Below are 57,671 nucleotides of genomic sequence, written 5' to 3'. Positions count from 1 at the left end.
TGATAGCATGACCGACTTAGAAAAGCGGATTGCCAACTACTTTTTGAGCCCTTCTAGCATCTATGACGATCTCTCTTCTCAAAAAGTTGCGCAAGCTCTCTACATCTCTCAAGCAGCCTTGACACGCTTTGCAAAGAAATGCGGATTTAAAGGCTACAGAGAGTTTAATTTTCAATACCTTCATCAATTGCAAGAAAACGCGGAACAGGACGAGAAAGTACAAAATGACTTATCTCGTAGAGTGCTACGAAACTATGCTCAAATCCGTCAACAAACTGAGGAATTGGTTGACGAAGACAAACTGCTGCGCGTTGCCAATCTCATCGAAGCAGCTGACCGCGTCTATTTCTTTGGAACGGGAAGCTCTGGTCTTGTCGCACGCGATATGAAACTGCGCTTCATGCGGCTTGGTGTTGTCTGCGAAGCGTTGACAGATCAAGACGGTTTTGCTTGGACAACCAGTATCCTAGATGAAAATTGCTTGGTTATTGGATTTTCTTTGTCCGGAGGAACGCAATCTATCATCAACAGCCTCATCGACGCTCAAGCAATGGGTGCGAAAACGGTGTTAGTAACAGGACACCCCAACAAAGTCAAAGAAACCTTTACTGAAATCATCACTGTTGCCATTCAAAGCAAACCAGAGTATATCTTACGCATCTCAGCACAGTTTCCTATGCTACTTATGATTGACCTCCTTTATGCCTTTTTCCTAGAAATTGACCGGGAAAAGAAGGAAAAAATCTTCAACAGCTTTTGGGAAAATCAAAAATTAAACGGCTATTACAGGCGACACAAATAAGGGACCAAATAAAAATGAGCATCTCCTCACCAAAGGATTTGCTCATTTTCATTATAGAAGGCTTTTCGTTAATGATGTTTATTTTTAAAGTGATAATAAGCTCCAAACATCCCTGCAGCATTTTGATGATGAGCAAAAGCGAGCTTGGTTTTTTCAGCAATACTTGGTACCAGACAAGCTTTCATAGCAGTCTCAATTCGAGGACGAAGAATGGCCTCTTGACCCATAATGCCGCCACCTAAGATCACCACTTCTGGATTGGCCACATAGCAAATATTCGCAATCCCTTGCCCCAAATAGTTGACCATGCGGTCGATTCCTTGGATACAACGTGCATTTCCTTCGGTCGCTTCCTTGAAAATGCGTCGTCCATTCCACATAGTAGGATCTTCTCCGTGAAGCTCTGCTACATAATTGACCAAGGCAGTCGTTGAAGCCACATCTTGGAAAGTACCGTCTGGCAGATACACATAACCGACTTCACAGGCCGAATTACTAAAACCGTGGAAAACCTGACCGTCCACCAGCAAGCAGCCACCGATACCCGTTCCAATCGTCAAACAAATCGCAATGCTCGCTCCCTTGCCGCTGCCTGACATAACTTCCGCCAAGCCAGCACAATTGACATCATTTTCAATCTCACAAGGAACGGCAAATGTTTCTTCTACCACTTTCTTGAACTGAGTACCAGCATAATTTGGAATCTGAGGGCCAGCATAAAAGATTTCTCCTTTATCTGGATCGACCATTCCGGCTGAGGAGATACAAACCCCAGCAACTGGAATTTGTTCTAAATAACGTGCTACAATTCCCTTTACCTTGTGTAAAATTTCTGGACCGCCCTTATGAGCCTCTGTTGGGATTTCATGCGCTTCCAGCAAGGTGTCGGTATCATCAATCAGACCATATTTGATATTTGTTCCACCAATATCAATGGCAATATATTTCCCCATAATCCACCTCTTTTTTATTACAAGAACGTTTCCTTAGCTACACGAATCAAGCGAGCTGCTTCTTCTACAATCGGACGATCCGCGTCTGTCACTGGTGTTAATGGAGAACGGACAGAACCGATATTCAGATTTTCATTGATTTTCAAGACTTCCTTGATGACAGAATACATATTTCCATGAGCAGCAGTTAATTTTCCGATAATAGTGTTGATGGTAAATTGTAATTCTTTTGCTCTCTCCAATTCTTTGTCGGCAATCAATTGGTTGAGCTTTAAGAAAAGTTCTGGCATGGCCCCATATGTTCCGCCGATACCTGCTCTTGCTCCCATCAGGCGACCACCTAAGAACTGTTCATCTGGACCATTAAAGACGAGGTGGTCTTCTCCACCAAGTGCTGCAAAGGTTTGAATGTCTTGGACAGGCATGGAAGAATTCTTCACGCCAATCACACGTTCATTTTTGAGCATTTCTGTATAGAGACTCGGCGTCAGAGCTACACCTGCCAACTGCGGAATATTGTAAATCACGAAGTCTATTTGTGGCGCAGCTGCGCTAATATCGTTCCAATATTGGGCAACCGAGTATTCTGGCAAGCGGAAGTAAATCGGCGGAATAGCCGCAATAGCATCTACTCCCAAACTTTCTGCATGGCGTGCCAATTCCACACTATCCTTAGTGTTGTTGCAAGCGACGTGGGCAATAATCGTTAGTTTCCCTTTTGCCACCGCCATGACTTCTTCCAAAATCAATTTCCTATCGGCAACATTTTGGTAGATACACTCCCCAGACGAGCCATTGACATACAAGCCCTGAACTCCTTTTTTAAGGAAATATTCTACCAAAGCCCGCACACGCTCCTGACTAATCTCACCTTGGTCATCATAGCAGGCATAAAAGGCCGGAATGACCCCTTCGTATTTTTTTAAATCTCTCATATTTTATTCTCCAATTTGATTGATTTTATCGTTTGTACTTATTAAAAATAGTTTCCATGATGGGCAATTGCAAAAATCCTAAGGCTGCAAAACCGACTAATACAAAAAGAGTAAAGCCTAGTAGCAACACAAATCCTGAACTAGAGAGGAAAAAGATGATTGCAGCTAATAAGGCTATCATCAAAAAAAACCACGGGAAATGCAAACTCACCATGATAAGACCCGTTTGCAACATATCTTTTATCGTCATTTCAAACTTAGCTGCCAAAGGGTAGACACATAAAAACAGCAAACTAGTAAAAATGATGACACCGATACAAGTTGCTTTTAACATTTGAAATGGTAGCGTCTCTTGTCGCCAAAAGAGCATGAGGTCAAATAGACTGATACCTACAATCAGCAACTCTAGCAAACCGAGTTTGAAACCAATTTTCCAGTTTTTTCTAAAAGCCTGCACATAGGTTGCTGTGACTTTTACGCGTCGCGAATCTTTTATGACAAACAAAGTCTGATACAAGCTCATCTTTGCAATACCAATCGTAACAATTGGCAAGCAGGACAGCAAAAAGAGCAAGTTCACAGTCACCAAATCTAATATTTTCTCACATATTCTCATAAAGAAATTATCTGTATCAAATATACTTCGTATTAACTGAGAACCTCTCTTTTCCATGGTTCTACCTCCTAATCAATTAGTTTAATCGTTGAGCAAAACTTTTACGACACATTTTTTGACCTTATCACCTTTAGCAGCAAATCTATTGGGCTGATGTGGTTCATTGGGCAAAAATGCAGCAAAATTCTGCTTGCCCAAATAAAGTGGATAGAGCTGCTCACAAGTCACAAATCCAATATCCTTCTTTTTATCATACGATTTTCTTACTTCTTTTACCCTTGTGCCATATTGAATGATTTCATGACCTGCCAAAAGAAAATGCAAATCCAAATAACGATGATGAAATTCAAATTCATCATTCTCTTCTTGATTAAGCTCATTTTCCTGCACAAACAGAAATACTTTTTCTCCGTCAATCTCATACCGTCCTGAATCATAATCGTTTACATCGTGCGTCAGGAGATAATCAATGGCACAATCCAAATGCTCATGGATACCTTTGTAGTGGGCGAGATTTTCTAATTCATCGAAAATCATTTGGTCGGCCTCCTTATCCTTTCACAGCTCCCATGGTAATACCTTGCGTGAAGGATTTTTGGAATATTAAGAAGACAGCTACAATCGGAACCGCTGCCATAGCAGCACCAGCCATAATCAAACCATAGTTGGTCGCCATTTCAGCTTGCATTGTTGCTACCCCTAATGAAATAGTTAGATTCTGCCGCGATGTCAGCATGACCAATTGCATAAAGTAGTCATTCCATGTGTTGATAAAGGTAAAAATGGCAAGGGCAGCAAAACCTGGCTTCACAATTGGAAAAGCTACATTCCAAAAAGTCCGAATTTCACCACAGCCATCAATCTTAGCAGATTCCAACAATTCCGTTGGGATATTTTCACTAAATTGCTTCATGAGGAAAACCCCAAAAGGCCAACCAACAAGAGGCAAAATAACTGCAGCTAGTGTATCATGAATTCCCATAAAGTTGACAATGCGGACCAAAGGAACCAGTACTACTTGTTTAGGCAGAGCCATGGCAGCGATAAAAGTTGCAAAAAGAATCCGCTGCCCATAGAAACGTTTTTTAGCCAGAACATAACCCGCTAAGGCAGAAGTAATGCAGACCAAAAACATGGTTGCTAGCGAGATAAAGACACTATTCCACATCCATTGCAGGGCTGGATTTTGCACCATCAGCTGTTGGAAATTTTCTAATGTTGGCATCTTAGGCCACCATTGAGGTGGAATGACAATCGTATCTGGCTGCGATTTGAAAGCCCCTGTTAAAATCCAATAGAAAGGAAAAACAAAGAGAACGGTCAACACCAAGAGAATAATCGTTGAAATTACCGTAAAGGCACTCATTTTTTTCTGTTTCATCTTGTCTCTCCTTTCTTTAATATTCGACATCATTTCCAAGAATCTTGAATTGGGCAAAGCTAATCAAAGCAATCATGATAGCTAAAAATACTCCCATGGTATTAGCATAACCATATTCAGATAACTTGAAGGCTTTTTCATACAGGTAATACATCAATGTACTGGTTGAATAGTTTGGTCCTCCAGATGTCAACAGCTGAATCAAGGCAAAACATTGGAAGGAATTGATTGTTGTAATGATTGCAATATACAGAGTTGTCGGCAAGAGGCTTGGCCATTTAATCTTCCAGAAAACTTGCAGTTCTGTCGCTCCATCAACACGCGCAGCCTCCACCAATGAATTGTCAATGTTTCCCATAGCAGCAATATAGAGAATAATGGGTTGTCCGACAGAAGTTGTCAGCAAAATCACAATAATCGCCATTAAAGCCCAATGCTTATCTCCTAGCCAGGAAATGTTTTGATTGATGACATGCCCTGACTTTAGTACAAAGTTTAAAATCCCTGACAGCGGGTCGTAAATCCATTTCCATACAACGGTTACCGCTACACTCCCTGTTACCACCGGCAGGAAGAAGACAAAACGGTAGAAAGAGCGTGCAATCGCATTTTGACTATAGGTCTGTGACGCTACAAACAAAGAAAACAGCACAACAATTGGCACTGAGCCAATCACAATAATCACCGTATTGATGAGAGATTTGATAAAGACTGGATCTTTAAACATTCGTGAGTAATTGTCCAATCCAACGAATGAAAAGGATGTCATAGAATAATTAAAGAAACTCGTTACAAATCCCATCACCATCGGCGCTAATACAAAGATAATAAAGAATAATAGAACTGGTGCTAAAAAGGCATAGGATACCAAGGTTTCTCTCATTCTTATTTTATTTACTTTCACATCAAGCACCTCGTTTAGATTAGAGGGGAACCAACTCTTTTAAAGCTTTTTGAGTTCTTTCCCGCTTTTATCCTTTTATAGAAATTCCCCTTTTCCTATTTATACATAACTGACGACAGAAAAAGGGGAGAATTCAATTACTTATTTTTGAGCTTTTTTAATGGTTTCATTTGCTTTTTCTGTAAAGGTCTTCAAAGCAGATTCAACTTTTTCGTCACCATTTGAAACAGATTGCAACATTGGGAACCAGAGCGTTCTCATTTCAGCAAATCCATCAATAGTGTTGTAGTATGGTGAGTAATATTTTGTCCAAGTGTTGATTGTTTCCATCCGTTTGTCATTATATAATTTTCCAAATGAGGAACGGACTGGGAAGGCACCTGTACGAACAACATTTTGTGGCCCCCACTTTTTATCATCAGCGATAAATTTGACCAATTTCTTAGCAGCTTCCACTTTCTTTTTATCTTTATTGTTAAAGATACCAAAACCGTTTACAAGGTATTCCAGAGCTGGTTTGCCATTGTCTGACGGGAATGGTACTTCAACAACTTCGACGCCACTGGCTTTCAAGAGTTTAGCTTGGATGCCTTTTTGCGCAGGTGCCCAAAGAACAGTATAAGAAGTTTGCCCATTTGCAAAGTTTTGAATATCTGCTCCACCATCGAATTGAGAGCCGTTTGTCATCAAACCATCTTTAATCCAACTAACTGCTTTATTTAGCCCTTTGACAAAGTTTGGACTGTCTGTTGTATATTTTGTCACTTTATCATCTGTAACAGAACCACTATACAAATTAGCAATAAAGGCACGTGTTCCTTGGTCACCACCTTGACCATTACTGAAGAGCGAGCCAGGAGTATACCCTTTAGCCTTTAAGGCTTTCAACACTTTTTCAAAATCAGCTGTTGTCCAACCTTCTTTTACAAGGTTTTCTACACCAGCTTCTTTCAGCATTTTCTTATTAAATGCCATATAAAACGGAGCAGAACTAATTGGATACATGTAAGCTTTATCACCAGCCTTACTTGCTTGAATGATTTGATCGTTGTTAACATCTTTGACGAAGTCATCAGTAAAGAGATCGTTCAATTCTGCCAATTTACCATTTTTACCATATTGAATAATCCGTCCTGGTGCGTCAAACAGCACATCTGGCGCTGTTCCTGCTTCAATAGCTGTTGTAATTTTTTCTGGACCAGATTTGAAGTCAATAGTTTCTAATTTCACTTTAATATCTGGATTGGCTTTTTCAAAGGCTTTGATAATTTCTTTTTCATACGTACCAACACCGTCGCTGGCCTTTTTTTGCGTGAAAACTGGAAAAGCCCACCAAGTAATCTCTGTCTTGCCAGAAGAATTTCCTGAATCAGCTGATTTATTTGAACCACCTGAATTTCCACATGCTGCCAACGATAAAATAGCAGCCCCTGCAAACAACGAACAAAGTATTTTCTTCATTCTCATATTTTTTCTCCTTTTATTGTCATCCTTTTTAAGATAAAATTGTTCCTACTTTTCACTTACTGCTGCAACAAAACGCTCTGTAATTTCTTTTGGACGCGTAATGGCACCACCTACTACAATTCCTCTAACACCTAGGTCATGAATGGTTTTCGCTTCACTTGGGTAGTGAATTTTTCCTTCCGCGATAACATCCAAACCTGCATCACACAATTTTTTTACCAAATCAAAATCTGGTCCCTCGCATTGCAGACTATAAGAGGTGTAACCTGACAAAGTTGTCCCTACAAAGTCCACACCTGCTTCTGCTGCAGCCACACCCTCTTCAAAGGTGCTCACATCTGCCATGAGCAATTGATGAGGATATTTTTCCTTCACTCGCTTGATGAAATCCGCAATCTTTAAACCATCAAAACGTTCCCGCTTTGTACCATCAAAAGCAATTACTTCAATATCCAGAGCTGCTAGTTCATCAATTTCTCGCATCGTTGCGGTAATAAATGGCTCTTGAGGTGGATAATCCCGCTTGATAATGCCGATGATCGGCAACGAAGTAACCTCTTTAATTTCCTTAATATCCCGAACACTATTAGCTCGAATGCCAACAGCTCCTCCTTGTTCAGCCGCTTTTACCAAAAGGGGAATAATCCCACCTGCTTCAGTATATAGCGGTTCGTGTGGCAAGGCTTGACAGGAAACAATGATGCCATTTTTTATTTTGGCAATCAGCTCGTCTTTTGTCATTTGTGCCATAGACAGCCTTCTCCTTTGCTATTGTAGATCGATTTTTAAAGCGCTTTCAATCTCACGGTGTTATTATAACCATTTTTTGAAGCGCTTTCAACAATATCTGAGATTTTGGTTCTAATTTCTAATAATAATTACTTTTCTCTTAAATCTTGAAAGTAGTTTCAACCAGAACGATAGCTCTGTTAACATGACGCTATAATCATTGCGGATTGCCTCTGAGGTATACAAAGACTGCATCTCTGCGAATGCTATCTCCCCCCCCAAGAATTGTCTAGAATGGAGACCCTATAATGGAATTAGCAAGGGGGAATGCTTTTTTCAAGAGTATCATCCAGAGCCGCCTTTGAATAAAAGTTTAAAATTTTCTCAGTGCTGGTGTTCTTTTCGGTATTGTCCTGGCGTCCATCTAAACATCTTCTCCTATCTACACGTATGCCAATTTACGAGGTAGCACAAAGTGTTGGATTTTCAAATAAAACTTACTTTTATGACAAATATCGTACCTATTTTGGACATTCTCCAAAAGACGAACGCAAATAAAAGGCAGAGACAATATTATCCCTGCCTTATTTTATAATAGCAAAAAGCTTTTGACGTAGTAGCTAATATCTAAATACTTCTTTAAGGTTACAGCAAAGCAAACCACTCCTTAGTCATTTTTCAAGCTTAGATGAGTATTTTTGATGAAAACTGCGTTTCTCTTCATTCACCACTTTGACAGCCCGAGAGGCTATTGAACAACTTTGCGAAGTTGAAACTACTAACTAAAAATTTTCAAATATTAGTTCTATCTCGCTTTTTTATTTTTACGACAAATCAGCACTTAAAACAACTCTTTGTAAAGAGCAATCGTTTCTTCTAAGGTTGGCATAAATGGATTTCCTGGTGCACAAGCATCAATGAGTGCATTTTTAGAAAGGTATTCAAAGTCAAATTCCTCTTCTTTAATGTCCAGTTCTGTCAATTTTTTCGGAATGCCCACAGTTGCTGATAATTTTTCAATTTCAGAAATGGCATAATCAGCGCATTCTTTATCACTTTTACCTTCCGTATGCAAACCAAGAGCTTTTGCAACATTTCGGAATGCTTCTGGCACACGTTTTGCATTTTCACGCTCTACAACTGGTAAAAGCATGGCACAACAAACACCGTGAGGAAGATTGTAAACTGCTCCAAGTTGATGAGCCATAGAGTGTACATAACCTAGCCCAGCATTATTAAAGGCCATACCACCTAGGAAAATCGCATTAACCATAGCTTCACGTGCTTCAATGTCATGGCCATTTTCAACAGCACGAGGTAAAAATTCTTTAATTAACTCAATTGCACCAATAGACAATTTTTTCGTTACATTATACGCACCTGGTGTTACCAAAGCTTCAACCGCATGTGTAAGAGCATCCATACCTGTTGCAGCTGTCAAAGCTTTTGGTTTTGAAATCATCAATTCTGGATCATTTACTGACAGGAGTGCAAGGCTATTCTTATCAACCATAACCATTTTCACTTTACGCTCTTCGTCAGTAATAACATAGTTAATCGTGATTTCAGCTGATGTTCCTGCTGTCGTATTGATTGCTACAACCGGCAAGCCTTTTTCTTTTGATTTGTGAACACCTTCGTAATCTTGCGGACGCCCGCCATTCGTTGCAAGAATTGAAATACTACTTGCAGCATCTTGTGGCGAACCACCACCAAGTGAAATAATAAAATCACAATTATTATCTCGCAAAACAGCTAAACCATCTTCAACATTTTTAACAGTTGGATTTGGCTCAACATCACTAAAAACGACATACTCAATGCCTTCCTTATCAAGTGGTGCAGTTACCTTAGGTAAAATGTCACTGCTTGCAATATAATGGTCTGTCACCAAGAGAGCTTTCTTATACCCCAACTCTTTGATATGACCACCTATTTCATTAATCACACCACAACCAATAAGATTAACTGATGGAACATAAAATACTGACATTATATTTCCTCCTTATTTTTTATAAATATCATCTATTTTAGAAACCGCTTACACAACTATATTATAACACTCATAATGCTTTTTGCAACATCAACTTTTCATTATTTTAGTATCAAATTTACAGATTCAAAACTTATCAGTCTATTATGATATTTTAGGGCAAAGAGAAGTATAAGATTTTCTGTATCCACAATGACATCGTCCCTATCAAATACCAACAATTGAAACATGACCGCCCTCCTTTTTTCACAACTAGTTTACAGGAAAACGCATACAATATTAAGCAAGAGAAAGGACACTCTCTCCAAATAGAAAAATCTCCCTACAAAAGCAGGGAGATGGTGACTGATAAACTGATTTATGTTTAAAAATCTGAATACATTGTCTGTACAATGACGAACGATTCAAATTAGAACAAACTTTACTGTCTATTTACGACGTCCTGGACGTTCTGCATAGCCATAGTAGGCATCAGCCATAATTTCTTCCATGTCAGTAACTATTGGCAAGCGTGGATTTGCTGGTGAACATTGGTCTTCATAAGCAAGAACGGCAATATCATGTAAGCTATCTTTCCAAGTTTTTTCATCAATACCTTGATCTTTAAAGTTCATCTTGATACCAACCGCTACACCAAGGTCATAAACAGCTTTGGCATACGCTTCAACCGCTTCTTCTGGTGTTGAGCAAGGAAGACCTAGCATACGAGCAATATCTTGGAATTTTTCATCAGCTTTCCAGTAGTTGTACTTAGGCCATGTTGTAGTTTTAGATGGACGAGTTCCATTGTAACGGATAACATAAGGAAGTAAAATAGCATTTGTACGTCCGTGAATGGTGTGGTGAACAGCACCAATCTTATGCGCCATTGAGTGACTCATTCCAAGGAAGGCATTTGCAAAGGCCATACCAGCCATTGTAGAGGCATTATGCATCTTTTCACGGGCTTCTGGGTCAGCCGTTTTTACAGATTTTTCCAAGTATTTAAAGACCAACTTAATAGTTTGAAGGGCAATACCATCTGTATAGTCATTAGCAAAGTTTGAAGTATAGGCTTCTGTAACGTGAGTTAGAACATCCATACCTGTATCTGCTGCGATAAATGCTGGAACAGATTCTACCAAAGCTGGGTCAACAATTGCAATAGTTGGTGTCAATGCGTAGTCAGTGATAGGGTATTTACGATTATTTGCCTTATCAGAAATAACTGCAAACGGTGTTACTTCTGAACCTGTACCAGATGTTGTTGGAATACCGATATATTGTGCTTTCTTACCAAGTGATGGGAATTTGAAGGCGCGTTTACGGATATCCATGAATTTTTGAACGAGGTCACCGAAGTCAACGTCTGGCTGTTCATAGAACATCCACATACCTTTAGCTGCATCCATTGGTGAACCACCACCAAGGGCAATGATAGTGTCTGGTTCAAACGAGCGCATTACTTCAACACCACGACGAACTGTTGTGATATCTGGATCTGGTTCAACATCTGAGAAAACTTGAATCGTGACTTTGTTTTTACGAAGATTCAATTGGTCAATCACACGTTGTACAAAACCGAGTTTTTCAATTGATTTATCGGTAACAATCATGACACGTTCGATACCTTCGCAAGTTTGAAGATATTGAATTGAGTTACGTTCGAAGTAGATTTTTGAAGGAACTTTAAACCATTGCATATTATTTCTACGTTTCCCTACTTTCTTGATGTTAAGAAGGTTGATAGCTGATACGTTATCACCAACTGAGTTGTGTCCGTATGAACCACATCCAAGTGTTAATGATGGAATGAAGGCGTTGTATACATCACCGATACCACCAAAGGTAGATGGAGAGTTCCAGATAATACGCATTGCCTTTATTTCCGTACCGAAACGTTTTGCAAGAGCTTCGTCTTTTGTATGGATAGCAGCTGAGTGTCCTAGACCATTAAATTCAACCATTTGACGAGCTTTTTTAAGTCCATCTTCAGTATCTTCAGCTTTCAAAACCGCAATAACAGGTGATAATTTTTCACGAGTCAATGGTTCTTTAATTCCAACTTCTGCACATTCAGCGGCCAAGATATTTGTACCTTCTGGTACTTTGAATCCTGCTTGCTCAGCAATCCATGTAGCTGGTTTACCAACAATATTTGGGTTCAATTTTGCACCAGCGCAGTTCTTGCTGTTGGCTTTTGCACCAAAACAGAATTCTTCCAAAAGCGCTTTTTCTTTCTTGTTGACAAAGTAAGTATGGTAAGATTTGAATTCTTCTACAAATTCATCATAGATTTCTTTATCAATGATCACGGCTTGCTCAGATGCACAGACCATACCATTATCAAATGATTTGGACATCACGATATCATGTGCTGCTTGGCGGATATTTGCTGATTTTTCAACGTAAGCTGGAACGTTACCAGCACCAACTCCAAGAGCAGGTTTGCCGCATGAATAGGCAGCTTTTACCATGGCGTTCCCACCAGTCGCAAGGATTGTTGCAATCCCTTCGTGGTTCATCAAAGCTGTTGTTGCTTCCATAGATGGCTGTGTAATCCATTGAACACAGTTTTCAGGTGCACCTGCTGCAATCGCTGCATCACGTACGATTTGTGCCGCATGAGCAGAAGATTCTTGAGCAGATGGGTGGAAAGCAAAGATAATTGGATTCCGCGTTTTCAACGAAATCAATGATTTAAAAATCGCTGTTGAAGTTGGGTTGGTCGTTGGAGTGATTCCGCAGATTACTCCGACCGGTTCAGCAATTTTCGTTAAACCTGTAATAGGATCATCTTCAATCACACCAACAGTTTTAACACCACGCATATTGTTAACAACATGTTCGCAGGCAAAAAGGTTTTTTGTTGCTTTGTCTTCAAAGACACCGCGACCTGTTTCTTTAACAGCATGTTCTGCTAAGATACCATGTGCATCAAGAGCAGCAACTGAAGCTTTTGCAACAATGTAGTCTACTTGTTCTTGATTTAATTTTCTCATTTCTTCCAGAGCAACTAGCCCTTTTTGAACGAGTTCGTCAACATGCTTTTCAGCAGCTAACTTTTTTTCTTCGGGAGTTAATGTTTTTTTATCAGCCATGTGTTCCTCCAATGGTTTTTAGGATTTTTATAAATCCTTTGTTAATTTTTTCACAAGATTATTATACCTTATTTTCTTTCTCTTGTAAACACTTTCAAGTAAACTTCACAAACTTTTTCTTTTATATTGTGAATTTATTTCAAAACATGAGTTTTCTATTATATTTAAAAACATTGTTTGTGAAGTTTAAAACTTAAAATTATATATTTCACATACTTTTTCAAGATTTCCAAAAAAAGTTATGTAAAAAAGAGCATTTTTGCTGTGTATTCCTACATCCTCGTTCTACCCTACTATCTTTTTACAGCACACAAAAGTCATGAATCGCAAGGCAATCCATGACTTCTAATTATTACTATTATTTCTTCACTGTTCCTTTTTTCACAGCTTCATCAATGGCTTGTTTGACGGTTTGAGCATAGAGTTCACCGCCTTTGGTGATTGTTGTTGTCTCCGAGCCAAAGTGCACATAGTCAGTTCCATACCAAATTTCTGGGTGTTCGATAGCAGTTTGATACCAATCCGCTACAAATACATAATCGTATTTTTTCGCCAATTCCAATTCATACTGACGTGTTTTGACTGCCAAGCTAGAAGCGTTATGTGCTGTCCGACCATCATACGGCGTCACTAAAACCAAACGATGTCCTTTTGGTAATTTCTCAATAAATTGATTGAGCAAACTTTCGTAGTTATCAACCGTATTAGTTCCTAAGGCTAAGACCACTGTCTCCAGAAGTACTTTGTTTGAAATATCAGTTTGATAGACTTGCAAGCCCGATTCTAAGTTTCGACTGACTGCTGCATCCACTTGAATTTCCGGCATAGCCTGCTTGAGCCATTCACTTGCTCGCAAAGCTACCGAATCTCCGATAACTGTCATACCCTTTGCTACGTTGTATTGACTGGCACTCACATTATCAGCTTGGGTACGAGTAATCTGCATTTTACTGTCAGCTTGATTTAACCCATTGACGAGCAAATTTTCTTCAAAGGCACCAATTTTCGGAGTAGTCATGATCATGACAAAAGCAACCAGTGTTAATGGAATCAAACTATAAAATACAGGCGTTGTGATTTGCTTGATGTCCATCTTCAAGCCAAATATTTTTGGCTCTCTACCTGCTAATGTCGGCTCTAACAGATAGAAAGAGAAAGCCGCCAAGGCAAAGGAAAGCACGGTTGTCAATAGAACTGCCCATCCATTACCCATCAATTGGGAAAAGATGATGTAAAACGGCCAATGGAACAAATACACGCCATAGCTCGTATCTGCAATAAATGTGATAACGGGCGGCTCATCAACATGCGGTGTCTTCTCATGAAGCACACGCGTTGCCAAAATCATCACGACTGAAAATACCGTTGCCAAAAGGAAACCAAACAGATAAGTCAATAAATTATCAAATCTCAGGAGGAACGTTAATAACAGCAAAGCTGCAAAACTACCACCAAGTAGATAAAAGGTCTTTTTCAAATCAAGCGCCTGCTCCATTTTACGAAAAGGTGCTCCCAAATCACTCACACCCGAAAGTGTCGCTAAGATACTTCCTGCAAAAAACGGGAAGATATGCGTGAAACTTGAAAAGTAAATCACAGAAAAGTTTGAAGAGAAGAAACTTCTGACAAACATAGAGAGAAAACTAATCAAGAATAAAGCAGATGATAAAAGAAAGATAATCCCTCGAAATTGCCCAATGGTTTTACTTTTCTTAGCTAAATACCATGTTGCTAAGCCCCATAAAATATAGTAGTGCATTTCCAACGCCAAGCTCCATGTGTGCACAAAGAGATGTTGGATAAATTGACTCTCGTAATTTCCACCAGACAAAATTTCATAAAAATTTGTCACAAAGCCGAGCACAGCAGCGATTTGCGTCCCAATACCAGCCACAAAATCCTTCCGAATCAACAGGGTAAAGGGCATGACAATCAAAATCATAAAGACAAGCGGTGGCACAATCCGATAAAAGCGACGTCTCAAGAATCCTTTAACATCAATGTCTTTGTCTCTGGCAAATTCATCAATTAAAAGGGACGTAATCAAAAAGCCTGAGAAAGTAAAGAAAATATCCACACCAATAAACCCACCAGGAAAAGCTTTCTGGAAGAAATGATAGAGCAGAACTAGGAGTAACCCTGTAATCCTCACTAATGAAAACCATTTAATGCGCATTTTGATAAATCCCCTGTTTAAACATTCCCTTGTAGACAACATTATTTTCTGTTGTTAATTTGCCTTGCCCCTCAGGCTGTCCATTCACAAAGTTGCCTTCGTACTTCCAGCCAGCTTTAGCTGTAAAAGTTCCTTTCCCATTGAAAGTTCCATTTTTAAAATAGCCTTTATAAACATCACCATTCTTAAAAGTCAATGTTCCTTGACCATTCATTTTCCCACGGACGAGACTGCCATTATATTTGATTGCTCCTTTATCCAAGGTCAATGCCCCTTGACTGGGAATACCTGATGTAAAAGCCACCATCGCTGATAGGACAATAACCGTTACTGCTAGCAATTCCAAGTTATGCCTTGTGAGATAAATTTTGTACTTTTCGTAAAATTCTTTTAATGTGTCCATTCTTTCCACTAATCTTCGCTCTTTATGCGCTCAATCCATTTCTGACAACCTGCCAAAACAAGCCGGTAAGTCTCGTCAAAATCACTTGTGTACCACGGATCTGGCACACTTTTCTCTTCAAATTGGAATACTTTCTCCAGATATTTTCCCGGTGCGATTTTCCTCAAATCTTGAAAATTGGATTTATCCATTCCGATAATATAATCAAAGTCTACAAAATCCTGCTGTGAAATTTGTTGAGAAGTTTTGCTTTTATCGTAAGGAATGGCATATTTCTTAAAAATCGCCTGCGTTCCAGAGTGGATTGGATTGCCATGCTCCCAGTCTGAAGTCGCCCGACTTTCAACATAAACATCATCTGTCAAATCTTTCATCACAAACTCTGCCATCGGACTGCGACAGATATTTCCCAAGCAAACAAACACAATTTTCTTCATAGCATAGACCTCTTTACTATTATAACAAAATCTAAAAAAATAGGAATTTAAACCCTTGAGATTTTTTCAATTCTTTATAAATCTCAAAAAAGCCGCCGATTGGGCGACTCTTATAGGGAGATTATTATGAAAAAGAAAAGTTTTTAGGAGTTCAAGTTAAGCTTCTCTCAACTTGTAATTATAGTATACCGATGCTGACTTAAATTTTTCTTAAAGATTTTTCTTTTTTCTAAAAAATTTTAAAGAAATTCAATTTGAAGATTGTGCCACTTCTTCTGCCAATCTTTTTTCTGTATTCTCATATTATAGAGCTGTCTCCTGTCTGCATCTTCTAGGAAATGCGGAGTCGGCTGAACACGAAAATGGAGGATGTCGTCTAAACCATAGGGAGCAAACAACTCCAACTGGTCGTTGTCCAATAAGCGAAGCCCAATTGCTGTACAGCGTTCTGGGTACTTGCTCATAGCATCTCTAGAATCTCGATAAGGTTCTGTATTAGGATTGTGAATATGCATATAAACCTGGTTTTTCAGCTCCCAACTATAGTTTGGATAGTTTTCTTTCAGTTTTGTCTCGATTTTAAGGGTTTCTTCATAAGAAATAGCTGGATCAAAGAAAATTACATCAACGTCTGTCTCTTTATCAAATCCCGGTTGATTTGACAAATAATTCTAGATAAAATTTCGTACACTGCCAGCAGCCAACCAACTCTCTTTTAGCTGCAAACTGCGAATCATTGTTAAAATCGTCATCAAATCTTTATCTGCCGTGAACTGTTTTAAAATATCCTGCTCTGCTATTTTCATAAATCCTACTTTTCCAAATATTCATAACCCAAATGCTCGTAAGCCTTACGGGTTGCCACGCGCCCTGTTCGAGTTCGCATAACAAAGCCTTTCTGGATCAAATAAGGCTCATACATATCTTCAACTGTTTCTCGTTCTTCAGCGATATTAACCGAAAGAGTTCCCAGACCAACCGGACCACCACCATAAACCTCAATCATGGTTTTAAGAATCTTCTGATCTACATAATCCAGCCCTTCTTGATCCACGTCCAGCATTGATAAAGCCTGATCAGTGATATGAGCATCAATCAAGCCATCTCCCATGATTTGAGCAAAATCTCGTACGCGTTTAAGAAGCCGATTGGCAATCCGAGGCGTACCCCGGCTGCGCAGTGCCAATTCCTCAGCTGCTTCATGCGTAATCTCCATTTCAAAGATGTCTGCCGTCCGCTCCACAATCTCGGTCAAGTCTGCTTCTGCATAATATTCCATGTGACCAGTAATCCCGAAACGTGCGCGTAGAGGATTTGACAGTATACCTGCCCGCGTTGTTGCTCCAATCAAAGTAAACGGTGGCAAGTCCAAGTGAACACTACGGCTCGCCTCACCCGTTCCAATCATAATATCAATGTAAAAATCTTCCATAGCGCTATAGAGCACCTCTTCAACAGACATAGGCAAGCGATGAATCTCATCAATAAAGAGAACATCTCCCGGCTCCAAATCGTTCAAGATTGCTACCAAATCGCCCGCTTTCTCAATAACTGGACCCGAAGTTTGCTTGAGATTGACTCCCAGTTCATTGGCAATGACGAAAGCCATAGTGGTCTTTCCCAACCCTGGAGGTCCAAAAAGCAATGTGTGATCTAGCGCCTCATCTCGCAGTTTAGCTGCCTCAATGAAAATTTTCAATTGATTTTTGACCTTGTCTTGACCGATGTATTCTCGTAAATACTGGGGACGCAATGTGCGCTCTACGAGCTCCTCGTCTCCCATCAATTCATTATCCAAAATTCTACTCATAACTACTATTATAACAAAAAATCAGGTTAGTAAGTTAGTTTGAACTTAGGTTTTACAAATAGAAATTGAAGGGAGTGTTATTATGAAAAAGACTAGAAAGTCTTTATTTGATAATGCTGGATATCTCAAATAAAAAACGACAGACAAATAATCTATCGTTTCAATATATCGTGTTATTTAGTTGTTGCATGATAAATCGTTGTGCTGGTAAAAATCTCACTCGCTTTTAAGATAACATCTGCTTTCAAGTCGCTATGAATCGCATCAGGAAGTGCCTGAGTTTCCAGAGCTAAGCCGTTGTGCTGGATCATGGGATGTCCATTTAAAATGACCGTATCATCTACAAAATTTGCTGAATAAGTCACTAGACATGGCGCACTTGTTTTAAACGTCAAAAAGCGACCTGACTTCGGATCGTACAAAGAACCAGCCCTATCCTCTTGCTTGTTTAAAGCAAATGGATGATCTAAACCTGATACAATCTGAATCTGCTCATCTTGATCTGCAAAAATATCTTTAAAAGCCACACCTTTCATTAAGTCTTTGACAAAATCTCGCTCTGAATCTGACATTTTAGCAGGCACACCGTCCGGTGCGATTGGAAATACCCCTAAGGTATTTAGCTGCAATACACAATTGTCAATCGGTTGACTGAAATCGCCCGATAAATTGAAATAACTGTGATTGGTTGGATTGACCAAGGTATCCTTGTCCGTCTGGACTTGGTAAGAAACTTCTAATTCGCCTATCTCCGTTAAAGTATAAGAAACCCAGACTTTCAGATTTCCCGGAAAACCACCCGTTCCATCTGCACGTTCGGTATAGAAAGTGACGCCTTCATTTGTGACTTCCTCAACTTGAAAAATAGCACTGTCCCAGCCAGTAGAACCGCTATGATTGCAATTTTCTGCGTTGTTGACTTCTAACTGATAGGTTTCGCCATTCAGCTCAAACTGTGCTTTTGCAATCCGTCCTGCAACTGGTCCGACGCTTGCACCATATTTAGGGCTGTTGCCTACATAGGCATCAAAATGATCAAACCCCACCACGATATTTGCAAATTCAAGATTTTTGTCCGGAGTGACATACTCTAAGACAGTCGCACCATAAGTCATGACTTTCAAACGATAGCCCAAGTCATTTTCAAATGTGTAAGCAACAATATCTTTTCCTTGAAATGTTCCAAAAATAGCTTCTTGATAAGATTTCATACAACTTTCCTTGTTTTTATTACAAATTTATGTTTTCCTCTTTTAAATCTCTAGCTTTTCCGTCCACGAAACGGCTGTTTCACGTAAAACATGATTCAAGTCTTCAATATTTTGACGCCCCGTTTCATCAAGCCAAGCTTTGGCTGCTTCTGCTCCTTGATTAGCAAAGACGGTAACAGCTTCTTTCCAAGTCGCACGACCGCAAAGGACTCCATTGAATTGAGAACCTGCTTCATACGCCACTTTGAGCGTTTCCTGGAAAAGCTCTGCGCTAACTCCAGCACTCAGGAAAATAAAGGGCAGGTGAGTTGCATCAGACTGCTCTTTGAAAAATGTCTTGGCTTCCGCGAGGCTGTAGACAGGTTCAACCCCACCTTTCGTAAACCCTTCGACAAAATTCATATTGACCGGTACTTCCACTTTCAAGACATCAACATTGTAGCGCGGATCTGAAAAGAGCTTCATGGCTTCATTGACTTTGTGTGGTTTTACTTTCGCATAATCTGCATCTACTACACTAGCACGCTTCCTATCATAAGTCAAGATTTCAAGGAAGTAAGGAATGTCTTCTGCCACACATTCACTTCCTACACGTTCAACCCAGGCTTGTTTGATGTCGTTGATTTCAGGCTTATCATCTACATCATAGTAAATCAAAACTTTGACTGCGTCAGCGCCTAACTCTTTCATGCGTTTAACCGACCAATTTGGTAGCAAGTCTGGCAGGCGCCCTTCTGTTGTCGCATCATAACCTGTTTTTTCATAGGCAACAATAAGACCGCATTCTGCTGCACGTAATTTGGTAGCAGGTACACCGAATTCTGGATCCAAAAGGATAGAAGTAGCATACGGAGTCAACTGACTGGAAATCAATTGTTTAAATTCAATGAGCGCTTCATTTCCTGATACAGCATGTGCGCCACTTGCCAGCATTTTTTTCAACGAACCTCTCTGGTCAATCGCCAAAGCTCCAATAATGTCATTTTCATCTGAAAGATTCTTTAAGTGTGCTAATTTTTCGTGACTAATCCTTAATTTTTCCATGGATTCCTTCCTATTCTTTGTCAAATGAGTGAATGATAACACCCTGCACAACACGGTTGACGGTGCCTGTCGGAGACGGTGTGTCTGGACGATTGTTCACTTTGAGGGCTGTCAACAAGGCAAATAATTGACCATAAACAATATAAGGGAATACGCGATAAACATCATCTGCTAGCTGTTGACTAGAAAAAATGACTTGTTCAACATTTTCCAAATCTTCTTTTTGATCTGTCAATAGAATCACCTTGCGGGCAATCTCATCTCCGGCTACTTCTCGTACTAAGTCAAGGTCGTATAATTTGGTGTAGGAATCTGTCGAGCCAAACACCACAACAACCGTCTTTTCATTCACTAACGACTTTGGACCGTGACGGAATCCGACTGGGCTTTCATACATCGTTGCCACTTGTCCTGCTGTCAATTCTAAAATTTTCAGCTGAGCTTCATGCGCCAAGCCAAAGAAGGGACCTGCTCCTAAGTAAATGACACGGTTGTAATCTAAGGAAACAATCTCTTGAATCGCTTCTGCTGAGTCCAGCACTTCTTGACTCAATGTCATCAATGCAGAAACTTTTTCGGCTTTTGCAGCCAAATCTGCTTTGTCAAAGACGAGCAAAGCTGTCAACATCATAGACGTAAAGCTCGATGTCATGGCAAAGCCAGCATCATTTGACGGTGCAGGTTGGAGCAAGAGCAAATTGCGTTCGTCACCGTGTGCTTGCTGGGCTAATTTGCCTTCTGCTGCACATGTAATCGTGATTTGGTAAAGTTCCTCAACTATGTCTTTTGCCAAGTCAACTGCCGCAACACTCTCTGGTGAATTGCCACTACGGGCAAAAGAAACCAAAATAGTTGGTACTTCCTTGTGCAGATAAGCAAGCGGATTAGCGACAACATCTGTCGTTGCAATGGCATTAAAGTTCCACTTGCGCTCATCGTAAATCTTTCTGAAATAAGGCAAAAGGGTCTCTCCGACATAAGCTGATGTCCCAGCCCCTGTCAAAATAACCTTGATATAATCATACTTTTCATCAATATTATTCAGAAAAGCAGCAATCTCATCAGCTTGCGCTTTATAATTTTCAAAAGCTGTCTGCCAAACTTGCGGCTGTTGATAGATTTCCCGTGTGGTGATTTCCGCACCTAATTCAAGCAAGTCTTCCTTTGTATAATCTAGCATGGTTCTCCTTTCTGCTTTGCAATGCTAACTAAAAGAAAGGGAGTGGGAAAATGATGATTTCAAAGAAATCCATTTTCTTGCCCCAGCCCCCTTAGTTATACAGATTGCTCATTGAAGCAATTCAAGCAAGGACGTGTTTTTCAGCGACTATTAGCTAGACACTCCTTTATTCATCTTCGTCATCGTTCATTTCTGCTAATACATCATTGACTTTCACGATGTATTTGTTCGCTTTTTCGATATATTTTGCTTCAACGCCAGTCAGGGCAGAATTGATAAATTCAATCACCATTGGCATATTCATCCCTGCATAAAGTTCAATTTGGAGTCCTTCCAAAATCAGACGGCTAACGACATTGCAAGGCGTTCCACCAAGCAGGTCGGCAAAGACGATATAATCATCTAAATCTTTTACAGTTGCTGAAAATTTAGCAGTAAAATCGTCTATTCCTTCTTCTGGAAGCAGGGGAACTGTATGAATGAAGTCCAGTGGCCCCATAATCATTTCGGTGCTTTTCTTCAATTCTTCACAAAAGCGACCGTGACTGACCAATACAAGTTGTTTTGTCATTTATAGAGAAGCTCCTTTTAAACACCTAAGATTGGTGTATGAGTAAAGTGTGAAAATGCAGAAACACCAATTGCAATAATAATCACGATAAAGATTGCTTTTGTTGAATTCATACCTTTCTTACCAAGTAGCCAATAAACAAAACCTGTAAACAATGCTGGCACCAAACGTGGGAAGATTTTATCCAATGTTTCTTGAAGATTGAAGGTGACACCACCGAAGCTTTGTGTATAGGTAAACTTAAAGTTAATCATCGTAGCAATCAAAGCAGCCACCATGAAAACACCAAGAACTGTTGCAGCATCTGTGATGGCAGACAATTTGTCCTGCATGGTTGTAACTAATTTCACCCCTTCTTTGTGGGCAAATTCTAATTGTTTCCAACGGAAGACATTGATTGCGATTGTCACAGCTATCCAAAGGAAAATTCCAAGAGGATTGCCTTCAACAGCAAGTCCAGCAGCCAGACCACCCATAATAGCAGGAATAGTAGAACCAAAAATCGCATCGCCAATCGCTGCAAATGGCCCCATTAAACCAGTTTTAATCCCTGTAACGGTATCTTTAGCCGCAACTCCTTCATTTTCTTCAAGTGCTAAGTCAATCCCTGTTACTAAAGTATGGAAAAAGTTAGATGTGTTGAAGAATTGCGTATGTGTCCGCATCATTTCCTTTAATTCTGGCGTACCGTCTCCATATATCTTGCGCAATTGCGGCAAAATCATATAAAGATAGCCTGACGCTTGCATACGCTCGTAGTTCCAACCCCATTGGAAAGTAAAGAGACTACGACGGTTGATTTGTTTAAAATCTTCTTTTGTTAATTTGTAATTAGAGTTCGTCATCGTCAATTTCCCCACTTTCTGATTGTTCTGCAGCAACAGTCACGACTTGTTTATTAGTCGCATTTTTATAGTTGATTGTTGCCAAGGCAAAGCCAATAATCGCAATCCCAATCATTGGTAGGCCTTCAAATTTTGCACCCCCAAGAGCTGTAGCGATTTGTTTGACAGCTCCTGAAGCAGCTGCCAATGTTGAAATATAGTCAAAAACAACTTTCAACATAGCTGTAATGGCAAAACCTAAACCAAGATAATGAAGATTTTTCTTGACCGGAAGGTAACGAAGCAAAATTGCAAAACCGACACCAGGAAGCATTTTACCTGCAAGAATCAATCCATCTGCAATCCATTGTGCATTATTGGCAAGCCAGTCTGAGAAGGCTTTTACAGCGTCTCCACCGAGCCACAAAGCCAGAAATACTGGAAGGGCACGTGAAAGTCCCCACGGAATGGCACCGAGTAAGTAATTGCGTTCAATGCCTTTGTAGTCAAACTTTTCAACCGCTGCATCAATACGATGTGCAAAGTAAGTCGTAGAGAAACGTCCAAGAACGTCTGTATAAACCAGCAAGGCTGCTACCGGAACGGCAATAGCTGAAATAGCGAGTTCTGATTTCATACCTGTTGCCACAGAGAATGCTGTTGCAAGAACCGCACCAGAAGTTGCGTCAATCCGAGAGGCACCACCGAATGTACCAACCCCAAGCACAACGAGTTGGAGACTACCACCAATAAACAAACCAGTCTTCAAATCTCCCATGACCAGACCAGTGATAAAACCTGCAAAAACAGGGGAGCCAGCTGATGAGTTAATCGTCAACTCATCCAAAATTTGATACGCTGAATATAGCGTCAGTAAGAGAATTTGCCACCATTGTATCATAACAATGACCTCCTAAATTTATTTCAATAATTTCATAAAGTCTTCAACTGGATCATTTGGAACCATTTGAGCCGTTAGAGTTACACCTTTTTCATGCAACTTGTTAAATACTACCACGTCTTCATCTACCACGTTAATTGAGCGTGTGATAGAACGCGTTTCAGGTGTTTGCGACATATTGCCTACATTGAGTGTTTCAATTGGCACACCTGCTTCTACTAATTTCAAAAAGCGGTCCGGTTTTTTCGCAACAATGAGCAGACGTTGACTATCATATTTGCCTGCTAAGATATTTTCAGCTGCTCTTGCGACTGGCAAAATACTCAATTTCACACCAGCTGGTGTTGCCAGCTTCAAGCCGCTTTTTTCAATAGCATTTTCTGCTACTTCATCATCCACGACCATAATCCGTGAAATATTGAGCTTAGTAGTCCAAAGATTAGCTACCTGTCCATGAATCAAACGTCCATCGATTCGATTCCCTACGATTGTCATAAATTTACCCCCTTTATCGTTTTAAATGTAGGTTTGTGAACTAAATGAATAAATTCGCTGTATTTCCCTTCGGTTTCAAAAATGATAATTCGATTTTGTCCGAGTTTTAACAAACTATGTGGAATATAAAGCGATAAGGTCGGTCCGACGTCCCAGAAGCGCCCAATATTGACACCGTTGACAAAGACAATTCCTTTGCCAAAGTGGGTCAAATCAATATACGTATCTTTAAGCACTTTCAATTCGACATCAAACGCATAGAAAGCCGGCTGGTTTTCATGCCATTCTTTCGTGAAATCAATTTTTTCTGGATGCTTGAAATTCAGCACGTACTGTTTCCAATGGAGCATAAAGTGCAAATCCTTGCAGACTCCAGTCCGAATGCCCTTGTGTTGCGTCTCTGCCAACAGTTTGTGCCCATAATTGACGCGCCCCATATTTTCCATCAAAATATCAATCTGATGCGTGGATTGCTTCTGCCTAGGAACAAAGATATCTTCACCAATTTCTGTCTGGTATTGAGTTGTGATACGGTTTCCATCGACAAAAAGTTGCATCCGGTCACGCGCATCAATGATACGAATCCGTTCCTCGTCCGCATCCCATTCCGCTTCTGTACGATAGAGCAGATAGCCAACATTTTGCCCCAGTTCCTCCATGTTCATAGGGTAAAGACTTTCGATTGGCTGCGCTACATCTTCTAAGGTTTCAAATAAACTAACTTTCTCACTGAGCGGAATATCCTTTAACTCAAACGATTCTTTTACCAAAGGCTCCATTTGTGGATACTCTGGATAATATTTTTTTAACATTTGCTGAATAGCAAAGTATTTAGGCGTTGGATTTCCTTGTTCATCAAGGAGAGCTTCATAATCATAAGATGTCACCTGCGGCAGGTCAATGCTGCCTCGCGCTGAACAGCCATTCATGAAACCAAAATTGGTTCCCCCGTGAAACATATAAAGGTTGATACTGCCTTGTTGCAAGACTTCGTGAACCGCTTCAGCCAACTCTTCTGGATCTCGCGTGACAACCGGCTCCTTCCAACGATTGAACCAACCGTCCCAAAATTCCATACACATGAGTGGCCACTTCTTGCCATGCTCATCAAAGAAAGCTTGCAGATTTGCAAAATTATAAGCAGCTTTAGAGCCGAAATTTCCCGTTACAAATACATCATCCTCAATAAGCGTTCCTGCCCGTAAGGTGCCTCGCCAAGGCCCGTCCGATGTAAAGAGCGGACAAGTCACACCTCGCTCTAGCATCATATCTCGAACAGCTCTCAAATATTCCTTATCTTCGCCATACGAGCCATATTCATTTTCGACCTGCATCATGAGAATGTTGCCGCCATTTTCCAAAAGATGCGGGACTAAGCGCGGAAGCAATTCATCATAATAGCTAGCAACTGCGGCAAAATAAGCAGGGTCAGAAGAACGAATTCTCATATCTTCTTCTAAAAGCCAAGCCGGCAAACCACCGAATTCCCATTCTGCACAAATGTAAGGCGACGGACGAAGCAAGGTATACAAGCCCAAATCTTGAGCGATTTGAAGAAATTTTTCTATATCAAGGCTACCTTCAAAATCAAATTGCCCTTTTTCCGGCTCATGCATATTCCAAGGAATATAGGTTTCTACCGTATTAAAGCCCAGAGCTTTCAAATTATAAAGCGAATGATACCAATCATCTGGCTGAATCCGAAAATAATGAATGGCACCAGACAATATTTTAAAAGGCTGTTGATTCAGATAAAATTCTTCTTTAATCTCAAATCTTGCCAAACCATTTCCTTCTTTCACACAATATTTTTGCAATCGTTTACATTGATTAATATAATATATTTTGTATGAAATGTCAATAGTTTTTGAAAAATTTAATAAATTTAACCATTTTAAGAAAAATTATGGTAAAATTTTTTATGAGAGGGAAGCGAAAGAGAGGTGAATAACATGGCAATCCCTAAATACCAATACATTAAAGACGAACTCAAAAGCAAGATTATCTCAGGTCAATTTGAGAATGGAGATAAATTTTATACAGAAGCTGAGCTAATCACAATGTACGATGTGAGTTCTATTACTGTTGTCAGAGCTTTAAATGAGCTAGCAAAAGACGGATATATCATTCGCCAGCAAGGAAAAGGAACATTTGTGTCGCGCGCGCGTAAGCACAAACTCGTTGAATTTTCTGACGTTGAGATATTTCCCACCCAAAATGATCAAGTGACCGTTTTATCGATCGAGCGCGGAAACGACTTGAAATTTCTTGATAAGTTAGATTTGAAGGGACACCAATTTTACTATAAAATCGAGAGACTTCGTAAAGCAAAAGATACTCCTTACATCTATCATCAATCCTATATCCCAGAGCAATATATCAATGCAAATTATCCAGATCTTGAATATTACAGCTCTATCTACAATCGCTTCAAACAAGACTATCATATTCACATGAATGATGAGCACTTTGAAGAAACTAATGAAATTATCTTCCCGACACCAGAAGCTGTTGCAACATTACTGGACATTGACACAAACTTCCCGACCGTCTTCCAAGTAAAAACAACACAGTTAGAAAGTACAGGACAAATTTTAGAGTATAGCGAAGCCTACAAACGTGGCGATTTCTTTAAAATCAAGTTCGTGTCACGCAGTGGAAATCACTAATTATTTTTACGCAAAGAACATCTGAATGCCAGTTGTTCTTTTTTATATCTTGAGATTATTATAACCTATCTAGACCAATTTTGAAAAGTATTTTGTTATTTTTTATTTATCAATTTTTCTATTCTTGCTATAAGAAAAAAAACAAGATTTACTGTCACCTTGTTTTTCTCCTACTTAATAAAATCCTCAATTTCTTTAGCAGTCATATTTTTCTTGATTTGTAGCACTTTTTCTTCTGTAAAACCACTAAATTTTCCAAAATAAGGAACAAATTTTATCTTATATGCCTCACGAAAAGCAACTAACTCTGGTGTCTTTTTCTCACTATCTAAATAATAAAAAGATTTTGTTTTGATTCGTTCCAGTTGTTTCACAAATCGCCTACAGTGTGGACAAGTTCCTCTCCCGATGTAGAGATAAAATTTTTCACTCTGAGCCTGCTTTTCTTTGAGTTCAGGCACGGTTATCTGATGAAATTTCGCTACAATAGCTTGATACTCTTTTTGTTCATCTATTCGTTCAGTTGGATCTAGCAAAACTGAATGACAGGCAACTATTCCGAAAATCAAAAACACTCCAAGTAATTTCAGCCAATGCTTCTTTGCCATCTCTATCCTCGCTATTCTATACAGCTATTATAAAAAATTCAGACAAGAAGCACAAGAAGAGACAACAAAAGTAGGCCGAAACCTACTTTTGACTATTTTTAAATGACACCCAAAATGATATTGTAGAGCAAAGCCCCTACGACACCGCCGACAATTGGACCCAGGACTGGAATCCAAGCATAGGACCAGTCAGAATCTCCTTTATTTGCAATTGGTAAAAGAGCATGCATGATACGCGGTCCCAAATCCCGTGCAGGATTGATCGCATAGCCTGTCGTTGGTCCGAGTGAGAAACCGACTGCAAAAATAACTGTTCCTACGATGATTGGACCCAAACCAGCGGCAACTTTATTTGGACCAATTGCCATAATCGTGATGACAAGAATGGCCGTTCCCAGCGCTTCTCCTAAAAAGTTAGAAGCTGTATGGCGAATGGCTGGTCCCGTTGAAAAGCTGGCTAAAATCAAGCCTGAATCTTTCGTTTCAGCCCAATGAGGGTAATAGTGAAGCCATAGAACAAAAGCCGCAGCCATGGCACCCAGCATTTGTGCAAGAATGAACGGAAAAACCTGTCCCCAACTAATCGCTCCAATAGAAGCCATTGCGAATGTAACCGCTGGATTCAAGTGAGCTGGACTAAAAAATCCGGATACATAAACCGCTACGGTACAGGCAATCCCCCAGCCTAAAACGATAGCAACCCAGCCGGTTCCTTCTTCTTTCGTCTTGCTCAAAACATTCCCGGCAACAACCCCGTCGCCAAGCAATACTAGGATGAAAGTTCCTAAAAATTCACCGAGATACTGAATCATAATCAAACTCCTTTATTTCTTAATTTCTAACTCTTTCAATTGTTCTTGTATGGTCGCCAAATCTGCACCAGCTTGCAAGAGAGCAGCCGTAGTATAAGCTCCTTCAACAATGGGAACATTGTTAATGATGATGTCTTTATCTGAAAAGTCTGCCACCAGCTCCAGATTCATGCGAGCCGATCCAAGATCAAAGAAAGCTAAAATCTTCTCTGCTTCATTGGCTTCTACAATCGTTTGGACTTGTTCAAAACTTGTACCAATGCCGCCATCTTCTGTACCACCTACATAGGTCAGCAAGACATCTTTGGCAACTTCTGAAATTAAATCTACAAGGCCTTGAGCGATCCATTTTGAATGAGAAACGATGACAATCCCAACTTCTGTCATGCTTTTTCCTCCACTTCTAGCAAGGCTTCAAAAAGTAAGCCTGATGAATACGAACCGGGGTCAATATGTCCGATAGAGCGCTCTCCGACATAAGAAGCCCGACCCTTCGTTGCTTTCATATCTTTCGTCGCTTCAACCAAAGTATGAATGGTTTCTTTGGTCAATTCTCCTTTTTGAAGAGCCATCACCACACCAGACCAGACATCCACCATGGTTTTTTCACCCGGAACAGCCTTTCCTCGCTTTTGAATCATATCAAGCCCTGCTTGAACAGCATCCGCCAAGCTAGTACCCTCTTTTTCAGCCTTCATTATTCCCATAAAGGCTGAGCCGTAAAGAGGACCAGAAGCCCCGCCAACCTTGCTAAGCAATTGCATCGAGACGGCTTGAAAGACTTCTGCTGAATTGGCAAAATCTTTTCCTTCCAGATTTTCAACGACAGCTGTCATACCACGCGCCATATTGCCACCGTGGTCTCCGTCACCAATGGGCGTGTCTAACTCTGACAGGTAGTCTTTGTTGGCTTGAATTTTTTCGTTAAAGAGAAGCATCCATTTCTTTGCTAATGCTGCATCCATATCATACCTCCTACCAAGCAATCGTTGCAACAGGACTGTTCAAAGCTTCTAGCCAGTCTTCACATTCCAATTTGATAAAGGTCAGAGAAATGCCTGCCATGTCAATAGATGTCATGTAGTTTCCTAATTTCTTGTAAACAACTTCCAGACCCGCTGCTGCAAGGATTCCAGCCACATCGTTGGCAAAGACGTATTGTTCCATGAGCGGCGTTGCCCCCATACCATTGATAAGGATTCCGATTTTCTCTCCTGCTTTGAGTTCAAAAGAGTCTTTCAATTTTGCCACTAATTCTTGTGCTAAGTCTTTAGATGGCTGCATTTTTTCTTTGCGATAGCCGGGCTCTCCATGAATGCCGATTCCAAATTCAATTTCATCATCAGCAAGCACAAAGCCAGGTTTCCCAACTTCAGGAACGGTTGCTCCACTGAGAGCCAGCCCAACCGTATGAATCTGAGGCACCAATTCGTCAGCCAAGGCCTTGATTTCACTCAGTGATTTTCCAGACCGCGCAGCATTTCCCAAAATCTTATGAACAAAAATGGTACCAGCAACTCCACGGCGGCCTTGCGTGTAAAGGCTGTCCTCAACAGCAATATCGTCATCGACAACAACACTTGCCACCTCGATTCCTTCCATTTCTGCCATATCCTGCGCCATTTCAAAGTTCATGATGTCGCCAGAATAATTCTTGATAACCATGAACACTCCTGCGCCTTCGTCAGCTTCTTTAATTGCCTGCAAGACTTGGTCAGGAGTTGGGGAAGTAAAGACCGCTCCGCAAATCGCAGCTGACAACATACCGTCGCCCACAAAGCCAGCATGAGCAGGCTCATGACCGCTCCCGCCACCTGAGATAATCGCTACCTTGCCAGATTTTTCGCTATTTCGGGCAATGATGTCAAAGCCTTCTACACGATGCACCAAATCACTGTGGATATAAGCTAAACCGTCCAGCATTTCGTCCACAACAGCCGTTGGTTGATTGATAATTTTTTTCATGAGTTTCTCCTTTGCGTTATTTTTCTTATTTTTATTGTAAAATTCTTTGCTCTATTTTGGAACGGACAAAAGCAAAAATATGTCCCACTTTTTTAGTTTTCCTATTGCATCATTCATGATAAACTAAGAATAGAACTAAAAAGACTGAGGAGGGAAGATGGCAACATCCTTAATCACGAAAAAAAGGATTGCCAAATCCTTTAAAAAATTACTCACCGAACAGGCTTTTGAAAAAATCTCTGTTCGGCAAATTATGGAAGATGCCGGTATTCGCAGGCAAACTTTTTACAATCATTTTCTAGATAAGTATGAATTATTAGAATGGATTTTTCAGACGGAGTTACGAGAGCAAGTCACAGATAATCTGGAATATATCTCTGGCTATCAGCTGCTGCAAGAATTACTGCATTATTTTAGCGTCAATAAGAGCTTTTATGCACAATTATTTGACATCGTTGACCAAAATGACTTTTCTTCTTATTTTCAGACCTATTGTCAACAGCTTGTAACTAAACTCGTCAGAGAATATCATTCCTGCCCTTTCCATTCTGAAATGGAGTATCATTTTTTCATTCACTATCACAGTCAAGCGCTTGCAAATGCTATCAAACATCTGCTGGATTTATCTGAGCAAGATTACCAGCAACAGGCGCAGCTCTTAACACAACTAATCAAAACAGCTATAGAAAATTAAGGCACGTATATGGTTCACATTATCAATTCAATTCATTCAAGCATTCAGCAAAACATCAATGCAATCACCCGCATGTATCCTCACCTTTCACAGCTGAAACAACTTCCCGTTATTTATCATAATCAGCACGATTCTTCTGTCGTGCCCATTATTTCGGGTGGTGGCAGCGGTCATGAACCAGCTCATTTTGGCTATGTGGGCGATGGTATGTTAGCCGCTGCTATTAGCGGCCCCATTTTTGTGCCCCCCTGTGCTGAGCATATTTTAGAAACCATTCGTTTTCTGCATCAAGACAAGGGCGTTTTTGTCATTATTAAAAACTTTGATGCCGATATTAAAGAATTTTCCCAAGCCATTTATCAAGCACGCAAAGAAGGAATTCCAGTCAAATACATCATTTCTCATGATGATATTTCTGTGGAAAAAAGCAATTTCCAAATCCGCCACCGCGGGGTTGCAGGAACAATTCTTTTACATAAAATTCTCGGGCAAGCTGCCAAAGAAGGAGCCAGTCTGGATGAGTTGGAAAAACTCGCTCTTTCTCTGTCCACCTCCATTGCGACGCTAGGAGTCGCAACAAAATCTGCCACCTTACCAAGCAAGCAGCTGCCTATCTTTGATTTGCCCCAAGGTCAAATTTCCTACGGAATTGGAATCCATGGAGAGCCCGGTTATCGGATGGTTCCGTTCGAATCTTCCGAGTTGCTCGCTGTTGAGCTCATCAACAAAATCAAAATGAAATTCAAGTGGCAAGAAGGACAAGAATTTATTCTCCTCATCAATAACTTAGGCGGCACTTCAAAATTGGAAGAACTCGTTTTCACAGATGACATTCTTCAACTGTTGGATATAGAAGGCTTGAAACTGCCCTTTGTCAAAACAGGTCACCTCATCACAAGCCTAGATATGGCCGGACTTTCTGTTACCCTCTGTCGTGTTTCCGACAGTTTCTGGCTGAGAGCCTTAGAAACCCCAACCAATGCTTTTGCTTGGTGAGAGAGCAAAAATCCAGTGAAATCAAGCCTGATTTTACTGGATTTTTTAGTTTGTTTTAATCCAAACCTATACGGTGGAAAATATCATCCACACGCTTAGTGTAGTAAACTGGGTCAAAAATATCGTCAATTTCCTCTGGTGTTAAACGAGAGGTCACAGCTTCATCAGCTTCTAGTAGCGGACGAAAATCTGTTTGATTGTCCCAAGAATAAGCCGTCTTAGGCTGTACTAAATCATAAGCTTCTTCACGTGTCATGCCTTTTTCAATCAGACTCAGCATAACGCGCTGACTATAAATAAGACCAAAAGTTGAGTTCATATTGCGGCGCATATTTTCAGGGAAAACAGTCAGATTCTTAACGATATTGCCGAAGCGATTAAGCATGTAGTCAATCAGAATGGTCGTGTCAGGTGTGATAATGCGCTCTGCTGAAGAATGCGAAATATCACGTTCATGCCAAAGCGACACGTTTTCATAAGCCGTCACCATGTGACCGCGAATGACACGCGCCAGACCGGTCATGTTTTCAGAACCGATTGGGTTGCGTTTGTGAGGCATAGCAGAGCTACCTTTTTGTCCCTTGGCAAAGAATTCTTCTACTTCACGCTGCTCGGATTTTTGCAGACCGCGGATTTCAGTCGCCATGCGCTCGATTGACGTGGCAATGCTTGCCAGTACTGCAAAATACTCGGCATGCAGGTCACGCGGTAAGACTTGAGTTGAAATTTCTTGAGCACGAATACCTAATTTCTCACAGACATATTTTTCCACAAATGGCGGAATGTTGGCAAAGTTTCCAACCGCACCTGAAATTTTCCCAGCTTCCACACCAGCGGCAGCATGTTCAAAACGCTCGATATTGCGCTTCATTTCACTGTACCAAGTCGCGAGCTTCAGACCGAAAGTCGTAGGCTCCGCATGCACCCCATGAGTACGTCCCATCATGATGGTAAACTTGTGCTCACGCGCCTTGTCAGCAATGATGTTAAGGAAGTTTTCAAGATCCTTGCGGATGATATTGTTGGCTTGTTTGTAGAGGTAACCATAGGCAGTATCGACCACGTCAGTAGAAGTCAAACCATAGTGGACCCACTTGCGCTCTTCACCAAGAGTCTCAGAAACCGCACGAGTAAAGGCCACCACATCGTGGCGAGTCTCCTGCTCAATTTCAAGAATACGGTCGATGTCAAAGTCCGCCTTCTCGCGAATCAAAGCCACATCTTCCTTAGGGATTTCTCCCAACTCAGCCCAGGCCTCGTCAGCCAAAATTTCCACCTCAAGCCAAGCACGGTATTTATTTTCTTCACTCCAAATGTTCGCCATCTCAGGGCGAGAGTAACGGTTGATCATTTTTTCTTTTCCTTTCTTGTTATATTAGTAATCTTACCAAAACTATAAATATTAATTAGTAGTATCCCAGAAACCTCTGAATCGGTTTGTGATATTGGTTATCTGTCCTTCAATAATTGGTTTTAAGTAATCGGATACGTTATCTATTACAGCATCACCAATATCACCTAGTGCTTTCTTAGCTAATTTTTCTACAATAGATTTTACAATACTTTTTAAGGATGTGTCCTTTTTAGCTCCAGATCTAATTAAAGCTTTCTCAATATCCTCTCTACCATCTGGGAGCAACGAAATAAATAAATCTATATAGGCATCTACTGTCATTTTTAAAAGTTCATTAGAAAATGAACCGTCTGTAATATGATTTAGGCTTCTCAACTTAGAACGTAGATAATCAGCCAAATATGGGTTCCCTATCTCAAGGCTAACTTTATCTCCATCCTTTAAAATAGGTGATGAAACCAGCTCTTTCAATTCATTCTCTAAATCATTCTCTGTAGAAGTTCTTAGTTTAGACTCATAAATTAAATTTCTAGCTTTAGCTCGCGTAACTTTTAAAGAAGATACCACATCATAAATCTCTGGAGTCTTTGCTATTACCTCTAGCTCTTGAAGTTTCATAAACAATATTATATCAAAATCTCTTTTGGACATGGCTCCATAAGCTGGCTTAATATACTCTTTTAACAATTCTTTAAAGACTTTAGATGATTCTTCAGAATCCAAACTATCAATTTTATTATTAATATTCATTTATTTTTGATTTCCTCTAAAATTAATCAATCACTATTTAAACTTACTCAAACTCCTCTTTTCCAATAAACACAGATGGATAGTGTGGTAATTCATTGAGATCGGCATCCAATGGTAAATCATAAATTGCTAAATAGTTTTCAGGGTATTGTGCAACTAGCTCTTCATACTTAGCTTTCACCTTTTCGTGATTGCTACTAGCATACAAGACTTCGACGACTGCTCCAGCCTTCTCTTTTTCAACAAATGCATTAACGATGAGTTGAATCATAAAACCTCCTAAATCGAAATTCCCTTCATATTTGCTTCAAGAATGGGCATCTCAACACCTAACTCCTGACCAGTCTGATAAACACTTTGACAACAGTAGAAAATGTCCTGCTTATCATTATGCAAGGTCATAATCTTTCGGGTCAGCTCATTTTTTGCAAACATGACTTTCATAGCTTTTCCTGCTATCCAAGTCGGGATTTTGTATGGTAAAAGTTCTGCCTTGTAAAGCCTCAAATTTACGCCACGCGCTTCTACGACTTTCAAAGCCTCTCGAATGGCCTTGATAGCTAATGATAATTCCGAAGAACTATTCATCAAGTTCAGAGCCAGCTGTTCTGGATTTTCCAGATTCCCCGAACGTGCAACTGTCGAGGTAACACCTGCGTTTATCGCCATGTGAATCCAAATCCACTCGACCATATCATGAGGAGCTTCCCACTTCAAATCTGCAGAAGCTAGTAAAGCCGTCAGATCAACATAGTTAGAAATATGTGCTTTTTGCTCATCTTCTAGCATTAAATGGTCGAACAAGACACCATCTAAATGATTCTCCTGCATGTGACCTCCAGCAGTTGGAAAAGCCAAAATATAGTTGTAGTCCCCTGCCCACTCTTGGACCTCTTTTCGAGTATCCCAGAAATTACAGAAGAAAACAAGTGTGCCTTTGATATTATTTTTTCGCAAGGTTTCCACGGCTTCTTTTACAAAACCATGACGCACACTTAGAAAAATAAAATCATATTCCGAATGAGCTTCCGCCACATAAACCGCATAGGTATCCTGTTTATTTTCACCTTTGGAAACATAACGACCATCTAGCAAATCAACTGTCAAGACGTTTGGTGCTGGACTTTTCTTACTTTCTCTCAGCACGTGCTCTACCTGATGACCTGCTTTTTGAAAAGCATAAGCATAAATGGTCCCGATAACTCCAAGACCTAAAATTGCTACTTTCACTTAAAAATCAATCCCTTCCCCAAACTCTCCAACCTCATCCGGCACATCACTAAACAAAGTCACATGCCCCATTTTGCGGTTGTGCTTCGCTTCTATTTTACCATACATGTGAAGGTGGACGCTTGGATTTTCTGTGACATATTTTTCAGCAGCCTCGACATGCTGGCCGAGTACATTGAGCATGACAGCTGGGGCATAGAGTTTGATGGCTGGGAGAGGTTGGCCGAGGACGCCTAGGATATGGGTGTCAAACTGGGAGAAGTCGCAGGCTTCAATCGAATAATGCCCTGAGTTATGGGGACGAGGCGCAATTTCATTAACGATGATGTCATCAGCTGTCGCAAACATTTCCACGCAAAGAGTTCCAGATAAATTAAGCTGTTCAGCTATTCGCACTGCCATGGTCTTTGCTTTTGCTGCTAGACTATCAGAAATGCGAGCAGGCACAATGGTTTTTGAAAGAATGTTGTTACGGTGGATATTTTCCTGAACTGGGAAAACCGTCACATCCTTACCATTACCAGACACAATGACCGATATTTCCATGGTGAAGGGGACAAAATCCTCTAGCACACAAAGAGTCTGGTCTGCCAAATCATGTGCAGTCGCTAAGCTCTCCTCATCTCTAATGACGACTTGGCCGTGACCGTCGTAGCCACCCGTTGCTGTTTTCAGCACGCGCTTAGTCGAAAAGTCATAGTCTGCAAGATCTGCTGATGAGCGGATAATTCGATAAGGAGCCAAATCCACGCCAGTACTTGAAAGAAATTCTTTCTCGTGTACTCGGTTTTGAGAGATACGTAGCAGCCTCGTTCCTTGCGGCAGATCTGCCAAATCAGCTACCGCATCTAAGCTGTCTGCGTCCACATTTTCAAATTCATAAGTCAGGACATCACAGCGCTCAGCTAATTGACGAAGAGCCGCCACGTCATCATAAGGAGCAACAATAACCTCACTGACACGAGCAGCTGGACAATTAGCAGCTGGGTCTAGCGTAATGACCTTGTGACCTCGATAAATTGCAGCAATCGCCATCATTTGTCCTAATTGACCGCCACCGATAATTCCAATCGTTTTAGTTGAGTTCATTGCTAGACTCCTCAGCAATCTTTCCTTGTTTTTCTGCAAAATCAGCTAGTGCTTGGGCAATTTGGGCATCTTCAACAGACAGCAAGCGCAAAGCAAAGAGCGCTGCATTGGTCGCACCCGCTTCGCCGATAGCCATCGTTGCCACAGGCACGCCGCCAGGCATTTGCACGATAGAGTAAAGTGAGTCCACTCCGCTCAAAGCACGAGATTTGACAGGCACACCGATAACCGGCAACGTTGTTTTAGCTGCTACCATACCCGGCAGGTGAGCTGCACCGCCAGCCCCTGCAATGATAACCTTAATCCCACGGCCACGCGCTTCCTCAGCATATCGAAACATAAGGTCTGGTGTTCGGTGGGCAGAGACCACCTTTTTTTCATAAACAACACCGAAGTCCTCAAGAACTTGGGCTGCCTTTTTCATGGTTTCCCAGTCGGATTTAGAACCCATAATGATAGAAATAATTGGTTGCATAATTTCTCCTTTTTTCAAACCTGCCTTAGGCTGCGGGGCCGTCGTGAGCTTTCTTGTATGCAATGTTACGCTTCTCTTCTTACCTTTTCTTAAAAATAGAGGAAAAGCTAAAATCACATCTAAAAAATCTTCTTGACTAGCTTTGTAGACCTTTGAGCTACAAACTTTCCCAAAATACCACAGCGATAGCAGGCATGGTTTCATAGCGACCTTTGGTCGCTTGAGCTAGCGCTATACTTTATTTAATTATATCTTCAGCATCAATAACTCTGTAGCCTCGTTTTTTTAATGCTTGTGCAAAAAGGCCTCTGCCCTCTATTTTTCGACCAGTAAAACGACCATCGTAAATCTGGTTGACACCACAAGAGGGACTTCGGGACTGAAGAATAGCAAAGTCAATATTTTTTTCAGCTAAACTCGACAATGTGTGATCAATTCCTACTTGAAATTCTTTATCATAAAAATTCCCATTAACATCACATGGCCGCCCTTTTAAAATCTCTACTGGCTCTCTTGGAACTGGTAAGCCGCCCGCAACTTCTGGGCAAACTGCTAAAACATCTTTGTCTGCAACAAAGTCAATAACAGCTTGATTGTAATTATTGCCTCCATTGTACTTGCAATTTTCTCCAAGCAAACAAGCACTAACTAGTATACATTTTTTATTTTTCAAGAGCCTTGCTCCCAATATCAGTTCTGTAGAACAGTCCAGTCGTGTCTTGTTTGTCGAGTTGGGCATAAATTTTTTCCTGTGCAGCCTGAACGCTGTCGGCTGTGGTGACCAGCATGTAGACCCGTCCGCCATTGGACAGCAGTGCTTTGCCATTTTCACCAAACTTAGCGCCTGCATAGTAGGTGATGATATCACCGTCGGTCTTTTCTGGCAGAACCACACCTTTTTCGTAGTCAAGTGGGTAACCTTCAGAAGCCACCACGACGCCCAAGGTCACACCGCTGTCCGTCCAAGTCATGTCAGGCTCCTTGCCCTCCAAAATGTCCGTGATGTTCTGTGCCAAGTCAGAAGTCAGGCGCGGCAGAATAACCTGCGTCTCAGGATCGCCAAAGCGAGCATTGAACTCAATGACCTTGGGTCCATCCGCAGTCAGAATCAAACCAGCATAAAGAACACCGACATAAGGTCGCCCTTCTGCTATCATGCCCTCCAGCACTGGCTTAACAATGGTATCAACCGCAGTTTCAACCACGCTTGCTGACAGATGTGGCACAGGCGCATAAGCGCCCATACCGCCTGTATTAGGACCCTTGTCACCGTCATAGGCCCGCTTGTGGTCCTGAGCCGTTGGCATGATATAGAACTTGTCACCATTAACAAAGGCAAAGAGAGAGAATTCCTCTCCAGTCAGAAATTCCTCAATCACCACACGCGCACCAGAATCGCCGAATTTATTGTCCAAAAGCATTTCGTGCGCTGCTTCGACCGCTTCTTCCACCGTTTCAGCGACTACCACGCCTTTACCCAAAGCCAAGCCGTCCGCCTTCACCACGATTGGAGCGCCCTCTTTTTCGATATAGGATTTAGCTTTTTCAAAGTCTGAGAAAGTTTCGTAGCGTGCTGTCGGCACACCGTATTTTTTCATGATTGATTTGGCAAAATCCTTGGACCATTCCAGCTCAGCAGCTAGCCGAGTCGGACCAAAAGCCTTGAGTCCAGCCTGATTAAAATCATCAACAATTCCAGCCGCTAGCGCATCATCAGGACCAATGAAAGTCCAAGCAACATCATTTGCTTTCGCAAAGTCAATCAGCGCTGCATGCTCAGAAATCCCAATCGGAACCAACTTAAGACCATCGAAAGTCATCCCGTCATTTCCGGGAGCCACAAAGACCTGCTCCACCTGCGGTGACTCCAACAATTTCTTAGCAATCGCATGCTCGCGACCACCCGAACCAACAACTAAAAGTTTCATGATTGCCCTCTTTGCGAATTATTTATATCAATTATACCACAAATGTTCGTTTATACCTTTATTTATCGTGGAATATTTTGATAATAATGAAATTTCGCTATCATTTTCTAATTTTTCAATTCAGTTTTCAATTTTTTCATCTTTTCCCGAATAATCTAAATGGAACTATCCAAATTATTTATTCAAAGGAGATTTATGAAGAAATACAGTCAATTATTTTTACTATCTAGCACTATTTTGGGCGTTTTTTCTGCTCAACTAACTGCTCAAGCCTCGGAAGCAGATAATGCTCAAAAAAGCTCAAATCCAGCAACTCTTGCTAGCAACATTACCGTCAATGTTTCTGGAAATACAGCTTCTATTAACTACACACGCTCACAGACACAAGTTCCTTACACCATTTACCATGCTGTTTGGTCTGATGAAAATGGGCAAGATGACATTAAGTGGTATTCCGCGCCCCAGACACCAACTACAGCTATTGATTTGCGTCAGCACACTGGTTATGGAACCTTTCACGTCCACACCTATATCAATATCAATGGAAAAATGGTTGGTTTAAACGGAACGACTTTCAAAGTAGAAAAACCAGCTAGCGGCACGGTTTCTACAACCGTTTTAGGAAAGACTGCTCAAATATCCTTTACTCGAAACAAAGATCAAACAAATGCCAATATTTTACACGCTGTTTGGTCTGACGAAAAAGGACAAGATGACATCAAGTGGTATACGGCAGGGCAAGACACAACAGAAATTGACTTATCCAATCATAAAGGATACGGTGTTTACCATGTTCATACTTATGAAAGTAAAAACGGAAAGATGATTGGATTAAATGGTACCACTTTTAACCTTGAAAAACCAAATCCTACTATTCAGACTAGCTTTCCTGAGCCTGGTATCATGGATATTCAGATCAAAAATGTTCCTGAAACAATCTACAAACTAACCGTTCCGGCTTGGTCTGACCGCAACGGACAGGATGATCTTCAATGGTATGCAGCTACTAAAAATCCTGATGGAAGCTACAATGTTAGAGTTGAGCTAAAAAAACACAACTATGACACAGGAACTTATCACATTCATCTTTACGGAGAAAGCTATGTCAAACCAGAGTTTACTGGCTTAGCTGGAATCACTGCCCAAGTTGATGCTGATAAATTGCCTTCTGAAGAAGAGCAAAAACCATTCTTCTCTGTTGAAAATATCAATCAAGAACAAGGGACTTATACCGTCAAAGTTAGTGAAACTTCAAAGTCCAAACCGATTCAATCTGTTCGAGTCCCTATTTGGAGCACGAGCAATCAAAGTAATATCAAGTGGTATACAGCCACTAATAACGGTGACGGAACATTTACGGCAGCATTTGATATTCGCAATCATCAAGTTTTGTCTGGAACATACACCAATCATATTTATGTAAAATATAAAGACGGTAGCGAGCATAGTTACGCAACGGATTCGGTTGCTATGTCCGCAGAAAAAATTAAAACCAAAGTATCTGTCGATAAACGCTCAACTTATCTTTATGAGGTGACAGTGACAGATGCCTACGGTGACGGAACAATTACCTTACCGACTTGGTCTGAAGTCAATGGACAAGACGACATTCAGTGGTACATTGCTACTAAAGCTGGAAATGGAATTTACAAATTCACAATTGATACGCAAAAACACACTGGCAGCGGGCTTTTCCATACACATGTCTACCGCAATCTCAACGGTCAAATGATTGGACTAACTGGTACGAGCTATCAAGTAGAGAAACCTGCTGTTTCTTTCCAACCAAATTATGCCGCAGCAACGACTTATCCAAAAGGGCAATGTACTTGGGGCGCCAAAGCTCTTGCGCCTTGGGCTGGCAATTACTGGGGCAATGGTGGTGATTGGGCTGCTAGCGCCAGACGAGCTGGTTTTAAAACCGGTACAACTCCACAAGTAGGGGCTATTATTTGTTGGACAGACGGTGGCTACGGTCATGTTGGAGTTGTTACTCACGTAGCCTCAAACACACGCATTCAGATTCAAGAGGCCAACTACGCTGGAAAACAATATATTGGCAACTTCCGTGGCTGGTTCAATCCTCATGCAGCTGGACAAGGAGCAGTTAGTTACATTTATCCAAAATAAGTTCCTCTGAACAACTTTAAAAACCTTGGAAAACAAATCCAAGGTTTTTATACTATTTTCAATGTCTAAAATGCCGTACGCCTGTAAACACCATGGCAATGCCGTATTTATCAGCCATGTCGATAGACTCTTGGTCACGGACGGAGCCACCTGGCTGGATGATTGCTTTCACACCTGCAGCAGCAATTTCTTCAACATTGTCCGCAAATGGGAAGAAAGCATCACTAGCAAGGACCGCACCATCAAGACGGTCTTTCGCTTGGTCAAGAGCGATACGAACAGAAGCCACACGATTGGTTTGACCAGGACCGACACCCAGTGTCATGTGGTCATTTGTCACGATGATACCATTCGATTTCACATATTTGATCGCTTTCCAAGCAAATTCAAGCGCTGTTTTTTCTTGGTCGTTTGGTTGTCGTTTGGTTACAACCTTCCAATCCGCTGGATTTTCTTCAATAACATCTTGGTTTTGAACCAAAAGCCCACCGACAACACCCGTGTATTCTTTTTCAATTTGGCTAGCTTCTTGAGCTTCAAATGGCAATTGAAGAATCCGCAAGTTTTTCTTCTTCGTTGTCAAGATTTCAAGGGCTTTTTCTGAATAACTTGGTGCAATGATGATTTCAAGGAAAATAGCGTGCATTTTCTTAGCAGTTGCTGCGTCAACTTGGCGATTCAACACAACAATTCCACCAAAGATTGAAACTGGGTCAGCTTCATAAGCGTAATCCCAAGCTGTTTCAATTTCGTCAGCTTGTCCGATACCACATGGATTCATGTGTTTAAGAGCAACAACAGTCGGGCGGTCTTTGAAATCACGGATAATACGGATTGCAGCGTCAGCATCGCGGATGTTGTTAAATGACAATTCTTTACCGTTTAATTGTTTAGCAGAAGCAATTGAGTAATCTGTTGGCAAAGCTTTTTGGTAGAAATCCGCGTCTTGTTGAGGGTTTTCACCATACCGCATGGGTTGTTTCAAATCATAAGTGAGGGTGAGTTTTTCAGGTTTTGTTTCTCCGACTTGTTTTGTGAAATATTCCGCAATTAAAGCGTCGTAAGCTGCTGTGTGACGGAAAACTTTGGCTGCCAAGCGCTGACGCGTTTCAAAGTTTGTTTCACCATTAGCTGTCAATTCATCTAAAACAACATCGTAGTCAGCTGGGTCAACAACAACTGTAACACTAGCATGGTTTTTAGCAGCAGAGCGAAGCATGGATGGACCACCGATATCAATGTTTTCAACCGCATCAGCATAAGTCACATCTGGTTTCAGAATAGTTTCTTTGAATGGGTAAAGGTTAACCACAACAAGGTCAATCAATTCAATGTGATTATCTTTTGCAGCTTGAAGGTGGCTGTCAAGGTCGCGACGAGCCAAAAGGCCGCCGTGAATATTTGGATGAAGTGTTTTCACACGACCGTCCATCATTTCTGGGAAGCCCGTTACATCATCAATGGCGATAGTCTCCACACCTGCTTTATCAAGCGCAACTTTTGTTCCACCAGTCGAGATAATATCCCAACCAAGTTTTTTCAATTCTTGAGCAAATTCAACAATGCCCGCTTTGTCTGAAACACTGATTAGTGCACGTTTTGTCATTTCAGTCCTACTTTCTACTTCTTTTTGTAAAATATAAACCACTCAATAGCAATACTGGCAATAAGCCCGATAGAATAAGCCAAGCAAAGGCGTAACGGATTTTCAAGATTACCAAATAGTACATTTACTATAAAGGCAACGACAATAAAAGTTAATACAAACGCCAAAATCTTTTTTATCATCATAATCTCCTTATAAGGCAGCATACTAATAGCTAACTACGCTATCAAATACACGGACTACTTTTTCTTAACTCCTAAGCTCTCCAAAACATCTGGATAGAGTTTATACTCTGCTTCATGAATGCGAGCTTCAAAACTGTCAATAGTATCATCAGCCAGACGAGGCACACGAACTTGTTTAATCACTTTTCCGGTGTCAACGCCATTGTCAACCCAGTGAACGGTCACACCGGATTGGCTGACACCAGCATTCCAGGCATCTTCAATCCCATGAGCACCTGGAAATTCTGGCAGATAAGCTGGGTGAATATTGATGATACGGCCTTCGTAAGCTGCTAGCAGAGTCGGACCAACAATCTTCATATAACCAGCTAGACAAACCAAATCAATATCATTTTTTTCAAGCAAAGCAACAATAGCCTCCTCGTAGGCTGCTTTATTGTCAAACTCTTTGAGTTCAAAAGCATGAGCTGTCACACCGAGTTTTTCTGCACGTTCTAAGACATATGCATCCCTGTGGTCTGAAAAGACAAACTCAACTGGAAATTGCTCTGCAATGACTTGAAAATTTGACCCATTACCACTCGCAAAAACTGCGATTTTTTTCATTATTTAATCACCACACTTGCATCAGCTTTTTTAACGATACGACCAAGTTCGTAAACTGGTTCGTCAAGCAATTCTTTCACACGCTCAACCTTATCAAGGCTAACTGCCAACATGAGACCAATACCCATGTTAAAGATTTCAAACATTTCTTCGTGTTTGATGTTACCGTGTTTTTCAAGAGCTTTGAAAATTGGAAGAACAGGAACTTTATCTTCTTCGATTTCAGCAGCTAAATCATCCTCAAACATACGTGGAACATTTTCGATGAAACCACCACCAGTGATGTGAGCAATACCGTTAACCAATTCTTCCTTGATAAGCGGAAGCACTGCTTTAACGTAGATACGTGTTGGTTCAAGAAGCACTTCTTTTAATTTTTTGCCTTCAAGCTCTGGAAGAACCTCTTCGCCTGTATAATCAGCAAAGACACGACGGACAAGTGAATAACCATTTGAGTGAATCCCACTGGAAGCAAGCCCTAGAAGAACATCACCATCAGAAACTTTTGACCCGTCAATGATTTGTTTTTTTTCAGCCACACCTACTGCAAAACCAGCCAAATCATAATCATCTTCACCATACATACCAGGCATTTCAGCAGTTTCACCACCGATAAGAGCTGCGCCAGATTGAACACAACCTTCCGCAACACCTGCAACGACTTGTTCAAGTTTTGCAGGTTCATTTTTACCAGTAGCAATGTAATCTAGGAAGTAAAGTGGCTCAGCACCAGCTGCAATGATGTCATTGACACACATGGCTACACAGTCTTGGCCAATTGTATCGTGTTTATCGTACTTGATAGCCAGCATGAGCTTGGTTCCGACACCATCAGTTCCTGAAATCAAAACAGGTTCTTTCACGCCAGTTTTTGTAAGGTCGAACATCCCACCAAAGCCACCAAGAGCTCCCATAACACCTGCACGTTCAGTACGCGCAACGTGTTTTTTGATACGTGCAACAACTTCATAACCCGCTTCAACATCAACACCAGATTGAGCATAAGCATTTTTTGTCATAATAATTTTCTCCTTTTTGGAAATAGCAGAGCTATTAAACTGTTCTATTTATTTTCATTAACTTCATGAATATAGAAGCTTGTTTTTTCTTCTAAGCTTTTGAGGTAAGGTTCTTCGTAATCGTAAAGTGGTGTTGGATACTTACCGTCAAAGTAAGCCACACACAAACCACCATTAGGCGCATCTGTATCAAGACCGATTGATTCAATCAAACCGTCAATTGACAAGTAAGTCAAGCTATCAGCACCGATAATCTCACAAACTTCATCTTTGGTATGATTAGCTGAAATCAATTCACGACGATTTTGAATATCGATACCGTAGAAACATGGGTATTTCAATTCTGGACTACCGATTGCCACATGAACTTCTGTCGCACCAGCTTCACGAAGCAAACGAACGATACGGCGTGATGTAGTTCCACGCACGATAGAATCATCAACCATGACCACGCGCTTACCTTTAACAACACCAGATACGGCTGAGAGCTTCATGCGAACACCTTGCTCACGCAACTCTTGTGTCGGTTGAATGAAAGTACGTTGTGTGTACTGATTTTTCACCAAGCCCATTTCATTTGGGAGACCTGATTCTTCAGCAAATCCCATCGCTGCTGAAAGTGATGAATTCGGTACACCAACGACAATATCAGCTTCATGTTGAAATTCCTGTGCCAAACGTTTCCCCATATTTTTACGAGCCGTGTGAACATTGACACCATAAATATCACTGTCAGGTCGTGCAAAATAGATGTATTCCATTGAACAGATAGCAAGCTGAGTATCCGTCGTGTAGGTATCGTACCGAATGCCATTGTCATCAATAATAACCATTTCACCAGGTTTCACATCTCGAATCCACTTGGCACCAACCACTTCAAAGGCACACGTTTCACTTGATACTACCCAAGCACCATTTGCCATTTGCCCAATTGACAAGGGACGAAAACCATTTGGGTCAAGCGCAGCAATCAATTTATCTTCTGTCATCAAAAGATAAGCAAAGCCACCTTTGACAGTGTTCAACGCTTCTTTGACTTTACCGATAAATTCAGGATTATGGCTACGGCGAATCAAATGCATTAGAATTTCAGTATCAGATGAGGCATTAAAAATCGCCCCTTGGTCTTCCAATTCTTTTTTCAATGATACTGCATTTGTCAAATTACCATTGTGGCAAAGCCCAAATTGCTCGTCTGTAAAGTTGTAAAGAAATGGTTGAATATTATTAATAGACGCAGAGCCAGCAGTCGCATAGCGAACGTGACCAATAGCAGCAGTTCCTGTTAATTTTTCCAAATCAGCAGGATTTTTAAATACTTCTGAAAGAAGACCAGTATTACGGTGCTGAAGAAGTTTGCCCTTATCGTTTGTGACAATACCAGCACCTTCTTGACCGCGGTGTTGAAGACTGTGAAGTCCAAAATAAGTCACTTGAGCTGCTTGAGGATGCCCCCAAATCCCAAAAACACCACATTCTTCATTTAGAGATTTAACTTCGTATGTCACTGACATTTCCTCTTATTTTTCTGTCATTTTTATGCTCAATCATTATCAAAAGAATCCGAAATCATAGTTTCTTTTGATATTTGACGAGTATTATTCCCCTGTAAAGTAACGCACAGCACTTGCAAAGAGATGTTGGTCTTTATTTCCTGGAATATTTTGGAAAAGACCGTCTTCATAACGTTCTGAATGTCCCATTTTACCAATGATTTGACCGTTCTTGCTGGTAATCCCTTCAATCGCATTAATAGAGCCGTTTGGATTGTATTTAGAATCCATGCTTGGTTTGCCATCAAAATCCACGTATTGGCTGAAGATTTGTCCGTTGTCACGGAGTTCTGCAAATTCTTCATCTGTTACGACAAATTTCCCTTCACCATGTGATACTGGGATTGCATGAATATCACCAACTTTGACACCGGCAAGCCAAGGTGAGTTCGTATTGGAAATACGTGTTTCAACCATTTTCGCCACATGTTGGTTGGCATCATTATAGAAGAGTGTCGGACTTGTTTCGGTCGCTTCTTCAAAGTTACCGTATGGAAGTAGGCCTGATTTCACAAGCGCTTGGAATCCATTACAGATACCGATAATCAGCCCGCCTTTTTCAATAAAGCTATCAATCGCTGCGCGGACTTTTTGGTTTAACAAGATGTTAACGATGAATTTAGCAGAACCGTCTGGTTCATCAGCGGCTGAGAAACCTCCTGCAAAGAAAATAATATTTGCTTTACAGATGTTGTCAACCATTGTGTCAACAGATGCTTCAATTGCTGCTTCATCAAGTGTCACAAATGGTACCAGATTCACTTTTGCTCCAGCTTGTTCAAAAGCTTTTGCTGAATCATATTCTGAATTTGTACCAGGAAAGACTGGAATGTAAACAAGTGGCTCTGCTACTTTCTTACTTGTTTTAATCACTGCATCTGAAGCAATTGCCGGAACATCTTCAAGTTTTGTACTTTGTTCAAATTCAGTTGGGTAAACGTCTTCGAGTTTGCCTTCAAAGGCTGACAAAAGTTTATCTCCTGCAAGGTTGACACCGTTGACAGTAAGTGTAAAGTCAGATCTTGTTTCACCGATTTTCACAACATCAGCAATTTCTTCAGCAGATGTAAAGATAAAACCGCCAAGTTGTGCTGTCAAGCTAGTCGCAAGCTCTACCAGCTCTACTTTTGCACCGATATGGTTACCAAAATCTGCAAGTGCCAAGCTTTCAATCACACCACCATATTTAACAGCTGAAGCTGATGTGACATGGTGTGCTTTTTGAATCGCTTCAAATTTAGCAAAATTAGCTTTAATCAAATCAAAATCAATCTCTTGTGAAATAGCTTGCCCTGGAATGTAGTAAATGTATTCACCAGCTGCTTTAAATTCTGGCGAAAGAACATTACGACTATCTGCTGTTGTCACACCAAAGGCAACCAATGTTGGCGGTACTGTCAATTCTTCAAAAGTCCCTGACATGGAGTCTTTACCACCGATTGATGGCAAACCAAGTTGCAATTGCGCTTCGATTGAACCAAGAAGAGCTGAAACTGGTTGTCCAAAGCGTTCAGCTTGTTTGTCCATACGTTGGAAATACTCTTGATAAGAGAAACGTGCTTTAGACCAATTCGCACCTGTTGCCACCAAACGCGCTGTTGCTTCGATAACAGCATAAGCTGCACCATGATAAGGTGACCACTCCGCAATATAAGGGTTGAACCCTTGTGCCATAACTGATGCTGTTGTTGTGACACCGTTTTGAACAGGAAGTTTTTGAACTGAACTTTCTGTTGGTGTGATTTGATAACGACCGCCGATTGGATGATTAACTGTTGAACGCCCAACCGAGCTGTCAAAGATAGTTTGCAACCCTTTTTGACTAGCGTGGTTAAGATCAGACAGAACTTTCACTGTGTCTGCTTCAAGTGTTGCTGCTGATGTTGTACGCACCTCAGGAAGGGCAACATCCTTATCCACAACGTTTGCATCAACCACCACACGCACACCGTTTGTATCAAGGAAACGACGTTCAATATCAACGATTGTTTGACCATTCCAAGTCATAACAAGATTTGGTTTTTCAGTAACTGTGGCAACCACTACCGCGTCAATATTTTCTTTATGACATTCTGCCACGAAATCCTCAACATCTTTGGGACGAACCACAACAGCCATACGTTCTTGTGATTCAGAAATGGCAATTTCAGTTCCGTTAAGCCCTTGGTATTTCAAAGGCACTTTGTTAAGGTCGATTTCAAGACCGTCAGCTAATTCACCAATTGCCACACAGACACCACCAGCACCAAAGTCGTTTGATTTTTTAATAAGACGCGTCACATTACCATTGCGGAAAAGACGTTGAATCTTCCGTTCTTCAATAGCATTCCCTTTTTGAACTTCTGCGCCAGCTGTTTCAACAGATTCAACGGTTTGGACCTTAGATGAACCAGTTGCACCACCAACACCGTCACGACCTGTTTTACCGCCAAGAAGGATTACCACATCGCCTGCTTCTGGTTTTTCACGGACAACATTCCCTTTAGGAGCTGCACCGACAACGGCACCAAGTTCCATACGTTTAGCGACGAATCCTGGGTGGAAGTATTCTTTAACGTAAGTTGTGGCAAGACCGATTTGATTCCCATATGAAGAATAACCATGTGCCGCTGTCTTAGAAATCACTTGCTGCGGCAATTTGCCGGCACGCGTCTCAGCAATCGGTGTTGTAATATCACCAGCACCTGAAATACGCATTGCTTGATAAACATAAGAACGTCCTGACAATGGGTCGCGGATTGCACCACCGATACACGTTGCGGCACCACCAAATGGTTCAATTTCTGTTGGGTGATTGTGTGTTTCATTCTTGAACATCAAAAGCCATGGTTCTTTAACACCGTTCACATCAACTTCGATTTCAACCGAACAAGCATTGATCTCGTCTGATACTTCCATGTCATCCAAACGGCCATTGGCACGCTCGTAACGACCAAAAATAGTTGCCATATCCATAAGCGTTTGCGGCTTTTCAGAACGTCCAAGTTCAGCACGCATAGCAATATATTTATCATAAGTTGCTTGCAATTGTTTTTGGAATTTAGACGATGAGAAATCAATATGCTTCAGCTCAGTTTCAAAAGTTGTGTGGCGGCAATGGTCTGACCAGTAAGTATCCAACACTTTCAATTCTGTTTCCGTTGGCACGCGCCCGATGGATTTGAAATAATCTTGGATGAAGACAAGGTCATCCACTTCCATTGCCAAACCTTGCTCAGTTTTATAATCAGCAAATTCAGCCGCTGTATAAGTCTTGAAGAAATCAAGATTTGGAATCGTTTTGTCCGACTCTGAAAATGCTTGCGGTGCAATTCCTGTCGTAATATCTTTAAAACGAGAATCTACTGGATTAAGAAGATAATTCTTAACCGCATCAAGTTCAGCTGTATCAATATCTTTGTTAACAAGATAAAGTTGAGCTGTATTAACCGTTACATCATTACTGCTGCCAAGAAGGAGTAATGCTTCTTGTGATGAAGCCGCACGCTGATCAAATTGACCTGGAAGTGATTCGATGGCAAAGAAAGTATAGTTAGCAAGTTCAGCAACCACATCACTTTCAGCCAAAATAGTATCAGTTACCTGTTCAGAGAAGATGTGCTTTTCAGCACGCTCAAAAAGCGAATCTGCCAAGCCAAACACATCATACACTTGAATAATACGCAAATCGGTTAAACTCGTTAATTGAAGATTGTGTTTGAGTTCTTTAACAAGCGCCTGAGCCTTAATGTTAAAATTTGATTTTTTCTCAACGAAAATTCGTTTATTCATTTTTTACCCTTTTTAGAATTCTTCTTTCTACTTAATTAGAAATCACAGTTTTTAGTTAAGCCCTTTGAGTTTTTCAAGGACAACTTCGTAAACATCTGTCAAACTACCTAAATCACGACGAAAAACATCTTTATCCATGTGGTGACCTTCAGCATCCCAAAGACGGCAGTTATCTGGTGAAAATTCATCCGCAAGAATAATGTTGCCATCTTTGTCTTTACCAAATTCCAATTTGAAATCAATCAAATTCAGACCAATTTGGCTGAACCAATCTTTCAAAAGGTCATTAATACGACGTGTTTCTGCTTTGATATAAGCAATATCTTCATCACTTGCAATACCAAGGAATTTTACGTGTTCATCATTGATAAATGGGTCATCCAAATCATCATTTTTGTAGTAAAATTCAACGATTGGAGTATCTAATTTAATTCCTTCTTCAACACCAAAGCGTTTTGAGAATGAGCCTGCAGTGACATTACGCAAAACAACTTCAAGCGGAATGATATCCACTTTTTTGTTCAATTGTTCGGTTTCTGACAATTGTTTAACAAAGTGAGTTGCCACACCTGCTTCATTCAATTTCGTAAAAATGAAAGATGAGATTTGATTATTAAGAACGCCTTTACCTTTAATCGTCTCTTTACGAGCACCATTAAGCATGGTCGCTTGGTCTTTGTAATGTGCAATAATAAGATTTTCATCATCTGTCAAAAATAAATCTTTAGCTTTTCCCGAATATAACAAATCACCTGTCATTTTAATATTCGCCTTTCACATTTTTCTGACTTAAGTCTATCATATTCAAAAAGGATTTTCAAGAAAATACCGTACAATATTCGCAAACACCAAAAAACAGCTGGGGTTTCAGCTGTTTTCTCATATTTTACTTTATTTAGTCAATAAAATGTTCGTTTTTATGCTCTGTTCAAGTTTTTCTGCACGCAAGCGACAACATCACTCACATTCTTCAACTCATCTATATCTTCGTCTGAAATTTCAATGCCAAATTCATCCTCCACAGTTAGAATAAATTCCATCAAATCAACAGAATCTGCTTGCAGGTCATCTTTCAAACTGAGGGTTTGAGAAACTTGAAATTCCTCACCACGACTATCCTGAATAATTTCTACAATTTTTTCATAAATTTTTTGTTCTGTCATTTTGCCTCTCCCGAAAATTCATTTACTGCTTTTCCTACAACATCCGTTTCCAACATTGTACGAATTTGACGAATCGTGCTGTAAACCGCTTTTGCATCACTCGCTCCATGTGTTTTAACAACAGGTGCTTTCACTCCAAACAAAACAGCACCGCCTACATCAGAATAATTTAAACTACTCTTCAAAGACTTTAGACTATCTTTCAGTAACATTGCACCTAGTTTTGCTTTCCAGCCACCATCTAAAATAGATTTTTTAAGCTGGCTCATAATTCCCATGGCTGTTCCCTCCATAGCTTTCAACACAGCATTCCCTGTAAAGCCGTCCGCTACCACAACGTCTGCTACATGATCCATTAAATCACGCGCTTCCACATTTCCAATAAAATTTAGCGAGGCGTCCGCTGCTAACAAATCATACACTTCTTTCCGCAAGGGATCCCCCTTACTTGCTTCTGTCCCATTGTTTAAAAGCCCTACACGTGGTTGGTTGATTCCACGGACATTTTCAGCATAAAATGACCCTAAAATAGCATACTGATGCAAATGATGAGCTGTATTTTCCGCATTAGCCCCCAAATCCAACATATCAAAGCCTTTGCCATCTGTCGTTGGTAATGTGGACATCAAACCCGGACGGTCAATATTCTTGATACGACCAACAATGAAAAATCCCGCAGCCAGAAGCGCTCCCGTATTTCCGGCAGAAAGAACGGCATCAGCTTCTCCATCCTTTACTGCCTTTGCCGCTAGCACCATACTGGCATTTTTCTTCTTGCGAATTGCTTTAGTTGGCTCATCATCTGAATTGATTTTTTCATCTGTATGAACAATACGAACCCGCTCAGTTGCCTTTAAATACTGCTTGATTTTTGCTTCATCTCCATAAAGAATGACTTCAATATCCGAAAAATCGTTCAGTGCTTGATTGACTCCCTCTACGATAGATTGTGGAGCATAATCGCCACCCATGGCATCAATTGCTATTTTTTTCATTTCGACTCCTTGTTCTTTAATATTTCTCCCCAGTCTCCCAGAGAATCAATAAATTTTTTGGGCTTTAGATGAATCCCAACATATTCTTCATAAATTTGATCAATCACTTTTCGCAATTGTCTTTTCAATTCAGGATTCAAAGAAATGGTCTCCAGTTCACTATATTGAACCGCTTGAAATTGGTCTAATAAGTAAGGAATGTTAGGATCCAGATGACTCCGTCTCTCGTCTTGGTTGTAATGTTCCGGGCATAAAACACCGTTATAAGTAAAAGAAAAATCAAACGGCAACCCTACACGGTGGCAAAAGCAGCATTCATGGAAATTCAAAGAAATTCCAAAACGTGACAAAATTTGAATTTCAAAAATATTGGTCAGTACCTCATAATCCAAGCCCTGTTCCATCAGCTCCAACGTTTTTTGCAAAAAAGCAAAGAGAGCCGAATCTATTTCATTATCCTGAATACTAGCGTCCGCTAGAGCTACCACATAAGTCGCATAAGCCATTGTAAACAAATCATGATTGATATGCTGGAAAGTCGTAACCTCTTGATAATCATCGATATAACTCAAACCGTCATCATTTATTTTCATCAAAAAATCAGCCACTATCAATGGTTGGACAACCGGATTCAACTTAGAATTTCTAGCATGTTTCACGAAAAACATTCGCTTACCAGCTTGCTCTGTGAAAATTTTGACCAGTTTATCATTTTCTCGGAAATTACGATTATAGAGAACCAAACCTTTACTTGTGATGGATTTCAGCATACTCCTCCATATATTCCTTAAGTCGCTTCATAGCTTCTTTTATCGTATCCATGCTGGCCGCATAAGAAAGACGTACATAACCTTCCCCATACTGACCAAAAGCAGCACCAGGAATGAAAGCAACCGCTTTTTTTTGTGCAAAATCCTTTAAAAAAGCAAAAGAATCTTGATTGTAGCCAGCTGGAATCTTGGCAAAAATGTAAAATGCACCATCTGGTTTGATAATCTTAAAATCCAGCTCCGTCATCTTTTCGATAATGTAATCGCGACGCTCAATATATTCCTTTTTCATCGGCTCTGCATCATCTTTACCTGCTGTCAATGCTTCCACTCCTGCAAATTGAGCCATCGTGTTTGCAGCTGTCACCAAGTATTGGTGACTTTTAATCAATTGAGCCGTAAAAGCAGCTGGAGCAAAGGTGAAGCCTAGACGCCAACCTGTCATCGCATGCGATTTAGACAGACCATTGATCACAATCGTTTGCTCCGGTAAAAATTCTGCAATAGATACATGTGGCTGATCGGTATAAGTCAACTCAGAATACACTTCATCACAAACAACAAAGACATCATACTTTTTCAATACATCGGCTAACGCAGTCATTTGTTCTCGTGAATAAGTCACTCCTGTCGGATTAGCTGGATAATTTAAAATCACTGCTTTAAGCTGATTTCCTTGCTCTAAAATCGCTTTTTCCAACATATCAGGTGTTAAAACAAAGTCATTTTCTGTGGTATCAATCTCGACAATTTCTGCTCCCACAAGATCCACAATTGGTTCATATCCTGGATAAGCAGGTGCAGGCAACAGTACCTTATCTCCTTCTTCTAAGATAGCTGTCAATGTCGCAGATAGAGCTTCTGTCGCTCCAATTGTCACTAAAATTTCTGTTTCAGGGTCATAAGAAAGATTGTATTTTTCTTTCACAAATTGACTAGCTGCCTGACGCAATGCTAACAACCCACTCATGCCTGTATAATGGCTCTCATTTGCATCAATCGCCGCTTTTGCAGCCTCTTTTACATGATCTGGAGTTGTAAAATCAGGCTCTCCCAATGTCAAACGAAGAACTCCAGGGATGCTCGAAATAGATTGATCAAATTGCCGAATCAAAGAAACTTCAATTTTATCTAAATTTTTGTTAAAACGTTTCGCCAAATCCATATCTTACCTCCAAAATCTGATAGAACTATTATACTATAAAACCTAAGTCATAGCAAAAATATCATAATATTGAGAAAATTCATCACTTATCATCTGATTGAAGCAAAAGAATCACTCCAGCTATCAGAGTGATTCCTATCTAGATATTCTTACATTAAAGAGCCGTTAAAGTTTCAAATAATGGCGAAAGGGGGCGTTTTTCATGAATACGCACAATTGCCTCTGCCAAAAGATGAGCTATCGAAATCTGTTCAATTTTATCAATTAAACGCTCTTCCGGCAAATAAATTGTATCTAACACGACCAATTTTTTAATCGCTGATTTCTGAATATTATCCATAGCAGGACCCGAAAGTACTGGATGAGTACAGCTTGCATAAACTTCTACCGCACCTGCCTCAGCAAGCGCATCAGCAGCATGGCAAATTGTCCCAGCTGTATCAATCATATCGTCAATTAAAATACAAGTTTTGCCTTCCACTTTACCGATGATATTCATTACCTCACTCGTATTCATCTTATCTACACTACGTCGCTTATCAATAATAGCAATCGGTGTTTTCAAAAATTCAGCTAATTTACGAGCGCGCGTCACACCACCGTGGTCAGGACTAACAACTACATAATCGCTACCTGTCATCCCACGACGTTCAAAATAATCCGCAATGAGAGGAGCCCCCATAAGATGATCTACTGGAATATCAAAAAATCCTTGAATTTGAGCCGCATGCAAATCAATTGTCAGCAAACGATCAACACCAGCCACTTGCAACATATTTGCAACCAATTTTGAAGTAATTGGTTCACGAGCACGTGCCTTTCGGTCTTGACGAGCATAGCCATAATAAGGCATTACAACATTGATTGATTCAGCACTTGCACGCTTTAAAGCATCCACCATGATTAAAATTTCCATCAAATTATCATTGACGGGCGAGCTCGTTGACTGCAAGATAAAAACATGTTTTCCGCGGATAGATTCTTCGATATTTACTTGAATCTCCCCATCAGAAAATTGGCGCACAGTTGACTTCCCAAGCTCCATACCAATCTCTTGAGCAACGCGTTCAGCCAGTTCCTGGTTAGACGAAAGAGCAAAGAGCTTTAAATCAGAAAACGACATGATTTCCTCCAGTATATATTCGTTTCTTTGTAAATCAGTTACAAATTTCTCCATCTAACATTGTAACCCTTTTTAGTGAATTTTTCAATCAAAAATAAAAAACGCAAGATGCGCTTTTTATCTTTCTATTCATTAATTTGGATAGATGTAAGTAAATGAACCTTGTCCTGCAGCAGCTGGATTGAACCAACCACGATAATTTCCAATAGCTTGATTACCTGCATAGTTTGCTTCAGATACTTGAATACTTGTAGCTGATTGAACAGCTGTTACAACAGCAACGTGTCCATAACCACCATCGTTCCATGAAATGATTGCACCTACTTGAGGTGTTGAACCTGTACGGAAACCAGCTGCAGCCGCACTTGCTGCCCATTGAGCTCCATTACCCCAATAATCACCAGCCCACGGAGCTAATGTTTTTGCTCCCCATGTACATTGACCAACTGGATAAGTTGAAGCAGATGAACTATATGTAGGACGACTCACAGTTCTAGTAGTAGTTGCTGCTTGTTGCGTCACATTTGTTTGAGTTGGAGTAGCTGCTGCACCACTATTGTTGTTTACAGCTTGTACTTGGGCTGCAAAACTTGTATTAGCAGAAGAAGCTACAGCTTGTTCTTGCGCTGCTTGTTGTGCTTTATAAGCTGCTTCTTGTGCTGCTGCCTCTTCAGCTGCCTTTTGTGCTGCTGCTTTTTGTGCCAACAATGAGTTCTTTTCACCTTCAGCAGTTGCTTTTTCTGCAGCAAGATTCAACTGCGCTGCTTTTAGTTCAGCTTGCTTAGTAGACAATGTTTTTGCATCATTTGCAAGTGTTTGTTGATTTGCGATAACAGTATTTATCGCTTCATTATTGGCTACTTGTTTTTCAGAAATAGCTTTTTTATCTTGTTTTTGTTGTTCCAACATTTTGTTGTTTGCTGAAACGATTTCGCTCATAGCAGAAACACGTGAAATAGCTTCTGTAATTGATTTTGAATTTACAATTGTATTGATATAGCTTGTAGCCGTACCGCTCGTTTGAGCACTACGTGCTTGATTAGCCAATGATTCATTACGCGCTACAATATTCTTAGACAACGTTTCGATTTCAGCCGATAATTTTGTTGATTCAGCTTGAAGTTTTTCGTTTTCAGCTTTCAATTTTTCTTGTTGAGATTGAATAGATGAAACTTGAGCTTGAATTTGATCTACTTGAGCTTGAGCTGATTTTTGTTGATCATTCAAACTATTAATTTTACTATCTTGTGCAGCAATCTTGTCATCAGTAGAATCTGCATGTACATTTACAAGAGACGCTCCCTGTGCAAGAACCATTGTACTTAATAAGATTGATGTAAGTAATTTTTTCTTCATAAATGATTATACTCCTATTCAATAAGACAATTATAAGTATAACAAAAAAAGGCGCTGAGTATGTTACGCCTTTATTACATTTCTATTTCCAATTCATCATAAAATCTTATCATAAATATATCTTCTCCAAAATTGGTTGAAGCAACAAAAAGAATAGTAAATTTGAGACCATTGTCGGAGCAATTGTATAAACGACAAAATCTGCAAAAGACATTTGAATTAGATGGGTAACATTTGCCAAAGCGAACGTAGCCACCTCAAAGAAAAATACTAAAATGGCAACTGTTAAAAAGCGACTAACTCGATTAGACATCAAAACAGAATTATATTTACTAATAACAATCCCCGCTAAAGGCAACAATAGTGTCGAAATGCCGATAATATGAAAATAATATGCATCATACAACAAACCAATTAACAGCAACATGATAAAATTAGTATTTTCTGAAAGATTTATCGAAATATACAAAATAAAGATAAGCAAAAGATGACTTAGTAAGTGGATATTATTTGGAAATAAATTAGTCAAAAGATTTGAAAGATGGCCATCTACTAACATCACAACAAATAAAGCCAAAAAGGGTAAAATGTAGCTTTTAAAAAATTTCATATCAATTTCCTACTAATGTCACCACACGAATATCTGACAAATCCGCACTTGGTTTTACAAAGACTTCTTTTGTTAAATGGTCCGATTTTTCAGTAACAGAAAGGACTGTTCCAACCGGAATATTAGGAATGTTGTACGTTCCTAAACCACTGGTCACAACTTTCTCACCTTTTTTAATGGTATCCGAACTATTTAACTGACTGATAATAAAAGCAGATTTTTCTTTACTGTAGCCAACAATCACACCATAAATTGTGCTTGTCTCCGTTTGAATTTTTACTGAAATATTATCAACATTTTTATTATTGGTTAAAAGATTTACTCGGCTAGAATGAGAAGCGACATCTTTCACACTACCAATCAAGCCACCATTTGCCACCGCTAGCATTGTATTTTGAATCCCATTTTGACGACCAGCATTGACAGTTAATTCAGATAACCAAGAAACCGGCATACGCGTAATAACATCAGATGAAACCGTTTTTTTTGACTCATAAAGATTTTTCATTTCTAATAGCTGTCTTAATTGAGCATTTTCATCTTTTAATGAAGCTGAATCAGCAGATTGTTCTTCTGCTTTAAATAAAGCTTTTTTTAATTGCTTGTTTTCTTTATATGTCCGTGATAAATCAGTCAAATCCGATTTAACATCCACCAAAAAATTAAATGGTTTTGAAATAATATTATCCAAAATAGAAACAACATTAGAAGTTGCATTCACCACACCTAAAGAACGAGTAGTAACCAAAAGTACAGAAGTTATTATTATCAAAACAGCAGTCATAATAAGAAATTTGGATTTTTTCATATGATTCACTCTACTCCAAAATAGATACAATATCTATCACACAAGATTCACAGATAACAGAAAAGGAGATAGCTATCGCTACACTCCTTACATACGGAGAATGGGGGATTCGAACCCCCGCGCCAGTTACCCGACCTAACGATTTAGCAAACCGTCCTCTTCAGCCTCTTGAGTAATTCTCCAAAAATATTATGGGCACGAGTGGACTCGAACCACCGACCTCACGCTTATCAGGCGTGCGCTCTAACCACCTGAGCTACGCGCCCAAGTTCAAAAACTTGGTGTGAACATCTCCGTTCAAAGCGGGTGACGAGAATCGAACTCGCGAC

General features: G+C 40.4%; 56 protein-coding genes, 2 tRNA genes and 1 pseudogene (1 of these 59 running past the window's edge). 6 read left to right on the top strand and 53 right to left on the bottom strand.

What is annotated here, in order from left to right; all coding sequences use genetic code 11:
- Positions 1-802: the 3' portion of a MurR/RpiR family transcriptional regulator gene (locus HMPREF2984_RS05255; protein WP_003028566.1), read on the top strand. Its footprint begins 44 nt before the window's first position; only the last 802 of its 846 coding nucleotides appear in the window; its start codon lies beyond the left edge, outside the window; the stop codon is at positions 800-802.
- 68 nt (positions 803-870) lie between these two features.
- Here the strand turns inward: HMPREF2984_RS05255 and HMPREF2984_RS05250 are convergent, their stop codons facing one another.
- From HMPREF2984_RS05250 to HMPREF2984_RS05215, 8 genes are all read right to left on the bottom strand, one after another.
- The gene (locus HMPREF2984_RS05250) at positions 871-1,755 is read right to left on the bottom strand and encodes an ROK family protein (RefSeq protein WP_049533255.1); all 885 of its coding nucleotides are present in this window, start codon (positions 1,753-1,755) and stop codon (positions 871-873) included.
- A 17-nt stretch (positions 1,756-1,772) separates the two neighbouring features.
- Entirely contained in the window at positions 1,773-2,690 is a 918-nt protein-coding gene (locus HMPREF2984_RS05245) for a dihydrodipicolinate synthase family protein (RefSeq protein WP_070670684.1), read from the bottom strand.
- Positions 2,691-2,715: 25 nt separating this feature from the next.
- On the bottom strand, positions 2,716-3,363 hold the full coding sequence (locus HMPREF2984_RS05240) for a YesL family protein (protein ID WP_070670682.1): 648 nt from the start codon (positions 3,361-3,363) through the stop codon (positions 2,716-2,718).
- Positions 3,364-3,387: 24 nt separating this feature from the next.
- Positions 3,388-3,843, bottom strand: a complete 456-nt coding sequence (locus HMPREF2984_RS05235) for a NanQ anomerase/TabA/YiaL family protein (protein WP_070670680.1) — start codon at positions 3,841-3,843, stop codon at positions 3,388-3,390.
- 13 nt (positions 3,844-3,856) lie between these two features.
- A complete protein-coding gene (locus HMPREF2984_RS05230; RefSeq protein WP_070670678.1) occupies positions 3,857-4,687 on the bottom strand; it encodes a carbohydrate ABC transporter permease in 831 nt (276 codons plus the stop codon).
- A 16-nt stretch (positions 4,688-4,703) separates the two neighbouring features.
- Positions 4,704-5,591: a carbohydrate ABC transporter permease gene (locus tag HMPREF2984_RS05225; protein ID WP_003041053.1), complete on the bottom strand. Its 888-nt coding sequence runs from the start codon at positions 5,589-5,591 to the stop codon at positions 4,704-4,706.
- Between the two features lie 141 nt (positions 5,592-5,732).
- The gene (locus HMPREF2984_RS05220) at positions 5,733-7,058 is read right to left on the bottom strand and encodes an ABC transporter substrate-binding protein (protein ID WP_070670676.1); all 1,326 of its coding nucleotides are present in this window, start codon (positions 7,056-7,058) and stop codon (positions 5,733-5,735) included.
- A 45-nt stretch (positions 7,059-7,103) separates the two neighbouring features.
- Entirely contained in the window at positions 7,104-7,808 is a 705-nt protein-coding gene (locus HMPREF2984_RS05215; RefSeq protein WP_070670674.1) for an N-acetylmannosamine-6-phosphate 2-epimerase, read from the bottom strand.
- A 366-nt stretch (positions 7,809-8,174) separates the two neighbouring features.
- On the opposite strand from HMPREF2984_RS05215, the gene HMPREF2984_RS09415 reads away from it, so the two are divergent.
- The gene (locus tag HMPREF2984_RS09415; protein WP_306806815.1) at positions 8,175-8,345 is read left to right on the top strand and encodes a helix-turn-helix domain-containing protein; all 171 of its coding nucleotides are present in this window, start codon (positions 8,175-8,177) and stop codon (positions 8,343-8,345) included.
- Positions 8,346-8,628: 283 nt separating this feature from the next.
- On the opposite strand, the gene HMPREF2984_RS05210 is transcribed toward HMPREF2984_RS09415, so the two are convergent.
- The 15 genes and pseudogenes from HMPREF2984_RS05210 to HMPREF2984_RS05140 form a co-directional block, all read right to left on the bottom strand.
- Entirely contained in the window at positions 8,629-9,780 is a 1,152-nt protein-coding gene (locus HMPREF2984_RS05210; RefSeq protein WP_070670672.1) for an iron-containing alcohol dehydrogenase, read from the bottom strand.
- A gap of 428 nt (positions 9,781-10,208) precedes the next feature.
- Positions 10,209-12,860, bottom strand: coding sequence for a bifunctional acetaldehyde-CoA/alcohol dehydrogenase (gene adhE, locus HMPREF2984_RS05205; protein WP_070670670.1), 2,652 nt, complete (start codon positions 12,858-12,860; stop codon positions 10,209-10,211).
- Positions 12,861-13,218: 358 nt separating this feature from the next.
- A complete protein-coding gene (locus tag HMPREF2984_RS05200; RefSeq protein WP_070670668.1) occupies positions 13,219-15,036 on the bottom strand; it encodes an acyltransferase family protein in 1,818 nt (605 codons plus the stop codon).
- Positions 15,026-15,439, bottom strand: coding sequence for an MORN repeat-containing protein (locus HMPREF2984_RS05195; RefSeq protein WP_070670666.1), 414 nt, complete (start codon positions 15,437-15,439; stop codon positions 15,026-15,028). Before HMPREF2984_RS05195 ends, HMPREF2984_RS05200 begins: the two co-directional genes overlap by 11 nt.
- Positions 15,440-15,447: 8 nt before the next feature.
- On the bottom strand, positions 15,448-15,876 hold the full coding sequence (locus HMPREF2984_RS05190; RefSeq protein WP_070670664.1) for a low molecular weight protein-tyrosine-phosphatase: 429 nt from the start codon (positions 15,874-15,876) through the stop codon (positions 15,448-15,450).
- A gap of 239 nt (positions 15,877-16,115) precedes the next feature.
- Positions 16,116-16,682: pseudogene (locus HMPREF2984_RS05185) on the bottom strand (nucleotidyltransferase family protein).
- Positions 16,683-16,687: 5 nt separating this feature from the next.
- Complete coding sequence (ruvB, locus tag HMPREF2984_RS05180; protein WP_070670662.1) at positions 16,688-17,686, bottom strand: Holliday junction branch migration DNA helicase RuvB; 999 nt, start codon at positions 17,684-17,686, stop codon at positions 16,688-16,690.
- A 173-nt stretch (positions 17,687-17,859) separates the two neighbouring features.
- Positions 17,860-18,897, bottom strand: coding sequence for an aldose epimerase family protein (locus tag HMPREF2984_RS05175; RefSeq protein WP_070670660.1), 1,038 nt, complete (start codon positions 18,895-18,897; stop codon positions 17,860-17,862).
- Positions 18,898-18,939: 42 nt separating this feature from the next.
- Complete coding sequence (gene lacD / locus HMPREF2984_RS05170) at positions 18,940-19,941, bottom strand: tagatose-bisphosphate aldolase (RefSeq protein WP_070670658.1); 1,002 nt, start codon at positions 19,939-19,941, stop codon at positions 18,940-18,942.
- A gap of 10 nt (positions 19,942-19,951) precedes the next feature.
- Entirely contained in the window at positions 19,952-21,121 is a 1,170-nt protein-coding gene (locus tag HMPREF2984_RS05165; protein WP_070670657.1) for an SIS domain-containing protein, read from the bottom strand.
- Between the two features lie 166 nt (positions 21,122-21,287).
- On the bottom strand, positions 21,288-21,692 hold the full coding sequence (locus tag HMPREF2984_RS05160; RefSeq protein ID WP_003032047.1) for a PTS sugar transporter subunit IIA: 405 nt from the start codon (positions 21,690-21,692) through the stop codon (positions 21,288-21,290).
- Positions 21,693-21,709: 17 nt separating this feature from the next.
- Complete coding sequence (locus tag HMPREF2984_RS05155; protein ID WP_003036938.1) at positions 21,710-22,537, bottom strand: PTS system mannose/fructose/sorbose family transporter subunit IID; 828 nt, start codon at positions 22,535-22,537, stop codon at positions 21,710-21,712.
- The gene (locus HMPREF2984_RS05150; protein WP_003027207.1) at positions 22,524-23,417 is read right to left on the bottom strand and encodes a PTS mannose/fructose/sorbose/N-acetylgalactosamine transporter subunit IIC; all 894 of its coding nucleotides are present in this window, start codon (positions 23,415-23,417) and stop codon (positions 22,524-22,526) included. Before HMPREF2984_RS05150 ends, HMPREF2984_RS05155 begins: the two co-directional genes overlap by 14 nt.
- Before the next feature lie 18 nt (positions 23,418-23,435).
- A complete protein-coding gene (locus HMPREF2984_RS05145) occupies positions 23,436-23,912 on the bottom strand; it encodes a PTS sugar transporter subunit IIB (RefSeq protein ID WP_037618939.1) in 477 nt (158 codons plus the stop codon).
- A complete protein-coding gene (locus HMPREF2984_RS05140; RefSeq protein WP_049533270.1) occupies positions 23,909-25,696 on the bottom strand; it encodes a glycoside hydrolase family 35 protein in 1,788 nt (595 codons plus the stop codon). The genes HMPREF2984_RS05145 and HMPREF2984_RS05140 overlap by 4 nt, the downstream gene beginning before the upstream one ends.
- A gap of 168 nt (positions 25,697-25,864) precedes the next feature.
- Between HMPREF2984_RS05140 and HMPREF2984_RS05135 the strand changes: the two genes are divergently transcribed.
- The gene (locus tag HMPREF2984_RS05135; protein WP_021001162.1) at positions 25,865-26,581 is read left to right on the top strand and encodes a GntR family transcriptional regulator; all 717 of its coding nucleotides are present in this window, start codon (positions 25,865-25,867) and stop codon (positions 26,579-26,581) included.
- A gap of 170 nt (positions 26,582-26,751) precedes the next feature.
- Here HMPREF2984_RS05135 and HMPREF2984_RS05130 read toward each other — a convergent pair whose 3' ends face one another.
- The 5 genes from HMPREF2984_RS05130 to dhaK all read right to left on the bottom strand — a co-directional run bounded on the left by HMPREF2984_RS05130 (position 26,752) and on the right by dhaK (position 29,966).
- Positions 26,752-27,189, bottom strand: coding sequence for a DUF6568 family protein (locus HMPREF2984_RS05130; RefSeq protein WP_003027199.1), 438 nt, complete (start codon positions 27,187-27,189; stop codon positions 26,752-26,754).
- Between the two features lie 98 nt (positions 27,190-27,287).
- Positions 27,288-28,001 (bottom strand): MIP/aquaporin family protein, encoded by a 714-nt coding sequence (locus tag HMPREF2984_RS05125; protein WP_003027198.1) that lies wholly within the window; start codon positions 27,999-28,001, stop codon positions 27,288-27,290.
- A gap of 12 nt (positions 28,002-28,013) precedes the next feature.
- Positions 28,014-28,388, bottom strand: coding sequence for a dihydroxyacetone kinase phosphoryl donor subunit DhaM (dhaM, locus tag HMPREF2984_RS05120; protein WP_003027196.1), 375 nt, complete (start codon positions 28,386-28,388; stop codon positions 28,014-28,016).
- Positions 28,385-28,966, bottom strand: coding sequence for a dihydroxyacetone kinase subunit DhaL (dhaL, locus tag HMPREF2984_RS05115; protein ID WP_037618931.1), 582 nt, complete (start codon positions 28,964-28,966; stop codon positions 28,385-28,387). Before dhaL ends, dhaM begins: the two co-directional genes overlap by 4 nt.
- Positions 28,967-28,976: 10 nt before the next feature.
- A complete protein-coding gene (dhaK, locus tag HMPREF2984_RS05110; RefSeq protein ID WP_037618929.1) occupies positions 28,977-29,966 on the bottom strand; it encodes a dihydroxyacetone kinase subunit DhaK in 990 nt (329 codons plus the stop codon).
- A 157-nt stretch (positions 29,967-30,123) separates the two neighbouring features.
- Here dhaK and dhaS point away from each other — a divergent pair, with 157 nt between their 5' ends.
- Positions 30,124-30,660 (top strand): dihydroxyacetone kinase transcriptional activator DhaS, encoded by a 537-nt coding sequence (gene dhaS, locus HMPREF2984_RS05105; protein ID WP_070670655.1) that lies wholly within the window; start codon positions 30,124-30,126, stop codon positions 30,658-30,660.
- 9 nt (positions 30,661-30,669) lie between these two features.
- Positions 30,670-31,656, top strand: coding sequence for a DhaKLM operon coactivator DhaQ (gene dhaQ / locus HMPREF2984_RS05100; RefSeq protein ID WP_049533240.1), 987 nt, complete (start codon positions 30,670-30,672; stop codon positions 31,654-31,656).
- A gap of 55 nt (positions 31,657-31,711) precedes the next feature.
- On the opposite strand, the gene purB is transcribed toward dhaQ, so the two are convergent.
- From purB to purD, 8 genes are all read right to left on the bottom strand, one after another.
- Positions 31,712-33,007 carry an adenylosuccinate lyase gene (gene purB, locus HMPREF2984_RS05095; RefSeq protein ID WP_049533239.1) on the bottom strand — a complete coding sequence of 432 codons (1,296 nt, stop codon included), beginning with the start codon at positions 33,005-33,007 and terminating at the stop codon, positions 31,712-31,714.
- 51 nt (positions 33,008-33,058) lie between these two features.
- Positions 33,059-33,760: a hypothetical protein gene (locus HMPREF2984_RS05090; protein WP_049533238.1), complete on the bottom strand. Its 702-nt coding sequence runs from the start codon at positions 33,758-33,760 to the stop codon at positions 33,059-33,061.
- A 43-nt stretch (positions 33,761-33,803) separates the two neighbouring features.
- Positions 33,804-34,031: a hypothetical protein gene (locus tag HMPREF2984_RS05085; RefSeq protein WP_049533237.1), complete on the bottom strand. Its 228-nt coding sequence runs from the start codon at positions 34,029-34,031 to the stop codon at positions 33,804-33,806.
- Between the two features lie 8 nt (positions 34,032-34,039).
- Positions 34,040-34,990: a ketopantoate reductase family protein gene (locus HMPREF2984_RS05080; RefSeq protein WP_049533236.1), complete on the bottom strand. Its 951-nt coding sequence runs from the start codon at positions 34,988-34,990 to the stop codon at positions 34,040-34,042.
- Entirely contained in the window at positions 34,991-36,079 is a 1,089-nt protein-coding gene (gene purK, locus HMPREF2984_RS05075; protein WP_049533235.1) for a 5-(carboxyamino)imidazole ribonucleotide synthase, read from the bottom strand. It abuts the gene before it with no gap.
- Positions 36,066-36,554 (bottom strand): 5-(carboxyamino)imidazole ribonucleotide mutase, encoded by a 489-nt coding sequence (gene purE, locus HMPREF2984_RS05070; RefSeq protein WP_037618945.1) that lies wholly within the window; start codon positions 36,552-36,554, stop codon positions 36,066-36,068. The genes purK and purE overlap by 14 nt, the downstream gene beginning before the upstream one ends.
- 238 nt (positions 36,555-36,792) lie before the next feature.
- Entirely contained in the window at positions 36,793-37,227 is a 435-nt protein-coding gene (locus tag HMPREF2984_RS05065) for a 2-thiouracil desulfurase family protein (protein ID WP_037618926.1), read from the bottom strand.
- Entirely contained in the window at positions 37,217-38,482 is a 1,266-nt protein-coding gene (purD, locus tag HMPREF2984_RS05060) for a phosphoribosylamine--glycine ligase (RefSeq protein WP_059221416.1), read from the bottom strand. Before purD ends, HMPREF2984_RS05065 begins: the two co-directional genes overlap by 11 nt.
- 195 nt (positions 38,483-38,677) lie before the next feature.
- Here purD and HMPREF2984_RS05055 point away from each other — a divergent pair, with 195 nt between their 5' ends.
- Entirely contained in the window at positions 38,678-40,612 is a 1,935-nt protein-coding gene (locus tag HMPREF2984_RS05055) for a GBS Bsp-like repeat-containing protein (protein ID WP_059221417.1), read from the top strand.
- A gap of 58 nt (positions 40,613-40,670) precedes the next feature.
- On the opposite strand, the gene purH is transcribed toward HMPREF2984_RS05055, so the two are convergent.
- The 17 genes from purH to HMPREF2984_RS04970 all read right to left on the bottom strand — a co-directional run bounded on the left by purH (position 40,671) and on the right by HMPREF2984_RS04970 (position 57,608).
- Positions 40,671-42,218, bottom strand: a complete 1,548-nt coding sequence (gene purH / locus HMPREF2984_RS05050) for a bifunctional phosphoribosylaminoimidazolecarboxamide formyltransferase/IMP cyclohydrolase (RefSeq protein ID WP_070670653.1) — start codon at positions 42,216-42,218, stop codon at positions 40,671-40,673.
- A gap of 14 nt (positions 42,219-42,232) precedes the next feature.
- On the bottom strand, positions 42,233-42,400 hold the full coding sequence (locus HMPREF2984_RS05045; protein WP_003027175.1) for a hypothetical protein: 168 nt from the start codon (positions 42,398-42,400) through the stop codon (positions 42,233-42,235).
- 57 nt (positions 42,401-42,457) lie between these two features.
- On the bottom strand, positions 42,458-43,009 hold the full coding sequence (gene purN / locus HMPREF2984_RS05040; protein ID WP_003028762.1) for a phosphoribosylglycinamide formyltransferase: 552 nt from the start codon (positions 43,007-43,009) through the stop codon (positions 42,458-42,460).
- Entirely contained in the window at positions 43,009-44,028 is a 1,020-nt protein-coding gene (gene purM, locus HMPREF2984_RS05035; RefSeq protein ID WP_070670650.1) for a phosphoribosylformylglycinamidine cyclo-ligase, read from the bottom strand. Before purM ends, purN begins: the two co-directional genes overlap by 1 nt.
- 44 nt (positions 44,029-44,072) lie before the next feature.
- Positions 44,073-45,536 (bottom strand): amidophosphoribosyltransferase, encoded by a 1,464-nt coding sequence (gene purF, locus HMPREF2984_RS05030; protein WP_070670717.1) that lies wholly within the window; start codon positions 45,534-45,536, stop codon positions 44,073-44,075.
- 90 nt (positions 45,537-45,626) lie between these two features.
- Positions 45,627-49,352, bottom strand: coding sequence for a phosphoribosylformylglycinamidine synthase (locus HMPREF2984_RS05025; RefSeq protein WP_070670648.1), 3,726 nt, complete (start codon positions 49,350-49,352; stop codon positions 45,627-45,629).
- Between the two features lie 51 nt (positions 49,353-49,403).
- Entirely contained in the window at positions 49,404-50,111 is a 708-nt protein-coding gene (purC, locus tag HMPREF2984_RS05020) for a phosphoribosylaminoimidazolesuccinocarboxamide synthase (RefSeq protein WP_003032064.1), read from the bottom strand.
- A 158-nt stretch (positions 50,112-50,269) separates the two neighbouring features.
- The gene (locus HMPREF2984_RS05015) at positions 50,270-50,515 is read right to left on the bottom strand and encodes an acyl carrier protein (protein WP_070670646.1); all 246 of its coding nucleotides are present in this window, start codon (positions 50,513-50,515) and stop codon (positions 50,270-50,272) included.
- Positions 50,512-51,510: a phosphate acyltransferase PlsX gene (gene plsX / locus HMPREF2984_RS05010; RefSeq protein WP_070670644.1), complete on the bottom strand. Its 999-nt coding sequence runs from the start codon at positions 51,508-51,510 to the stop codon at positions 50,512-50,514. The genes HMPREF2984_RS05015 and plsX overlap by 4 nt, the downstream gene beginning before the upstream one ends.
- The gene (gene recO / locus HMPREF2984_RS05005) at positions 51,507-52,280 is read right to left on the bottom strand and encodes a DNA repair protein RecO (protein WP_070670642.1); all 774 of its coding nucleotides are present in this window, start codon (positions 52,278-52,280) and stop codon (positions 51,507-51,509) included. Before recO ends, plsX begins: the two co-directional genes overlap by 4 nt.
- Positions 52,258-53,445 (bottom strand): pyridoxal phosphate-dependent aminotransferase, encoded by a 1,188-nt coding sequence (locus HMPREF2984_RS05000; RefSeq protein ID WP_070670640.1) that lies wholly within the window; start codon positions 53,443-53,445, stop codon positions 52,258-52,260. The genes recO and HMPREF2984_RS05000 overlap by 23 nt, the downstream gene beginning before the upstream one ends.
- A 154-nt stretch (positions 53,446-53,599) precedes the next feature.
- Complete coding sequence (locus HMPREF2984_RS04995) at positions 53,600-54,568, bottom strand: ribose-phosphate diphosphokinase (RefSeq protein ID WP_003040848.1); 969 nt, start codon at positions 54,566-54,568, stop codon at positions 53,600-53,602.
- Positions 54,569-54,700: 132 nt separating this feature from the next.
- Positions 54,701-55,924: a peptidoglycan hydrolase PcsB gene (pcsB, locus tag HMPREF2984_RS04990; RefSeq protein WP_003040856.1), complete on the bottom strand. Its 1,224-nt coding sequence runs from the start codon at positions 55,922-55,924 to the stop codon at positions 54,701-54,703.
- 109 nt (positions 55,925-56,033) lie between these two features.
- The gene (gene mreD / locus HMPREF2984_RS04985) at positions 56,034-56,534 is read right to left on the bottom strand and encodes a rod shape-determining protein MreD (RefSeq protein WP_049533226.1); all 501 of its coding nucleotides are present in this window, start codon (positions 56,532-56,534) and stop codon (positions 56,034-56,036) included.
- A 1-nt stretch (position 56,535) separates the two neighbouring features.
- Positions 56,536-57,342 carry a rod shape-determining protein MreC gene (gene mreC / locus HMPREF2984_RS04980; RefSeq protein ID WP_049533225.1) on the bottom strand — a complete coding sequence of 269 codons (807 nt, stop codon included), beginning with the start codon at positions 57,340-57,342 and terminating at the stop codon, positions 56,536-56,538.
- A gap of 94 nt (positions 57,343-57,436) precedes the next feature.
- Positions 57,437-57,524 (bottom strand) — tRNA-Ser (locus HMPREF2984_RS04975).
- 10 nt (positions 57,525-57,534) lie between these two features.
- Positions 57,535-57,608 (bottom strand) — tRNA-Ile (locus tag HMPREF2984_RS04970).
- Between the last annotated feature and the right edge of the window lie 63 nt (positions 57,609-57,671).

The organism is Streptococcus sp. HMSC066E07, from assembly GCF_001814695.1.
GTDB lineage: Bacteria > Bacillota > Bacilli > Lactobacillales > Streptococcaceae > Streptococcus > Streptococcus hominis.
Note: the sequence above shows the minus strand (reverse complement) of the source record. Positions and strands in the feature narration are given on the sequence as shown.

What these genes read in the sequence shown, in the direction of transcription:
- HMPREF2984_RS05250 (WP_049533255.1), bottom strand. Translation starts at nt 1,755, where the DNA reads ATGGGGAAATATATTGCCATTGATATTGGTGGAACAAATATCAAATAT.
- HMPREF2984_RS05245 (WP_070670684.1), bottom strand. Translation starts at nt 2,690, where the DNA reads ATGAGAGATTTAAAAAAATACGAAGGGGTCATTCCGGCCTTTTATGCC.
- HMPREF2984_RS05240 (WP_070670682.1), bottom strand. Translation starts at nt 3,363, where the DNA reads ATGGAAAAGAGAGGTTCTCAGTTAATACGAAGTATATTTGATACAGAT.
- HMPREF2984_RS05235 (WP_070670680.1), bottom strand. Translation starts at nt 3,843, where the DNA reads ATGATTTTCGATGAATTAGAAAATCTCGCCCACTACAAAGGTATCCAT.
- HMPREF2984_RS05230 (WP_070670678.1), bottom strand. Translation starts at nt 4,687, where the DNA reads ATGAAACAGAAAAAAATGAGTGCCTTTACGGTAATTTCAACGATTATT.
- HMPREF2984_RS05220 (WP_070670676.1), bottom strand. Translation starts at nt 7,058, where the DNA reads ATGAGAATGAAGAAAATACTTTGTTCGTTGTTTGCAGGGGCTGCTATT.
- HMPREF2984_RS05215 (WP_070670674.1), bottom strand. Translation starts at nt 7,808, where the DNA reads ATGGCACAAATGACAAAAGACGAGCTGATTGCCAAAATAAAAAATGGC.
- HMPREF2984_RS05210 (WP_070670672.1), bottom strand. Translation starts at nt 9,780, where the DNA reads ATGTCAGTATTTTATGTTCCATCAGTTAATCTTATTGGTTGTGGTGTG.
- adhE (WP_070670670.1), bottom strand. Translation starts at nt 12,860, where the DNA reads ATGGCTGATAAAAAAACATTAACTCCCGAAGAAAAAAAGTTAGCTGCT.
- HMPREF2984_RS05200 (WP_070670668.1), bottom strand. Translation starts at nt 15,036, where the DNA reads ATGCGCATTAAATGGTTTTCATTAGTGAGGATTACAGGGTTACTCCTA.
- HMPREF2984_RS05195 (WP_070670666.1), bottom strand. Translation starts at nt 15,439, where the DNA reads ATGGACACATTAAAAGAATTTTACGAAAAGTACAAAATTTATCTCACA.
- HMPREF2984_RS05190 (WP_070670664.1), bottom strand. Translation starts at nt 15,876, where the DNA reads ATGAAGAAAATTGTGTTTGTTTGCTTGGGAAATATCTGTCGCAGTCCG.
- ruvB (WP_070670662.1), bottom strand. Translation starts at nt 17,686, where the DNA reads ATGAGTAGAATTTTGGATAATGAATTGATGGGAGACGAGGAGCTCGTA.
- HMPREF2984_RS05175 (WP_070670660.1), bottom strand. Translation starts at nt 18,897, where the DNA reads ATGAAATCTTATCAAGAAGCTATTTTTGGAACATTTCAAGGAAAAGAT.
- lacD (WP_070670658.1), bottom strand. Translation starts at nt 19,941, where the DNA reads ATGGAAAAATTAAGGATTAGTCACGAAAAATTAGCACACTTAAAGAAT.
- HMPREF2984_RS05165 (WP_070670657.1), bottom strand. Translation starts at nt 21,121, where the DNA reads ATGCTAGATTATACAAAGGAAGACTTGCTTGAATTAGGTGCGGAAATC.
- HMPREF2984_RS05160 (WP_003032047.1), bottom strand. Translation starts at nt 21,692, where the DNA reads ATGACAAAACAACTTGTATTGGTCAGTCACGGTCGCTTTTGTGAAGAA.
- HMPREF2984_RS05155 (WP_003036938.1), bottom strand. Translation starts at nt 22,537, where the DNA reads ATGACGAACTCTAATTACAAATTAACAAAAGAAGATTTTAAACAAATC.
- HMPREF2984_RS05150 (WP_003027207.1), bottom strand. Translation starts at nt 23,417, where the DNA reads ATGATACAATGGTGGCAAATTCTCTTACTGACGCTATATTCAGCGTAT.
- HMPREF2984_RS05145 (WP_037618939.1), bottom strand. Translation starts at nt 23,912, where the DNA reads ATGACAATCGTAGGGAATCGAATCGATGGACGTTTGATTCATGGACAG.
- HMPREF2984_RS05135 (WP_021001162.1), top strand. Translation starts at nt 25,865, where the DNA reads ATGGCAATCCCTAAATACCAATACATTAAAGACGAACTCAAAAGCAAG.
- HMPREF2984_RS05130 (WP_003027199.1), bottom strand. Translation starts at nt 27,189, where the DNA reads ATGGCAAAGAAGCATTGGCTGAAATTACTTGGAGTGTTTTTGATTTTC.
- HMPREF2984_RS05125 (WP_003027198.1), bottom strand. Translation starts at nt 28,001, where the DNA reads ATGATTCAGTATCTCGGTGAATTTTTAGGAACTTTCATCCTAGTATTG.
- dhaM (WP_003027196.1), bottom strand. Translation starts at nt 28,388, where the DNA reads ATGACAGAAGTTGGGATTGTCATCGTTTCTCATTCAAAATGGATCGCT.
- dhaL (WP_037618931.1), bottom strand. Translation starts at nt 28,966, where the DNA reads ATGGATGCAGCATTAGCAAAGAAATGGATGCTTCTCTTTAACGAAAAA.
- dhaK (WP_037618929.1), bottom strand. Translation starts at nt 29,966, where the DNA reads ATGAAAAAAATTATCAATCAACCAACGGCTGTTGTGGACGAAATGCTG.
- dhaS (WP_070670655.1), top strand. Translation starts at nt 30,124, where the DNA reads ATGGCAACATCCTTAATCACGAAAAAAAGGATTGCCAAATCCTTTAAA.
- dhaQ (WP_049533240.1), top strand. Translation starts at nt 30,670, where the DNA reads ATGGTTCACATTATCAATTCAATTCATTCAAGCATTCAGCAAAACATC.
- purB (WP_049533239.1), bottom strand. Translation starts at nt 33,007, where the DNA reads ATGATCAACCGTTACTCTCGCCCTGAGATGGCGAACATTTGGAGTGAA.
- HMPREF2984_RS05090 (WP_049533238.1), bottom strand. Translation starts at nt 33,760, where the DNA reads ATGAATATTAATAATAAAATTGATAGTTTGGATTCTGAAGAATCATCT.
- HMPREF2984_RS05085 (WP_049533237.1), bottom strand. Translation starts at nt 34,031, where the DNA reads ATGATTCAACTCATCGTTAATGCATTTGTTGAAAAAGAGAAGGCTGGA.
- purK (WP_049533235.1), bottom strand. Translation starts at nt 36,079, where the DNA reads ATGAACTCAACTAAAACGATTGGAATTATCGGTGGCGGTCAATTAGGA.
- purE (WP_037618945.1), bottom strand. Translation starts at nt 36,554, where the DNA reads ATGCAACCAATTATTTCTATCATTATGGGTTCTAAATCCGACTGGGAA.
- purD (WP_059221416.1), bottom strand. Translation starts at nt 38,482, where the DNA reads ATGAAACTTTTAGTTGTTGGTTCGGGTGGTCGCGAGCATGCGATTGCT.
- HMPREF2984_RS05055 (WP_059221417.1), top strand. Translation starts at nt 38,678, where the DNA reads ATGAAGAAATACAGTCAATTATTTTTACTATCTAGCACTATTTTGGGC.
- purH (WP_070670653.1), bottom strand. Translation starts at nt 42,218, where the DNA reads ATGACAAAACGTGCACTAATCAGTGTTTCAGACAAAGCGGGCATTGTT.
- HMPREF2984_RS05045 (WP_003027175.1), bottom strand. Translation starts at nt 42,400, where the DNA reads ATGATAAAAAAGATTTTGGCGTTTGTATTAACTTTTATTGTCGTTGCC.
- purN (WP_003028762.1), bottom strand. Translation starts at nt 43,009, where the DNA reads ATGAAAAAAATCGCAGTTTTTGCGAGTGGTAATGGGTCAAATTTTCAA.
- purM (WP_070670650.1), bottom strand. Translation starts at nt 44,028, where the DNA reads ATGACAAAAAATGCTTATGCTCAATCTGGTGTTGATGTTGAAGCGGGT.
- HMPREF2984_RS05025 (WP_070670648.1), bottom strand. Translation starts at nt 49,352, where the DNA reads ATGAATAAACGAATTTTCGTTGAGAAAAAATCAAATTTTAACATTAAG.
- purC (WP_003032064.1), bottom strand. Translation starts at nt 50,111, where the DNA reads ATGACAGGTGATTTGTTATATTCGGGAAAAGCTAAAGATTTATTTTTG.
- HMPREF2984_RS05015 (WP_070670646.1), bottom strand. Translation starts at nt 50,515, where the DNA reads ATGACAGAACAAAAAATTTATGAAAAAATTGTAGAAATTATTCAGGAT.
- plsX (WP_070670644.1), bottom strand. Translation starts at nt 51,510, where the DNA reads ATGAAAAAAATAGCAATTGATGCCATGGGTGGCGATTATGCTCCACAA.
- recO (WP_070670642.1), bottom strand. Translation starts at nt 52,280, where the DNA reads ATGCTGAAATCCATCACAAGTAAAGGTTTGGTTCTCTATAATCGTAAT.
- HMPREF2984_RS05000 (WP_070670640.1), bottom strand. Translation starts at nt 53,445, where the DNA reads ATGGATTTGGCGAAACGTTTTAACAAAAATTTAGATAAAATTGAAGTT.
- HMPREF2984_RS04995 (WP_003040848.1), bottom strand. Translation starts at nt 54,568, where the DNA reads ATGTCGTTTTCTGATTTAAAGCTCTTTGCTCTTTCGTCTAACCAGGAA.
- pcsB (WP_003040856.1), bottom strand. Translation starts at nt 55,924, where the DNA reads ATGAAGAAAAAATTACTTACATCAATCTTATTAAGTACAATGGTTCTT.
- mreD (WP_049533226.1), bottom strand. Translation starts at nt 56,534, where the DNA reads ATGAAATTTTTTAAAAGCTACATTTTACCCTTTTTGGCTTTATTTGTT.
- mreC (WP_049533225.1), bottom strand. Translation starts at nt 57,342, where the DNA reads ATGAAAAAATCCAAATTTCTTATTATGACTGCTGTTTTGATAATAATA.